The sequence below is a fragment of the Bacteroidetes bacterium GWF2_43_63 genome (assembly GCA_001769275.1).
Lineage (GTDB): Bacteria > Bacteroidota > Bacteroidia > Bacteroidales > DTU049 > GWF2-43-63.
In genome coordinates, this window is the sequence record MEOQ01000004.1 from 1 (window position 1) to 44,651 (window position 44,651).

The 44,651-nt window shown below is 38.6% G+C and carries 31 protein-coding genes and 1 pseudogene (1 of these 32 running past the window's edge); 19 read left to right on the forward strand and 13 right to left on the reverse strand.

Annotated elements, in window-relative coordinates; translation table 11 throughout:
• Positions 1–79 precede the first annotated feature (79 nt).
• Genes A2W93_11955 through A2W93_11965 form a run of 3 tightly spaced genes read left to right on the forward strand, consistent with a single transcriptional unit; the run spans position 80 to position 8,522 of the window.
• Complete coding sequence (locus A2W93_11955) at positions 80–7,861, forward strand: hypothetical protein (protein OFY56339.1); 7,782 nt, start codon at positions 80–82, stop codon at positions 7,859–7,861.
• 35 nt (positions 7,862–7,896) lie between these two features.
• Complete coding sequence (locus A2W93_11960) at positions 7,897–8,085, forward strand: hypothetical protein (protein OFY56340.1); 189 nt, start codon at positions 7,897–7,899, stop codon at positions 8,083–8,085.
• Positions 8,082–8,522, forward strand: coding sequence for a hypothetical protein (locus tag A2W93_11965; GenBank protein OFY56341.1), 441 nt, complete (start codon positions 8,082–8,084; stop codon positions 8,520–8,522). The genes A2W93_11960 and A2W93_11965 overlap by 4 nt, the downstream gene beginning before the upstream one ends.
• Before the next feature lie 121 nt (positions 8,523–8,643).
• Here A2W93_11965 and A2W93_11970 read toward each other — a convergent pair whose 3' ends face one another.
• Genes A2W93_11970 through A2W93_11980 form a run of 3 tightly spaced genes read right to left on the reverse strand, consistent with a single transcriptional unit; the run spans position 8,644 to position 11,660 of the window.
• Entirely contained in the window at positions 8,644–9,888 is a 1,245-nt protein-coding gene (locus A2W93_11970; protein OFY56342.1) for a hypothetical protein, read from the reverse strand.
• Between the two features lie 33 nt (positions 9,889–9,921).
• Complete coding sequence (locus A2W93_11975; GenBank protein OFY56343.1) at positions 9,922–10,380, reverse strand: hypothetical protein; 459 nt, start codon at positions 10,378–10,380, stop codon at positions 9,922–9,924.
• A gap of 41 nt (positions 10,381–10,421) precedes the next feature.
• Positions 10,422–11,660 carry a hypothetical protein gene (locus A2W93_11980; GenBank protein OFY56344.1) on the reverse strand — a complete coding sequence of 413 codons (1,239 nt, stop codon included), beginning with the start codon at positions 11,658–11,660 and terminating at the stop codon, positions 10,422–10,424.
• A gap of 1,105 nt (positions 11,661–12,765) precedes the next feature.
• On the opposite strand from A2W93_11980, the gene A2W93_11985 reads away from it, so the two are divergent.
• From A2W93_11985 to A2W93_12015, 7 genes are all read left to right on the forward strand, one after another.
• Positions 12,766–13,812 carry a hypothetical protein gene (locus A2W93_11985; protein ID OFY56345.1) on the forward strand — a complete coding sequence of 349 codons (1,047 nt, stop codon included), beginning with the start codon at positions 12,766–12,768 and terminating at the stop codon, positions 13,810–13,812.
• Positions 13,813–13,952: 140 nt separating this feature from the next.
• On the forward strand, positions 13,953–14,243 hold the full coding sequence (locus tag A2W93_11990) for a DNA-binding protein (protein ID OFY56346.1): 291 nt from the start codon (positions 13,953–13,955) through the stop codon (positions 14,241–14,243).
• A 274-nt stretch (positions 14,244–14,517) separates the two neighbouring features.
• Positions 14,518–15,672, forward strand: coding sequence for an IscS subfamily cysteine desulfurase (locus A2W93_11995; GenBank protein ID OFY56347.1), 1,155 nt, complete (start codon positions 14,518–14,520; stop codon positions 15,670–15,672).
• Positions 15,665–17,896 carry a hypothetical protein gene (locus A2W93_12000; GenBank protein OFY56348.1) on the forward strand — a complete coding sequence of 744 codons (2,232 nt, stop codon included), beginning with the start codon at positions 15,665–15,667 and terminating at the stop codon, positions 17,894–17,896. Before A2W93_11995 ends, A2W93_12000 begins: the two co-directional genes overlap by 8 nt.
• On the forward strand, positions 17,893–18,105 hold the full coding sequence (locus A2W93_12005; protein ID OFY56349.1) for a hypothetical protein: 213 nt from the start codon (positions 17,893–17,895) through the stop codon (positions 18,103–18,105). Before A2W93_12000 ends, A2W93_12005 begins: the two co-directional genes overlap by 4 nt.
• A gap of 37 nt (positions 18,106–18,142) precedes the next feature.
• Complete coding sequence (locus tag A2W93_12010; protein OFY56350.1) at positions 18,143–20,296, forward strand: hypothetical protein; 2,154 nt, start codon at positions 18,143–18,145, stop codon at positions 20,294–20,296.
• Position 20,297: 1 nt separating this feature from the next.
• Positions 20,298–20,792, forward strand: coding sequence for a hypothetical protein (locus A2W93_12015; GenBank protein OFY56351.1), 495 nt, complete (start codon positions 20,298–20,300; stop codon positions 20,790–20,792).
• Positions 20,793–20,797: 5 nt separating this feature from the next.
• Here the strand turns inward: A2W93_12015 and A2W93_12020 are convergent, their stop codons facing one another.
• The 5 genes from A2W93_12020 to A2W93_12040 are packed head-to-tail and all read right to left on the reverse strand — an operon-like array spanning position 20,798 to position 27,693.
• Positions 20,798–22,018 carry a hypothetical protein gene (locus A2W93_12020; protein ID OFY56352.1) on the reverse strand — a complete coding sequence of 407 codons (1,221 nt, stop codon included), beginning with the start codon at positions 22,016–22,018 and terminating at the stop codon, positions 20,798–20,800.
• Complete coding sequence (locus A2W93_12025) at positions 22,015–22,515, reverse strand: hypothetical protein (GenBank protein OFY56353.1); 501 nt, start codon at positions 22,513–22,515, stop codon at positions 22,015–22,017. Before A2W93_12025 ends, A2W93_12020 begins: the two co-directional genes overlap by 4 nt.
• A gap of 9 nt (positions 22,516–22,524) precedes the next feature.
• Positions 22,525–23,622, reverse strand: a complete 1,098-nt coding sequence (locus A2W93_12030) for a phosphoadenosine phosphosulfate reductase (protein ID OFY56354.1) — start codon at positions 23,620–23,622, stop codon at positions 22,525–22,527.
• Positions 23,619–26,840 carry a hypothetical protein gene (locus tag A2W93_12035; protein ID OFY56355.1) on the reverse strand — a complete coding sequence of 1,074 codons (3,222 nt, stop codon included), beginning with the start codon at positions 26,838–26,840 and terminating at the stop codon, positions 23,619–23,621. Before A2W93_12035 ends, A2W93_12030 begins: the two co-directional genes overlap by 4 nt.
• Positions 26,830–27,693, reverse strand: coding sequence for a hypothetical protein (locus tag A2W93_12040; protein OFY56394.1), 864 nt, complete (start codon positions 27,691–27,693; stop codon positions 26,830–26,832). Before A2W93_12040 ends, A2W93_12035 begins: the two co-directional genes overlap by 11 nt.
• A gap of 251 nt (positions 27,694–27,944) precedes the next feature.
• On the opposite strand from A2W93_12040, the gene A2W93_12045 reads away from it, so the two are divergent.
• The 7 genes from A2W93_12045 to A2W93_12075 all read left to right on the forward strand — a co-directional run bounded on the left by A2W93_12045 (position 27,945) and on the right by A2W93_12075 (position 33,428).
• Positions 27,945–28,277 (forward strand): hypothetical protein, encoded by a 333-nt coding sequence (locus tag A2W93_12045; GenBank protein OFY56356.1) that lies wholly within the window; start codon positions 27,945–27,947, stop codon positions 28,275–28,277.
• A 57-nt stretch (positions 28,278–28,334) separates the two neighbouring features.
• The gene (locus A2W93_12050) at positions 28,335–28,583 is read left to right on the forward strand and encodes a hypothetical protein (GenBank protein OFY56357.1); all 249 of its coding nucleotides are present in this window, start codon (positions 28,335–28,337) and stop codon (positions 28,581–28,583) included.
• Positions 28,584–28,651: 68 nt separating this feature from the next.
• Positions 28,652–28,897, forward strand: coding sequence for a hypothetical protein (locus A2W93_12055; GenBank protein OFY56358.1), 246 nt, complete (start codon positions 28,652–28,654; stop codon positions 28,895–28,897).
• Positions 28,898–29,537: 640 nt separating this feature from the next.
• Positions 29,538–30,260 carry a TIGR02391 family protein gene (locus A2W93_12060; protein OFY56395.1) on the forward strand — a complete coding sequence of 241 codons (723 nt, stop codon included), beginning with the start codon at positions 29,538–29,540 and terminating at the stop codon, positions 30,258–30,260.
• A 6-nt stretch (positions 30,261–30,266) separates the two neighbouring features.
• Positions 30,267–30,725 (forward strand): hypothetical protein, encoded by a 459-nt coding sequence (locus A2W93_12065; protein OFY56359.1) that lies wholly within the window; start codon positions 30,267–30,269, stop codon positions 30,723–30,725.
• A gap of 159 nt (positions 30,726–30,884) precedes the next feature.
• The gene (locus tag A2W93_12070) at positions 30,885–32,333 is read left to right on the forward strand and encodes a hypothetical protein (protein OFY56360.1); all 1,449 of its coding nucleotides are present in this window, start codon (positions 30,885–30,887) and stop codon (positions 32,331–32,333) included.
• Positions 32,334–32,459: 126 nt separating this feature from the next.
• Positions 32,460–33,428, forward strand: coding sequence for a hypothetical protein (locus tag A2W93_12075; protein OFY56361.1), 969 nt, complete (start codon positions 32,460–32,462; stop codon positions 33,426–33,428).
• A 54-nt stretch (positions 33,429–33,482) separates the two neighbouring features.
• Here the strand turns inward: A2W93_12075 and A2W93_12080 are convergent, their stop codons facing one another.
• From A2W93_12080 to A2W93_12095, 4 genes are all read right to left on the reverse strand, one after another.
• Complete coding sequence (locus tag A2W93_12080; GenBank protein OFY56362.1) at positions 33,483–34,967, reverse strand: hypothetical protein; 1,485 nt, start codon at positions 34,965–34,967, stop codon at positions 33,483–33,485.
• Positions 34,968–34,987: 20 nt separating this feature from the next.
• On the reverse strand, positions 34,988–39,232 hold the full coding sequence (locus tag A2W93_12085; GenBank protein ID OFY56396.1) for a hypothetical protein: 4,245 nt from the start codon (positions 39,230–39,232) through the stop codon (positions 34,988–34,990).
• Between the two features lie 92 nt (positions 39,233–39,324).
• Positions 39,325–40,089 (reverse strand): hypothetical protein, encoded by a 765-nt coding sequence (locus A2W93_12090; protein OFY56363.1) that lies wholly within the window; start codon positions 40,087–40,089, stop codon positions 39,325–39,327.
• Position 40,090: 1 nt separating this feature from the next.
• Positions 40,091–40,864: an adenine-specific DNA methylase gene (locus A2W93_12095; protein OFY56364.1), complete on the reverse strand. Its 774-nt coding sequence runs from the start codon at positions 40,862–40,864 to the stop codon at positions 40,091–40,093.
• A 165-nt stretch (positions 40,865–41,029) separates the two neighbouring features.
• On the opposite strand from A2W93_12095, the gene A2W93_12100 reads away from it, so the two are divergent.
• Complete coding sequence (locus A2W93_12100; GenBank protein ID OFY56365.1) at positions 41,030–42,697, forward strand: hypothetical protein; 1,668 nt, start codon at positions 41,030–41,032, stop codon at positions 42,695–42,697.
• Positions 42,694–44,178 (forward strand): hypothetical protein, encoded by a 1,485-nt coding sequence (locus A2W93_12105; GenBank protein OFY56366.1) that lies wholly within the window; start codon positions 42,694–42,696, stop codon positions 44,176–44,178. Before A2W93_12100 ends, A2W93_12105 begins: the two co-directional genes overlap by 4 nt.
• Before the next feature lie 249 nt (positions 44,179–44,427).
• On the opposite strand, the pseudogene A2W93_12110 reads toward A2W93_12105, so the two are convergent.
• Positions 44,428–44,651: pseudogene (locus A2W93_12110) on the reverse strand (hypothetical protein) (it continues 529 nt past the right edge of the window).

Consider the following 44,651-nt stretch of genomic DNA (forward strand, 5'->3'; position numbering starts at 1 on the left):
CACAAAGAAATAAAAATCCGTACGCAGTATAACCAGAAAATCACTGAATATTTACAGGCTCTGAAACTGTCGCACTAAAATGGACAAGTCAGGAAAATACTCCTGCGCCTATGTGTTGGGCTCCACATCGAGCAGTTTGCAATCGGCATGCACCGGATATGCTGTATTTATGGGCGGTAATGTCCTTGGCAACAATGCCATCGCACTGGTAAGGTTTTATACCAATGGCGTTGATAATTTCTCCTCAGTTTTAACGAGCACCGTTCTGCCAGCCAATCTGACCAATTACATGAGTGTCAAAGTGACCTACAATCCGGTTGGAAACAGCTGGTCGTTGTATGTGCGTGATGATGGGACAACCGGGTTTTCAGATCCTGCTGCAGGGACTTATTCTGCACCGGTTACAGGAACAGATGCCAATTATACAAGTGTCTCGCTGCCCTTCGCAGGTTTCTACTGGCAGGGTAATACCGATGTTGCTCAAAGTTGTTATGGAGATAACGTAAAAGTTACATTGCCTGCTGCCGGTGCACCAACGGTGAATTTATGGCAATATCTTTATCCAACTGGCATTGGCAATGAGAATCAGGAGATTGTTCAGGTAGCTGTTACTGCATCTTCTGCAATGACGCTGACGCAGTTGAATCTTCAGATGACTGGCACAACAGCCATCAGCGATGTGAGCAATATTGATGTGTATTACATGGGTACGAGTTATCGTTATAATCCTGCTGCCGGAACAATTTTCGGAAGTGCTACTCCTGCTGCCGGAAATATTGCCATCAATGGAAGTCAGCCGTTGTCAGTTGGTACGCATTATTTCTATGTTGTTTATGATGTTAGTTCTTCAGCTGTTGAAGGAAATTTACTGGATGTGATGGTTAATTCTGTTGTTGCTGGCGGTAACACCGTTGTACCTACTGATGTATCAGGCAGCAGGACAATATTGCTTTCTCAGGCCCGACTTGCCCGATGCGATGATGACGGATCGGAATTTTATCGTATTCCGGCAATAACAACCTGTCCGGATGGTTCATTACTGACAGCTTATGATAAGCGTTGGAATAATGGTGAAGATCTTGGAGTCACAGCCACAAACTCAATAGATATTGTTTCACGTCGCAGCACAGACGGTGGAAAGACATGGTCAACTCCAATTACAATTGCTGGAAACCACACGACTTATTGTTATACCGATCCATGTTTTATAACCGATTATCAGACCGGCGTTATTTTTTGTTTAATGGCGTCGGGAACTGGAACAGCCAACCGATTCAGCGCTTCAACCCCAACCAACCCTATAAAAATTTATAAAATCGAAAGTCATGATAATGGGCTCTCCTGGATCAACGGTGTTGATATCACCAACAGCATTTATGGTTCACTTTGTTCCAATGCAACGCGCCGTGCATGGTTTGCCGGTGTGGTTTCTCCGGGATCAGGCATTCAGATGAACAACGGACGTTTGGCTGCGCTGCTTCAAACCCGCACCACATCAGCCACTACGCCTATTCACGATTTTCTTATTTATTCCGATGATCATGGTGCAACATGGACCTGTGGCACTAATTCGGCCTATGCTGCAGGTGCAGGGAACGAAGCACAGCTCGTGCAGCGTGCCGACGGAACTATTCTGGCAAGTATACGTCATACGACCAACCGTTACATGAATACATCTTCAGATAACGGAATTACCTGGGGTACCGTTTATTCGGAATCAGAAATAACCGAACCCGGCTGTAACGGCGATATAGCACGCCTCACGACTATTGCCGGCGGATCGGATAAAAACAGACTTGTTCAATCGATACCTTTTCACGCTTCTATTCGCACAAATATATCAGTGATGCTCTCCAATGATGATGGAAACAACTGGCCGTACCGTAAAGTGATTTATCCCGACATGGGCACTACATCAATAGGATCGGCCTATTCAACTTTGTGCGTGTTGCCAGATAATACCATTGGATTGGTGTATGAGCTGAGTGATACAATTCCATACAATGCTGCCTGGGCTTATCCGTACGAACAGATTCATTTTGTCCGCTTCAGTCTGAACTGGCTCACCGGAGGTGCCGAAAGTCTGTGCCAACCAACAGGATTTACAGCACCAACAAGTAATTCACCACAATGTACCAATGGCAGTATCACCTTTACTCAAGGCAGCTGCCCGAGCGGTTATACGTGTTATTGGCAGGCCAGTGCTGATGGGACCAGTACTGCAAATTCCTCTTCAACACTAACTGTTACACAGGGTACTCCTGGGAATTATACGGCTTATGTAAGAGGCTATAATGGCTCCTGCTGGACTCAGGCGTTATCTTGTGTTGGCACATTCAATCAGGCTCCTACGGGTGTCACAGCCATAGCTTCGGACAATTCAATCTGTGCCGGCGATGCAATAAATCTCTCATCTTCGGCAATAATTACTGAAACATTGATTTCGCCAACTGTTGAAGGCAGCTTTGATCCGGGAACTACGTTTCCCCTGAATGGATGGAGTGTTGTAAATGGTGCCTCAAACATCTGGTATTGCGGTGCCTTTGCAGGAGCATTATCAGGAATGAATTCGGCTTATATTGGCACTGCTACTACCTATGCGGGAACAAGTGCTGTAAGAGCTAATCATTTTTATCGCGATGTTGCAATACCCGCAGGTTCTTCAAACTTAGTGCTATCCTTTTATTTGAAAATGCCAACCATTGACAACAATGCTGATTTTGTAAGGGTTTATACAACAACCACATCAAATATACCGGTTGCCGGAACAACCCCAGGCGCTGGTTACACGCAGGTGTACAATTATACAACGCCAGCTCTTGCGTCTTACACATTTCAAACAATAACTTTACCTGATGCGCTTGCCGGCACAACTGTGCGTCTTGTATTTACATATATTTGTGATGCAACTACAGGTAATGCAAATCCATCCATCGATAATATATCCCTTACGGCTAACACAGCAGATTTTTCATGGACGTCATCTCCAACTGGCTTTACATCTTCATTGCAGAATCCTACCGGTGTGACTCCTGCCGTAAGTACAACCTACACTGTAACAGCTTCAGCTACAAACGGCTGTTCGGAAACCGCAAGCACTACCATAACAGTTTCTTCAGTCACCCCCACTTTTGATCAACTCGGACCATATTGCGTTGGCGATATTCCCGGCACACTCCCAACAACTTCGTTAAACAGTATAGCTGGAGCCTGGAGCCCTTCTTCGATAAGTACGGCTACTGCAGGTATAACAACGTATACGTTTACGCCTGATGCAGGACAGTGTGCATCAGTAGTTACAATGGATGTAACGATTAATGGTGCAGCAACGACTCCGACATTCACTCAACTAGGACCATACTGCGTTGGAGCAACTCCTGCAACATTACCAACAACTTCCATTAATGGTATAACCGGAACATGGAATGCTGCAATCAGCACGGCGAGCGCAGCTTCAACGGTTTATACTTTCACACCGACACCCGGCCAGTGCGCAAACACAGCAACAATGACAGTTGTAGTGAATGCGAACATTGATCCGACCTTTACGCAACTAGGACCATACTGCGTTGGAGCAACTCCCGCAACATTACCGACAACATCACTTAACGGGATCACCGGAACATGGAATGCTGCAATCAGCACTGCAAGCGCCGCTTCAACAGTCTATACTTTCACACCGACAGCCGGTCAGTGCGCAACAACTGCGACCATGACCGTTGTAGTGAATGACAATGTCACACCGACATTCACGCAATTAGGACCATACTGCGTTGGAGCAACTCCCGCAACATTACCAACAACTTCCATTAACGGCATCACCGGAACATGGAACGCTGCAATCAGCACGGCGAGCGCCGCTTCAACGGTCTATACTTTCACACCGACAGCAGGACAGTGCGCTACCACTGCAACGATGACAGTTGTAGTGAATGCGAACATCACCCCGACCTTTACGCAACTAGGACCATACTGCGTTGGATCAACTCCGGGAACATTACCAACGACATCGAACAATGGCATCACCGGAACATGGAACGCTGTAATCAGCACTGTAAGCGCCGCTTCAACGGTTTACACATTTACGCCCACAGCTGGTCAATGCGCAACCCTTTCAACAATGACAGTTGTAGTGAATGCGAACATTGATCCGACCTTTACGCAACTAGGACCATACTGCGTTGGAGCAACTCCCGCAACATTACCGACAACATCACTTAACGGGATCACCGGAACATGGAATGCTGCAATCAGCACTGCAAGCGCCGCTTCAACGGTTTACACATTTACGCCCACAGCTGGTCAGTGCGCAACCCTTGCAACAATGACAGTTGTAGTGAATGCGAACATCACCCCGACTTTCACTCAACTAGGACCATACTGCGTTGGATCAACTCCGGGAACTTTACCAACAACTTCCATTAATGGCTTCACCGGAACATGGAATGCTGCAATCAGCACGGCGAACGCCGCTTCAACGGTCTATACTTTCACACCGACAGCCGGTCAGTGCGCAACTACAGCCACAATGAGTGTTGTGGTGAACGCCAACATTGTTCCAACCTTCACGCAGCTCGGGCCTTATTGTGTCGGCGCCACTCCCGCAACATTACCAACAACATCCAACAACGGTATCACCGGAACATGGGATGCTGCAATCAGCACGGCGAGCGCAGCTTCAACAGTTTATACTTTCACACCGACAGCCGGTCAGTGCGCAACAACTGCGACCATGACCGTTGTAGTGAATGACAATGTCACACCGACATTCACGCAACTCAGCTCCTACTGCGTCGGAGCAATACCTGATGCATTACCGGCCACTTCAACGAACGGCATCACCGGAACATGGAGTCCTGCCACAATCAGCACTGCAAGCGCTGGATCTACGGTCTATACTTTTACACCAACAGCCGGCCAGTGCGCTACCACTGCGACCATGATAGTTGTAGTGAATGCGAACATTGATCCGACCTTTACGCAACTAGGACCATACTGCGTTGGAGCAACTCCCGCAACATTACCGACAACATCACTTAACGGGATCACCGGAACATGGAATGCTGCAATCAGCACTGCAAGCGCCGCTTCAACGGTTTACACATTTACGCCCACAGCTGGTCAGTGCGCAACCCTTGCAACAATGACAGTTGTAGTGAATGCGAACATCACCCCGACTTTCACTCAACTAGGACCATACTGCGTTGGATCAACTCCGGGAACTTTACCAACAACTTCCATTAATGGCTTCACCGGAACATGGAATGCTGCAATCAGCACGGCGAACGCCGCTTCAACGGTCTATACTTTCACACCGACAGCCGGTCAGTGCGCAACTACAGCCACAATGAGTGTTGTGGTGAACGCCAACATTGTTCCAACCTTCACGCAGCTCGGGCCTTATTGTGTCGGCGCCACTCCCGCAACATTACCAACAACATCCAACAACGGTATCACCGGAACATGGGATGCTGCAATCAGCACGGCGAGCGCAGCTTCAACAGTTTATACTTTCACACCGACAGCCGGTCAGTGCGCAACAACTGCGACCATGACCGTTGTAGTGAATGACAATGTCACACCGACATTCACGCAACTCAGCTCCTACTGCGTCGGAGCAATACCTGATGCATTACCGGCCACTTCAACGAACGGCATCACCGGAACATGGAGTCCTGCCACAATCAGCACTGCAAGCGCTGGATCTACGGTCTATACTTTTACACCAACAGCCGGCCAGTGCGCTACCACTGCGACCATGATAGTTGTAGTGAATGCGAACATTGATCCGACCTTTACGCAACTAGGACCATACTGCGTTGGAGCAACTCCCGCAACATTACCGACAACATCACTTAACGGGATCACCGGAACATGGAATGCTGCAATCAGCACGGCAAGCACTGCTTCAACGGTCTATACTTTCACACCGACAGCCGGCCAGTGCGCTACTACTGCGACCATGATCGTTGTTGTGAGTCCTTCTTACGCATTCAATGAAAACCATTCGATTTGTAATGGCGACAGCTACACCTGGCACGGGACCACGTATACAACAGCTGGCACATTTACGAAGTCATACACAACAGTGAACGGCTGCGACAGTGTTTTCACATTGAACTTCACTGTCAATCCGACTTATGCATTCAATGAAGATCATTCGATTTGTAATGGCGACAGCTACACCTGGCACGGAACCACATACACGGCAGCTGGTACATTTACGAAGTCATACACAACAGTGAATGGTTGTGACAGCATTTACACGTTGAATCTATCAGTCAACCCGACTTATTCATTCAACGAAGAACATTCAATTTGTAATGGCGATAGCTACACCTGGCACGGAACCACGTATACAACAGCAGGTATTTACGCTGCAGCATATACAACAGTGAACGGATGTGACAGTATTTACACGCTAAATCTCACAGAAGTTACATCTTTTTCATTTGTCGAAGACCATAGTATCTGTTCTGGTGATTCATATATCTGGCAAGGAAGCACGTATAATACTACTGGGACTTACACTGCAATCTATGTATCATCAACTGGATGCGACAGCATTTATACATTGAACCTAACAGTCAATCCGACTTATGCATTCAATGAAGATCACGCAATTTGTAATGGCGACAGCTACACCTGGCACGGAACCACATACACAGCAGCTGGTACATTTACGAAGTCATACACAACAGTGAATGGTTGCGACAGCATTTACACATTAAATTTGAGTGTCAATCCGACTTATGCATTCAATGAAGATCATTCGATTTGTAATGGCGACAGCTACACCTGGCACGGAACCACATATGCAGCAGCTGGTACATTTACGAAGTCATACACAACAGTGAACGGCTGCGACAGTGTTTTCACATTGAACCTCACTGTCAACCCGACTTATGCATTCAATGAAGATCATTCAATTTGTAACGGCAATAGCTACACCTGGCACGGAACCACGTATACAACGGGTGGAATCTACACCGCAGCATATACGACAGTGTACGGTTGCGATAGCATTTACATATTGAACCTCACTGTCAATCCGACTTATGCATTCAATGAAGATCATTCGATTTGCAATGGCAACAGCTACACCTGGCATGGGACCACGTACACAGCAGGTGGAACTTATACCGCAGCATACACAACGGTGAATGGTTGTGACAGTGTTTTCACATTGAACCTCACTGTCAATCCGACTTATGCGTTCAATGAAAATCATACGATTTGTGAAGGAGATGTCTACAATTGGCATGGCAATATTTATTCAACCGAAGGAATTTATTACGATAGCCTTCAATCTCAGACAGGATGCGATTCTACATTTACGCTGAATCTGACAGTCAATCCACTTCCGGATATATTTCTCGGCAACGACACTACCATCTGCGCCGATGCATTTATTTTACTTGATGCCGGAAACCCTGGCGCAACGTACCTTTGGAGTGAAGCTGGAGCAAATGGACAAACAATAATTGTTGACTCAACTGGTCAAGGCCTAAGCACCTTTGATGTCAGTGTGACAGTGAACAATGGCTGCGTAATATCGGACACCATCAGTATTACCATTGAGGTTTGTGATGCGATTGATGAAAACGGCGATAATATTTTTAGTGTGTTCCCAAATCCGTCCGATGAAATAGTCAATATCATTTCTTCAAATCAGTTTTCCGACGCTCAAATTGAACTGACTGATATTAATGGGAAGCTGGTTTATTGTAGCAGAATGACAGATTTGAATGGAATCACAGGAAATAAACAATTTGATTTAGGGGAATATCCGGCGGGGGTGTATTTCATGCACTTTATAACAGGAACTCATGTGCAAGTGATTAGAGTCGTGAGACAATAATTACGATTTGTTATGATTGAAAAAAGGCCGCAGCGATGTGGCCTTTTTTGCGTTCGGCGTTGTCTGAAAAAATATTTGGTGAAGCTGTATCAGAATTAATAACAGTAGTAAAGGCGGATGCAAAAATGGCAGAAAAAATCAACATTTTGTTCCGTAGTGTTTTTGCAATTATTTCGAAATGCAATTCTTATTATATTTGCACAAAAAGGGGGAATTTCAAATGAATAAAGTCATCGTTTTATACGATTCAGGTTTCGGAAACACGAAACTTATTGCTGAGGCAATTGTTGACGGAATGGGCGATTCAGCTTCATTGCTGCATGTTTCTGAATTCACAAAAGAACATCTGAATAATCTTACTGCACTAATCGCTGGTAGTCCTATCAACGGGTTTATGCCAACCGAAAAAATGCAGGCCGCACTGAAGTCGATTCCGGCGGGTGCACTGAAAGGCGTGAAAGCGGCATCCTTCGACACCCGAATGCATATTTGGATACATGGTGATGCAGCAAAGAAAATTTCAAAACGTTTGGCCGCCGCCGGCGCTGAAATCATTGCTGATCCGGCGTTATTTCGAGTCACCGGAAAAGAAGGCCCACTCGCTGAAGGCGAGATTGAAAGAGCGAAAGAGTGGGGCAGGACGATAGTGAAAAGTTTGTAAAGTGTAAAGTGATAAAGGTTTATTAATATTTATTTTTTCTCATACAGGTTGCAAGTCTCAACTTCTTGACTGGGCGCGCGTCTCATGACGCGTGACCTGGTATCCCATCGAGGGGCTCAGGCTAAGTCAGATAATTCTCAAGCTCACCTTTCCATTTTATAAAGCCGTCAATCAGCTCTGAGTAATCATGACGGATGCGCTGAAAGCTGTCTTCGTTGGCATTGAGGTAGGCGATTTTTCCCTGCACTTTTATCACATTAATAATGTCTTCAATTTTCCGCAAAGTCATTTTCAGCATATTCAAATCCTTGTCGGTATGCCACACGTAGGTGGCTTCTTTGGTGTCGATGGTTTCCCAGACTATGTGATAATGCCGTTTGCCTTCGAGTAAAAACAAAAAAGAAAATGGCTTGAGTACAAAGCGCAGCTTCATGATGTGGAAGGTGTGCTGCGATGACAGAAAGCGCAAATGTTTGTAGTGTTTTGTTTGTGTAATCGAAATCAGATCTTCAAACAATTCATTTTCGTTGCTATAAAATGCATTTGCCTGCAGGCGTTTATCGGTGAGCGATTCGAAATACTCATCCATTGTAAAAAGCGTTTTATCAACTTCTGCTTTCAGTTTTTTTCTTGTCGCTTCGCGCACAAATTCAAACCGGACGCTGTCGATCATTTTTTTATCGATGGAATCGATTTCCTTTGACTGAGCACGCATACACGTAATAGCATCATTGTCGATTTCAACATGCGCTACAACCTGAATTTTTTTCGTTTTCAGTGCGTTTGAAAAATAATTTTTTACCGCATCGAATTCTTCGCGAAGCTCGTAATTAATAATGGTCAGTTCTATACTCTTGTTGTAGCCTTTGAAATGATGATCGAATGCGACGCCACCAAACCTGAATTTTAAATCATTTATGGCAACAAAAAATGTTTCATCCAATACTATAACTTTTGAATTGGCTGATTCAATGCTGCTTTGAGAGGCCTCTTCTGCCAAGGCAATGAATATATCCGGCTCAATAGGTTCGGTATTTATGATCATGCGGTCTTGCCCACGCAAGGTCGCCAGCATTTTTTCCGTATCAATATTATTGAATGTCACGGAAGCAATGTTCTGAAGCGTTTCTGCCAGTTCCGTCTGATGTTTTGGAAAATCAATGTTACCAAATTTGTACGCAACAACCGAAGCCGACAACCTTTTTTCCGCTGCTCTGTAATTCAAAACTTTCACGATCCAGTGCGCAGGCGATCTGAATATTTTTGCCACAGGCGGGAGTCCGAGCTGATCAAATGACAATGGAAATCCATCGATCAGATAGGCCTTGTCTTCAATAAAATTTATTATCAGTTCAGTTCCTTTCATTTATTTGTGTTGTATTTCGAGACACAAAAGTAATCAGGAATTTGGATTGTTTGAATCGTCCTGAAAATATCCTTTGCATGTACAGTGCTCAATTCCGAACGGACATTTGTCGGGTTCAAAATTACACAGTTCAATTCCCATTTGCCACCCGGGCCAGTAGTGCATTTCTTTGCTGAACTGCGCAACCAATGCGGGATATAATAAATTTGCGGGAACATCTTCGGGATAATCAGTTTCAATATTAAATGCACGCCACATGTCGAGAATGGCTTGATTGAGCTGCTCAAGTTGCAATTCTGAAAGCTTTTCTGTCGGCGGAAAAACTTCTTCACTGATGCCGAACAAATCGCTCAATCGTATATCCGGGCTATTCTCCAGAGCCATCATGTGCTCTTCAAATGCCTCATAACCCTCTCCTGGCTTAGTTTCGGCAGGAACATTTTTTTTTGCGTTGTGCAAATCAATAATCAGATAATTGACGTATTGCTGCATTTTTTTGTCAACTTATTATAGATATTCTTTGTCAATATTTTTTACATAATTTCTATTCTGAAAGTCTGCACCGATTTATTATTGCAGGCTTTCAGAATATATGAGCCAGATGAGAATCCGGATAAATCTAACCTTATTTCAGTTGACTCAGACGTAAAATGGTAGAGCATTTTTCCCGAAACATCAAACAGGAAATAATTTGTTTGAGAGGCATCTTTATTTGTAATAACCACATCATCAATGGCGGGGACCGGGAAAACGCTTATTGAAGTGTTATTCAAGTTTTCAATGCCATTTACTGTAAAATCTATGCAATCGGATTGCGCCGCACAGCCGGTGAAAGTGGTAGCATACAATGAATAACTGCCATTTGCCTGCGGTGAAAATGATTCACTGTTTTCACCAGGAATTGTATTGCCAGTGCTGCAGTCAATCCAAAAGTAAGAATGATAAGAAGTGTCAGCCAGGATCTCGTTTCCTGAAATATAAATTTCCGGCTCGAAAACATTTATATAAACAGTGTCAGATGCAGAGTCGCCGGTTTGCATGTTTGTTACTTCCACTATGAAAGAAGTATCACTTTCCGGATAAACCAAAAACGGCTGGTCCGATGAAACTCCGTTTGACCAATTGACAGACACCGCATTCTGGCTGTGAAATTTGATGTTGTCAAGTCCCCAGTGATCATTTGACATTGAAGAATAATCCATCTGGATCCATCGGAAAGAAGTGCTTGTTGTCTGCGCGGCCGATGGTACGAAAAACTCATAATTTGCCCATGTTGTGAATGGCGTATTATAGTTGGTTATGCTTGTATTATTTGACCCGGGAGTAATTGAATTATTCAGGATCGATCCATCAGGACGAAAATAGGCGATGTCAATCCAGTTAATTCCATTGTTTATGGAGTACTGCAAAGTAACTCCTTCATCATATTCGTCAATTCCTTCACAAGGCGAAGCCTGGCTTTGCATGGAATATTTGATGTCAAATGACACTATATCTAATGTTGTTGCGTCCATTGAAATAGTAGACAGTTGCCTTGGTAGAGTTGTATTATCTCCCATCCACAGATAAATGGACCCGTCCGATGTCGGATTACAAGGATTGTTGAAAGAAACTCCGGAGGAAACAATCCATCCGGCACCAGCTGTTCCGAGGTTGAAATCATTTGAGTACTGAGAGAAGCAATTGTTAGTTATGGATAAGCTTACCGGGTCACCCGGACAAACTGAATCAGGGGTGGCCATGGCCACGACTTCACACTGACTGAAACCCATTTTTGCGGCTATTGAAAAGCATAATGCAAATAAAAAACAGAGCATTGACGGTTTCATCTATCACATATTTAGAATGCTAAATTAAATATTAATTCATAATACAGCAAGATTATGTTTTTATGCAAGGGTTGCAGGATTGGTTTTCAGCCTTTGATGGCAGATAAGTTCAAAATATAACGCCTGAATTGCGCATGCTGATCACTTTTAAAAAAATTCAGAGCTAAGATGTCTTATAACTTGCCGTCATAAAAAACGATGTGCTTTTTTCATCAAAAAGGAAGTTCAATTAATACCGGCGCATTTTTGGTCAAAGCAAAAGCTGCGCAAACTACGACCTTAGTGCTTTTGCAAGGGCAAAAGAGATTTATATATTGCAGCTACGGGATTATGTCTCGCTTCGCTCGTCATGATCCCGAATTGGGGGGCCTCGCCCATTCATAAACACTATCCGGCAGGCTGGATAGTGTTTATTCATTTATGCCTGTGCCATGTGCAAGCACGCTTGCATGGCGCAGACATAAATGAAAACAGCCACGCTTGCGCATGGCTGTTTATGAATGGGTGGCGGAGAGCGAGGCTCCGCAACCTGAATGCGAAAACCCGCTCTGAGACTTAATATCCTGAGGTGCAAAAAATCCTGGTAGCTAAAAAGCCAGCCAACTTTTTTACTTTACATTTTGTGAAGAACGATTTTGTTTTAGATTACAAATATACAATATTTTGCAACACAAAAAAAATGTTTGGTCCCAGGGTTCGGGAGAAAAATCTCCGGCAAATTTAAGATGTTTTTAAGTCAGCTCGCTGGTAGCTTGAAATTCAATAGCTGGGTAGCTAATTGTGTTGTATTATACTGTAATTTAATTTGTTAAAACAGCAACACTTTTTTAACGTGTACCCAATTTTACTACAAATTTTAAAATATTGTGCCTTAGCCGTTAACGAAAATTCATCAGGCCGAAGTCTGATTTCTCCCGAACTTTGACAATAAATGTGCGAATATTTATGTTTTTTAACATTATGTAAAAGATGATAATTTATCATGTGCCATGAGTTAATACACGTTACTACCTATTGTGAAATCGCTCATGGGCGTTTTCACCCTGGATTGCCACGCTTCAACAATCCGGATGGGCTATGCAATCTGGTTTATGAAGCAAATACCATTCAGGTGGCTATACTTCCTGCAGATACAGACCTGATTGATTATCTCGACAATAATAATTATCTATCCTACGGTTATAAAAGCAGAAAGGATTATTCTGTCGATTATCACCAGATCCCGAATGGGAAATACAAAATTGTGATCAGGCCCAATAAGGTTTATAGGTTAGAAGATTCAAACGATATCCCACAGTTCGATACGCCCAAAAGTCAAAGCTTTCTGGAGTTGATGGGGGATGAATTTGAGCGTATTAAACTCAGGGCGGAATGGGTTCTTGAGTATTACTCCGACGCTAAAGATATTTCGGTGTATGCAAACCGGCAGATTCAAAAAACAAAAAAGCTATTCAGCGAAGTCAAGATAGAACTCGGGGATATACAGAAAGAAAAAGCCCGCGACAATATTTATATTTTTTTCGTGCTCAATTTGTTTGTGGCGAGAGTAATTGTTTTTTATCAGCAGATGTTCCTTCCATACATAAATACACCCTTAGAAAGCAAGGAAAGGCTGTTTTACGAGATCTTTCAGGAGCTGTCTGTCCCGAAAATGTGCAAATTGTTCCGTTATAATCTGACGAGCAGACCGGAATGTTTTGAAAAGTCTTTTATTGAAAACACGGGTGTTTCGGAAAGAATTCTGCCGCAAAGCGTTTCTGAAAGCAGTAAGACTTTTTCAGACCACATGAAGACCCATCTAAATACAGTTAATGTACAATACCAGCCCATCAAGCTCAACGGACAGGTCAACGTTCTGGTGGATATATTCACCCAACTGCTTGAAAAATACAGGACTCCGGAAGGACCATTCATCGAAACCTCTCGCGAAAACCTCGAAGCCTTTCTGGTGGCAAACTTCACTGATAGGAGCAATAAGCCTTTGAGCTCATATACCATACATACTTTGCTCAAACCATACAGGGTTGACAAGCATATTAAGCAGGACAGCCCCAAAAGAATTGATATTTCCGGCTTTATTGAACCGGACGAATAGCCCGCAAAGTGCAAAAAGAGTCTTTTCAAGTATCTGAGACCCTTTTAAGACCAAAAGACCGTTTTTTCTTGCGTATTCTTGCTTTGGTTTTAGTTGCAACGAACCATCACCGATTGTTTAACCTTCAAAATCAAAACAAGATGGACGTAATAACCATTGAATCCGCAGCCTACGCCAAAATAGTCCGGCGTATTGACGATATTGAGCAGAAAATCCTTGATATTGTAAAGAAAGCCCAGAATCCTTTATCCGAACGCTGGCTCGACAACCAGCAACTCTGCCAGGTTCTCAATATCAGCAAGCGATTATTGCAATCGTATCGCGATGAAAAACAGATTCCCTTCTCCCAGATCAACCACAAGATCTATTACAAAGCCTCCGACGTGGAGAAATTCCTAACCAAAAACTACAAACCGTTGATCGGATATTAAAAAACAAACAAAAACACCTCAAAAAATCCAAAATGATCCGGCAGAAATTCCCGCCGGGTCATTTTTTGTCTAAAATCGGATCATTTCACGGCTATTTAGCGACTATTTTTGCCAAAATGAGTCGAAAATGAGCCGATTATGTGTTCAAAATTGGTTGTTTTGGGCGAAAATCGGGCGGTTTTTGATTCAAAACGGGAGTGAATTTGAAATTTGTATTAACTAGTTAAAAAAAAGTATTAAAAGTTAATACAAATATTATATCTTTGGCAGAAGAATGCATAAAAACATTTATTTAGATTACAATTCGACTACTCCCACTGATTCAAGGGTTCTTGAAGCAATGCTTCCATTTTTCCATGATCAATATGCAAACGCTTCAAGTATACATATTCTAGGACAAAACATCAAGAAGACTGTTGAGTCAGCTAAAGTTAAAATTTCTAATTTATTAAAATCTGACATTAATGAGATTATTCTTACTTCTGGCGCAACTGAGAGCATAAATTTGATTATCAAAGGTTACGCATTTGCGAATTTGGATAAAGGAAATCACATAATAACCCTTTCTACAGAGCATAAGGCTGTTCTTGATACATGTAAATACCTTGAGACTGTTGGCTTTGAAGTTAGTTTTCTTCCTGTTTCTGATGATGGTATTATTGATTTAAATATTCTTTCCAAAGAAATCAGAAAAGAGACTATCCTTATTTCTGTTATGTTGGTAAATAATGAGATTGGAGTTATTCAACCAATTAAAGAAATTTCTGAAATAGCGCATGCTAATAATATTGCTTTTTTCTGTGATGCAACTCAAGCTGTTGGTAAAATAGAAACGCTCGTTGATGAGTTAGGAATTGATTTTATGGCTTTTTCAGGACATAAATTCTATGCTCCAAAAGGGATAGGTGGATTATACATCAGAGGACTTGGTGAAAAAAATATAAAGATTCAACCCCTCTTACACGGAGGTGGCCATGAAAAGGGATTAAGAAGTGGAACATTAAATGTTCCTGGAATTATAGGTTTGGGAAAAGCATGTGAAATTGCAATGATTGAGATGAATGAAAACAAGTTTAATATTGAGGCACTAAGAAACAAATTAGAAATGGGTCTATTAGCAATACCCAATACCTCAATAAATGGTTCAATAAAAAGCAGAATCTATAATGTTACAAATATCTGCTTTCATGACATAGAAGCTTCTGTTCTAATCGGAAAATTAAAGAATATTGCTGTTTCAAATGGCTCAGCTTGTTCATCAGCAATTATTGAACCTTCACATGTTTTACAATCTATTGGTTTGTCTTATAATGATGCAATGTCGTCTATTCGGTTTTCGCTTGGAAAATTTAACACCAAAGAAGAAATAGAAACCACTGTAAGACTGATAAACGAATTCATAACTGTAACCCGTTCTTCATATGCTTAGAGATGTAGAGTGGTCAGAAGACAGGTCTTATAGAACCGGAACTGAGAATGAGCCATTTCAATTTTACCTGGAAAGCTTATGTAGCAGTAACAGTTTTGACTTATTGCTTGGATATTTTAGTTCGGCTGCAATTAACATTCTTTCTTTAGGATTTGCTTCATTTCTTTTCTCTGGTGGTAAAATGCGGATGGTAGTAAACAATGTATTATCACAGGAAGATAAAGATGCTATTCAAGCCGGACAAATCGGAAAATTTGCTGATAATGAATTTGACCTATCGGATATTAAAAAATTGAAAAGGTCTCTCGATGAGTATGGAAGGCATTTCTTTGAATGTTTATCATGGTTAATAGCAAATGATAGGATTCAAATTGTCATTATTCGACCTAAAAACGGGAAAGGCATTTCACATTACAAATCCGGTGTATTCTTCGATGGCCAAGATTCTGTTGGATTTAAAGCATCCTGCAATTTCACTGCTTATGGATTACTTGAAAACCTTGAAGAACTAGATGGCTTTTTAGCTTGGGAAAATGGACGATCAAACAAATGGATTAAAAGTCAAAACAAATATTTTGAAAATATTTTTTCCGGTAATGCTGAATTTGTTGATTATATTAATATAGAAGATGTCTCTGTAGCAATTAGAGAGCATTTTGCGGATAAATCGCTAAATGAGCTTTTAATTCGTGAAAAAGAACTGGCTGAAAAGAAAAGTAGAGTTTTAGAAAATAAGGAATTGAGGAAAGCGATAGAGAAAGTAGTCTTAAGAATTGAGGAAATTATAAAAGAACCTAAATTTCCATATCCCCAAGGAGCCAGAGAGTACCAAAAGGAAGCATATCAGAATTGGGAAAGTAATGGTTATAAAGGGATATTTGCAATGGCTACGGGTACTGGCAAAACCATAACATCCCTCAATTGTCTTTTAAATGAATATCAAAAAAATAGTGAAAAAGTTTATCATGCGTTAATTCTTGTTCCTACTATTACCTTGGTGGATCAATGGGAAAAGGAAGTAAAATCGTTTAACTTTCAAGAAGTATATAAGATTTCTTCTAAATCAAATTGGGAGGGCGAAGTAACAACATTGTTATCTTCCTCAAAACGAATACCACTCTCTTTTGTTCTAATAAGCACATATGCGTCATTTGTTAAGGATAAATTTCAAAGTATTATAAAAGATTTGCCAGAAGACACAATTTTCATAGCAGATGAAGGTCACAATCTTGCTTCTCCTACAGTTGCGAAGAGAATTAAAGAGTTTAAAATTAAAAAGAGAATTGGGTTATCAGCAACACCAAAAAGGATTTATGATCCTGAAGGAACACAAGGAATGGAGTTGTTTTTTGAAGATCATGAACCATACACATACTCATTCTCGATGGATAGGGCTATTAAAGAGGATGTGCTATGCCAATACTATTATTACCCCCATATAGTTGAGTTGACGGACCAGGAATTAGAAGCATATATTGAAACTAGTGACCGTCTTGCAAAACTCTACAGGTATGGCAAAAAAGATCCGGATACGGAAAATATTATTGAAAGGCTATTATTAGCAAGAAAGAGAATTATTCATAAAGCTTTTAATAAAATTGGAATTGCCATCGAGATTTTAAAAAAGCAGTACAAAGAAAAAGGATCTCTGAGATATACTTTCGTTTATGTTCCCGAAGGTGAAACGTGCGAAATACGTGAAGACGAAGATGAATTAGTGGAAGAAAACATCAAACTCATAAATCAATATACAAGAGAGATTGCTCGTATAGATGATAAACTATTAGTAAATCAATTTATCAGTGGAATGAAAGACCGCAACGAGATTTTAGAGCAATTTCAAAAAGGCGAAATAGACGTAATTGCATCTATGAAATGCCTGGATGAGGGCGTTGATATACCAAGAGCTGAAACCGCAATCTTCTGTAGTAGTACAGGAAATCCGAGACAGTTTATTCAAAGAAGGGGACGAATCTTAAGAAAACATCCTGCAAAGAAATTTGCAATTATCCATGATTTAGTAGTTGTCCCCAGCTTATCACAAAAAGAAGGCACAGATTCATTTGATGTAGAGAAGAGTTTAACAAAAAAAGAACTTGAGCGAGTAATGTACTTTGCAATGCTCTCTAAGAACCCATATTTTACCGAAGAAGTTTTTAGAGAAGTTTGTGCCTTTTATGGCCTAAACATTTATACCATTCAAACCGAACTATCATCAATATGACAAATGAAGACATTTTCAAAACCTTTTTAGATGATCCTTTATTGATTGAAAAAGGATATATTAAAAAGGAAATGGTCGGCAAACTTAAAATCATTGAGCAGAGTGAAATAAAGCTGATTGAGGTGATTAGAATTGCCATAAATAGTAACATGAATCAAGAAACCGAAAACGTTACTTCAAGAAAAATTAACCAGTATCTTAACAAATAACGTTATGATAATTGAGAGAATTGAACTTAATAATTTCATGTGCTATGCTGGCAAGAATAGCTTTGAGTTTAAAGAAGGAATAAATGTCATTATCGGCGACAATGGTTATGGGAAGTCAAAACTGTATGATGCTTTCTATTGGGTAATGTACGATCAGGTATTTGTGCCGGAAAAGAAGGAGTTTCAAAACACACGCTCGGTAAAGTCAAAAATAATCTCAGATAAAGCTAAACATGAAGCAAAAGATGGTAGTTTGTCCACATCTGTTTCAATTACATTTCATAATCTTGAAAAAGATGAAGTTTTCATATTAGAGAGAAAGTATGCAGTAAATGTTAAAGATTCTCGAATTCTTGAGAGTAATGATAGCGAATTTACTGTGATGCGTAAAGAACTATCTTATCTTAACGCTAAATTAATTAGTGACGAAGAGGAAAAGAGGAAAATCGTTTTCAGAATTCTTCCGGCACAAATTAAAGATTATTTATGGTTCCAGGGAGAGCAAGTAGAATCAATAATTGATTTCAACAAACAAGATACATTAACAAGAGCTATTAATGTGCTCTCAAGTATTTCACGATATGATGAGCTAAAAGAAATTGCTGAAGCTGCTGCAAAATCAGGCAATAAGGAGTATGACAAAGAAGTCAAGAGACTTAGTAAAGACGGTGACCGTAGTGATCAGCTGGAGAATGAAAAAGAAAGACTGGAGGAGGCTATCGAAACATTGGGCAAGGAACTAAAGGAAGCAAAGGATAATTTGTCAATTGCTGAAGGGAAATGCGATGATTTGCTGAATAAAATTGAAGATGCTCAAAAGGTGGCTGAATTGCAACAAAAGAAGAAATCAGTTCTTGGAAGGTTGGAGGAATTGAATGATGAAATAAATGAAGAACAAATATCTTTTCATAAAAAGATGTTTCGAAACAAATGGGTTTTAAAAGGAACTGAAAGCCTACACTCTGAATTTAGTGAGAAATACTCGAAATATGAAAGCATCAAGCTTCAGTTGGCTGAAGCATTAAGGCAAGAAAAAGAATCGGAAGAAGAAGTATTGAAAAAACTTCAAACGCGCTTACCTCTTGATGTTCCAGAGCCAATTTATGTTCAAAGAATGCTTGATGAGGAAAGATGTTTGGTTTGTGATCGGGAAGCTAAGAAGGATTCAGAACCCTGGAAAAGAATTAAGGAGCTAATTCAAAGACATGATAAATATTCCCATAAGCATGTCGGGAAACAATTAACCAAACAGGATTTTTCTAACGACTTTAAAAAACTATATCAGAATGGCCTTTCACTGACACATAGAATTTCTGATATTGATGAAGATATTGCTGAAACACTTAAAAAAACAACAGGATTGAATTCTAAAATCAGAGATGCCGGTAAAGATTTAAAGGCTATTGATGAAGAAATTCAAAAGTTGTTATCAGACACCTCTCTTAGTGAAGAATCAGCACGTAATATCATTAACGAGTATTCTATTCAAAATAAATATGTGAAAGACTTTCTTGACTTGGTAAGTAAGATTTCACAAAAACTTGAATTCAATAAAAATAATCTCCGAAGCGTAAATGAACAATTAAAATCTCTTATAACAGGTGAGATCCCTAAATGGCTTATTGAGAAAAAAGACGTTTTAAATGATTTTGAACTAATAGCTTCATCAACACGAGATAGAGTTTTTAATAATTTGATAATGCAATTAGAGAAAGAAGCAAATCATCATTATGAGGCGATGACAGCTGGGAATAAATCTATACGAGGACAAATACGATTAAGAAAACTTCCCAATGGAAATTATATGCCTGAAATAATTGACGGAAATGGGAATCCTCTTTTAGGCTCAAATACAAGTAATTTGATTTTAGTGAAATTGGCTGCTATTATGGCAATTATTTCCGCGAAGACAAGTACAGGGAACGTTGACCTCTATACTCTCATTACGGATGCCCCAACATCGGTATTTGGAGAAGATTATACAATTGGATTTTGTAAAACAGTAAGCAAGGTCTATAGACAAAGCATAATTATGAGTAAGGAGTTTTACAAAAACGAAACTCTAAAAAATGAATTACTCACAAATAGAGACATCAAAATAGGGAAGGTTTATTTAATCACCCCGACAATACCAGAAAGTGAAAGAGCAAATCGACACGACCTTTCAACTAAAATTTCAGTTTTAAATTAATATGGAACTTCTAAAAAGAATTAAAGACAGAGCACCAGAATACAACTCAGCATATGAAGAGCTGATTACGAAGTTCACGGTTTTACAAGGAGGTAGAGCTGGGACATCTGGTGAAAGTTCAACGTGGGAACAAGGGAAGTATTTTGGCACTAAATATGAAATTTATATGTATGCAGCCTTATTAGGGCTCAAAATGAATTACCGTTTGCCAATTGCCCCGAATACAGATAAAAGTAAGTTTATTGAAGTTAAGGCATGGCAACCATATGATCTGGCTGATTATGTTGTTATGGGATTGCTTGCGAAATCTGACATAGATTTCAATGAGTTAGAGAATATGGAAGAAAAAGAAATAGAAAAGGAAATATCATCTTTGAAGAAATTGCTCGAAGAATATGCAAATGGTGGGTTTGATAAAATTAGGGCAAAGCTTGAAGACGAACCTACATTTTTTGAAAATAACGACAACTGTTTTATTGACTTACTCGATTCTTGAAGTAGTTAGATTTTGGTCACATCATCTTTGAAATTGTCAAAAAAGGCTTTCTCTGCTTTTGTCATTTGCAAATCGATTCCAATTTTTTTACAAATCATCTGTATGGCAAGAATTTGCCTGGGTTTATCTGTCTTTAAAGTATTTTTCTCTTGGTCAATAAACACCTTCTTCCATACCTTGTGAGTCAGTTTAAAATCATCATTAGAAAAAAACAATATAGCGTCCTTTTCTTTTCCTTTTATTTTAGCAATTTTAAGTACATAAAACAATATCATTTGTCCAATCGGTCTGAACAACAAACTTGTTGCATTTGATTTTCTATCCACAACTCCAGTTTCAAAATATTTCTTTACCGAAGGTATTGAGTTAAGAATTTTCTTGAAATATATTTTTATTTTCATCGTTTCACTATCGATGAAGTCTTCACTCTCTCTTCGTGTTGTGAATTTCTTATAATGATGTCCTGCTAAAGGGAGGTTGTTGGAGAATGTCTTATCTGTCAATATTATTGAAATCATATCATAAATTAAAACAATATTAGAAAAATGATTTTTATTGCCTTGATTCATGCTTCGTGTCTTAGAATATTGAATCCGATCCTTGAAGAAATCGAAATCTTCCATTAATCTTCTTGTTATTATCGCACAATTATCTTCTTCATCCAATGCAATTATTTCACTAATGTTCACTGGTATAGCATACCTATTCAAAGTAGAAAACAACCTTCTTGTTCTAATTTCGCCTTCCCTTGATTCCTTATGTGCTACAAAAATTACTGCTACCTCTTCGTCTTTTAATTCATCATTATACTGCTTTAGATATTGTTTGATTGCACTTGTTCTATGCTGTCCATCTATTGAAAAAATCTTTTCTTCTCCATTTAAAGTAAGAATTCCAAAAGTCTTGCTTAAGTAGTCCTGTTCAGATTCAGATAGATCCGTTGATGTCTTTTCAATATCAATTTCTTGCCAATGTGGCTTCCCTCCGTATATCCCACAAATTATAGAATTAAAAAATCTCTGGGGTTGATCTTTTAAATATGATACTATATCAGAACTTCTGTCACTAACTTCTCGTTGAATCCATCTGCTTAGCTCTTTATTCTTATGAATCTCTTGAGCAAGAGAAGTCCTATTTGCCAGCTCGCAAAATTTCATTACTGAAACATAGTAGAACCAATCACCCATTCTACCTCTTAGGCATGGTAATCTTAATGTGTTATTCATTCGTAAATGTTTTTTAGTTCGGGTTTTATCTTTGCAATTGGAATGTCAGTATTAACCTTGGGTACAAAAGTATTTAAAAGCTTAACTTCACATTCTTCTATATGATTATCATCAACTAAATCAGCGTAATAAAAATGCAAACAATCCTTCCAAAGCTTTAGCATGGTGAAAACCTTTGGCCTTGGCTTTCCTTTTCCCTCTTGGTCATCAAGATATTCTTTATATCTAACTCTAAAACTCCTTGTTGTTTGACCTATATAGAATAAATACCTTGTTTCAAATAACTTATTAAAATCAGGTTTGACTACAAAGCAGTATATGCCTTTTTTATCAGCTGGAACATTATTTATTTGAGCGTTGTTGAATGGGACTTCATTCCAGGTTAGATTATGAGGAATACCATTTGCTGGATTATTCCAGTGTTCAGGAAATAAGAGAAACTTCCATATATGTTCTTTTATTAAGCCTCTCTCGCCAAAATCAATGTCGAATGCCATAATAATTGATTATATAAAACATGAAGCACAACCTTCATCTTCATTTAAAATATCAATAAGAAATGGAGATTTAGATTTTGCTACTTTTAAATTTCGTTTGAAACAATCCTCTTTGATTTTTTTAATCCTATCTGGATTAATTAAATCTTTCAGCGTTTCTTCTTGATTCCATGAATAACCATCTTTCTCATATTCCATAGCCTTTTGGAAAAGATCAGGGTGTTGTTCATAAAGCCACACCCACTCAATTTTTTGTTGAAAAAAACAAAAGAAACATCCGGAGCGACTTCGTGAATACTGACCCACTTCATCATTTATTTCAAAATCAACCTTCTTATAATAGCTTGGAACGCCGACACCACTTTCCTCTAATATCTTAAAAATATCATCACGATTCAGGTTATCTTCGTTTGGAATCAATTCAAAAGAAACTTCGTTAGATAGCGGGTACGTTGTAGATTTTAAGTATTCAAAAACAATTTGATTGAACTCTTTAACTCCTGTTTCTAAGAGTAAATTTAGTTTCTGCAATTGTGTGAAATTTTGTGTCAATGGTATTTTGATTATCTCAAGAAGTCTATCTGCATTTGGGGATAGGGTAATCTTTTTAAATATTCTTACTGTTTTACTTATATTATCATTAGCAAGAATTTTTCTAATGACATCTTCACTCCATATGTTCCTTCTAAAAGGAAAAATTGATTGTATATTCGGTTTTCGTGAAATATAGCCTTCACGGTCTTCATCACCTCTTATACCAACATAAGAAATAACAGGGTCACTCCCAACAAATTTCTCAAAAGGTTCTAACTTCAACTTTTTTGTACACCAACGGGATGTCGAGGATGGCAGATATCCTCCATACATCTTTAAGTGATGATCAAAAGGAGCTTCATTACTCCCTTCTGCTGCTTGAAGTTTTATAATACTTTTCCCGAGGTAAATTTCCAGGTTTCTGATCAATTCATATGTTTCATCTAATTCTTTTCCTGTATCACAGGTGTAATATTCTATGTTCAATGAAGGATATTTATCTTTCATATAAATAGCAAGTGCGGCACTATCCTTACCGCCTGAAATTCCTAACACATGTCGTATATTCTTCATTTCCTTAACAACTCTTTTAGAATATTTGCCAATGCTGCAATATTGATAGTTTTGTCCTTTGAAAGCTTCGATTTAATAACAGTTTCAATTTGCGCAACTTCAGTTCTTCTTGTTTTAGGTAGTCGTATTAAACTTTTGTTTATGCCATCAACAAAAGAACTCAGTTCTATACCTAATACATCTTCTTTACCATCATTGAAATCAGATTTTGAAATATTTGTGAGACTATCTAACTCTCTGATCATAATGGAAAATCTATCTTTCAGTATAAATTCGTCTTCATCATTGATTATTTCTATTGATTTTCCAATAATTACCTGTGCAATCGAACTCAACCAAGCCTTTCTATCATCCAGATCAGAATCTAAACGCTGTATGAAAGTTTTTTGGTGTGGTAGGCAGAGATGTTTTTTAAGTTTCCTATATCTTGCCTGCAACTCAATTTTATACTTTTCAAAAGGCATTTTCTCACCAATAAAATCATTGAGGATAAATTCTTCAAATCTATTTATCAGTTCATCAAATGCTGTCCGTAATTCTCTGATAGAATCCTGCAATTTAACTATATAAGCTTGCAGTACGTCCTTTGAATTTTGAATTGAAGATACACTAAAGCCAATAGCAGTAGGGAAATCTTCAAAAAACGTTTTCTCGGGATCTTTTGCGTTTGCAATTGCAGTCCTTATTGAAAGAGTCTCCTTTTTTAATCTTTTAGTATTTCGGGAGTACTCTGGTAGTCCTCTATAGAAGGTTAAAAAAGGTTTAATTGTCTCAATAAAAGTGTTATTATCTATCTTATCCTTTGAATGCTGATTCAGAAAAACACGATAACTATTAAAAATGTCAAGTTTTACTCCCTCAATATCAAAAGTTTTGATTTCATAATCATCAGGGCATTTTACAAGTAATTCGAGAACTTCATCCGTTATATATGGGATGTATCCGCTTTCGCCAAACAGAGCATAGTCATCACGTTTGATGAATAGAAAGGATGCTATCCAAAAATCAATTAATCCCTGTTTTAATTTAAAAGGTTGTTTTGTAAGAGGAGAAATAAAATCCGAAATAGATCTTCTAGTATGTTTAGCAGACTCAAGAAAAGCAATTGAAAAGCTCCAAAGCTCTTTGAAGGTTGAGTCGGGTGATACTGCCGGGACAAAATTAATCTTATCAGAGTATAATGTTATGCCGTTTTCCTTAAGAAGAGTTAAGAAAATGGTTTTCTCTGGAGGAAACTTATTACTTTCAAATCCCAGATCCGGTTTATCCCAATTATCAACTAATGCCCGATAAAAGCCTTTTTTCGCAGTGTGGATTGAACTTGAAATTTTATGCTTATTAACTAATTCATTCCTAAAGACAGGGGCTTTTGCATATATTTGGTAGCAAATATGAGAAAGATACTTGTTGAAGTCCTTCTTGCTTGAAATTTTAACTTCAGTTCCTTTGAATATCCATGTTAAATCAGAGCTATTGGAGTATAAATTATGTAGTATATAATGATTTAGAAGGTTCTTCTGATGATGTAAAATGTTTTCTAGCTCTCGCTTTGCAACTCGATCATGTTCATTTTCTTCAAGGACTTTCCTTGTTTTTTCGATTTCAAATAGCTGGTTTTTTATAGTTTTTGAATTACGGTAAAACCCATAAAGAATCGCTTCTTCATGATTAAGAGATGTTTCTTTAACCTCTTTTATTGTTAGAGTCTCGTTGAAAATCAAATTTATGAATCCATCAACCTCATCTGTCGGAACTTCATTAATGGGGGTTTGGGATATACGGAATTCGAATAATCTGGGAGTCCCCATTAAGTACGAATAGGCCTTTGCATAAATTGATGGAAGTTGGTAATGCTTCTTTAGCATTGTTGCGACATCACTTATTTCCGTTACTTTACTTTCTGCTTCAATAAGTGCTGTTGTGATATCAAGATCTGTCCCTTCGAATAAAATATATTGTTTATTGTATTTTCTAAATAAAATAATCTTGTTATGTTCAAGGCTATTGACTAATTCTTCAGAGTTTCTCACTCCTAGGCATGTTGAAGCATATTTTATTAAGAATTCCTTGCCAAGGTCAGAACCATTCATGGCAGTTATTTCGAGCAAGCCAATTGTCTTAATAATTTTTGAATAATCTGATATATTATCTGGGAATAATCTTTCAATAGCATCAATGGAATTTTTAATTGCAGCCCATGCTGCATAATCTGGATTATATCGTGAATTAATGTAAGAATAGAAATTAAAGATCAGATAATCGTAAACGCAGGCAATATTATAAAATGGGTTTAGTCTTCGATCTAACTTATTAATACCTGTATGGTCGGTTGATTCAAGAAAGGAAAAAAGAGACCTTTCATTTTGACCATATTTTTGCAAAGAAATAGTTAATATGTTTGCGGAAATCAGATCAAGGGGATAGAGCCTATTTGAAATGTCTGATATAAAATCAGAACCAAAACTAAAAGCTTTTGATTTTTTTGCAATGTTTAAAGCATTGTGAATTTCCTTTTCTGTTTTTTCATCCAGATTGGGATTTACTAAATGCTCTGATGCTAAAAAAAGAAGCTGTTCAATCGGTTCATTAAATGTTATTTCCCGGAATCTTCCTTTTACTTTTGTCCACTCTTGTTTTTGGGTTATATTTAACGAGAAAGCATACGCATCAAAATTCTGATGTATTGTTGTAATAAGAATTATGTTGTGATCTGGATTATTTGCAAATTCCGATAATTGCTGAATAAAATAAAGTTCCTTTTCAGGAAGATTTTGAGATGCGTATTCTAAGTACTTACCAAATTCGTCAATTACAATAACAAGCAAGGGATTATTCTTCCCTAATTCCCTGTAATGACTGTATATTTCTGATAGGATGTTTTCTGTCTGATGCTTTGTTGTGGAGACATCAAAATAATCCGCAAAGGATGTTAAAATGGACTTATATTCGCCAATAAAATTTAGAAATTTAATTCTGGGGTTCTTAAGTAGATCGACACTAAAATGTCTTTTTTTCCCTGTAAGACTTTGTTGAAGTGCCCATAAAAAAGATGATTTTCCTGTGCCGTAAGATCCAATAATGTTAAAAGATCGAATCCCTTTGTGAAAATCACTTTTTAATTGTTCAACAATCCTTTTTGCATTTGGAGTAGGTATGTAGTTAAGATCTCTACCCTGATCCCGAATTATGTTGGTTGATGTGGAATATTTAGTTTGCATAATAATTTTTCAAGATTGATTCGGCTGCTGGTTTTTCTTTAAATTGAATTTCTTTAATTCCTGCTTGATCTTTGAATATTAAGAAAGGATACTTATTTGTTAGATTTTCAATTTTACTAAGAATACCGGCTCTACTTATTGCGAAAACAGAACCTACACTATTGTAACCCTGCTCAATACTGCTTAAGCTTAATGACTTCTCAAAATTATCGTTATCCAGAATAGCATAGAGTATTACTTCGTCTGGTATTTCAGGCTTGTCATTGTTTTCAATAATAAAAAAATCTTCAGCAGCTTTTCTATAGCTTCGTATCAAATCCAATTCAGCTAATAAACCCGAAAAACTATCTTCTTTATCCTTACTTTGAGCATCAGAACGCAAGTACATTTTGGCAAGAACCGTCAAGTCCTCATGTAATGTTCTTTCATTTATTGTAAAACCCTTGCCAGATTCAGACTTGCGTTTAATGAATGAAATATAATTTTCCTTTGAAAATTCTATTTTTTCTTTTCTCAATTCATTAAAGACAATAGAATAAGTTGAAGCAAAGCCTGATTTTATGAGATGATAGTGCAAAATCCATAAACTTGCTTCGTCTTCTAGGTAAGGATCCCATCCGTTGTCAGAAAGAAGATCATGGGCAAACGTTGTCAATTTATCGTCAGGCGTAAGAATGTTAAACGCCTTCATCCAGAAGCGAATTGAAGCAACCATGTTTTTCCCAACACCAAGAGCAACTACTGCATCTTCATCATTGAAAGACCGCTTGTCATTTACAAAGTCATACCCTTTTTTTAACCAAAAGTGACGGCACTGAAATGACTCATGGCCTGAAAATATAAACCGACTAATGGACTCAGACATGTTAATGGTTTTATAATCAAGATGTAATCACATCTTTTATTTAGAAGTTAAAAGTACAAAAAGATTTGTTTTGATTTCCAAGAAGAATTATTTCTTTTTAACAGCACGTAAAATCAGATAGTTAACGAGTAATTTGGCAAATTATAGCAAAACACCAAATTTGCATCCTCACATCGTTAAACCTTTGGCTATCAATCCGAAAGATTTATATCTTTGCCGCCCACATTTCAAAAAGCCCCATGAAAAAAGCTACAACCAAAACTGCTGCTAAAGCCACTGCCAAAAAGACTCCGGCGAAAAAGACCGCTGAAAAGAAGACTACGACTAAGAAAACTACTGTAAAACCAGCTACAGTAAAGAAGGCTGTTGCTGAAAAACCAACGTCTGTTCAGTCTGCCAAAATGGAAAAACTGAATAAACTAGAACGCGCTTTGGCCGAAAATCAGATCTCCAGATCGGAATATGAGATGTGGAAAAATGTTTATGCAAAGGAAGTTCCTTTCAACTTAAATATAATCGAAGAAGAAGATTACCGCCCCCGCAAAACAAGAAGAAGATCGTATTATAATTAATCTACTACTGCCCTGGCCTGGTTTTCACAGACCTGCCAGAAATAATTTCGAAACCCTATGTACTGCCCGAAATGCAAGGCTGAAAATTTCAGCAAAGATGGAACTGTGAATGGCCGCAGCCAGTATTCATGCGCTGTATGTGGGTTTAATGTGACAATTCCGGTTGTTCCGAAATCTGAAAATGCTGATAAAAAGCGTGAAGTACTTATTTTATATTTTGCCGGATATGATATTGATGATATTGTATTGCTGTCTAGATTGGAGCAGGAGGTTGTTATCCGATTGATTAATGAGGTTACTTTGTAAAGCGGTAATGATCCTGCTTTATCTGCAAAAGATGGTGTATTTGTTAGCATTAGAAAAGTGAAGCTACTATGACTCTTGAAGCCCTGAAAACATGCCCTCGCTGTGGATCATCTAACCTGGTGAAAGATGGCTTTATAGCAAAGATGCAAAGATTTAGATGCAAAGAATGTGACAATCATTTTACAGTTACCATGCAGAGACAGTGGATTGATCAGAATCTGAAGAGGAATGCAATGATTCTGTACCTCTCTGGGTTAAGTATTAATAGAATCGAGGATCTGACCGGGATGAAGCAAACGACCCTGTTCAAGTAGGTAAAAGATCTGGGTCCGAAATTCGAATTGATGCGGGCCTCTGAAAAGCCAAAAACAAAAACAATTCATTCAAAAACCGATAAGATTATCAGAATTGAAGATGTGCCCTGGATATTGATTTATTGGGATGGTGTTGCTGAATTGTGGGTACAATGAAAAGAATAAAACTTGTGAGGTTGTTACAAAATGTTGATAGAACACATGTAAATATCTATAATTTTCATGTGCCGCATAATATCTATCCATACAAAATAAAGCAGTTGCGCAGCTACGATTAACAAAGGGCTAAAACGCATTAACCGCCTGCAAACCTCATTAATAAATATCTCTATCCATTTCATCGAATAAATTTCTAAACATTTTCGTTAGAGATCTTGATTTTAACAAAATTCTTTATATATTTACATCGTGAACATAGCAGAAAAAAGGTTTTTTATTCGCGGACAATGACTTTTGATGCTGGATTGTACTAATTCAAGAGTATGTTGAGTTATGTGCAGGTGATAGTATAAATGTTTATCACACAGGTTCGCAAAACAAGAGGTCATGTTATGTTTTAAACAGAGAACACACAGTCACTATTATTAAACAAAACGAGATGAAAAGTATAAGCAACTTTTAAAAATCTACAATGCAAGATATAAACTTTCGTCATATAGCAACTCAAATAGGGGACTTGTTGAAATACTCAACAACGGTGAATGAAATAGACCGACTTGGACAATCTGTTTTAAAAGTGGATAAAGAAGTATTTCCGAATTCAGCAATAACTTCAGTTAGAGCGCATTCTTTATATAATTGGGTTATGTCTTTAGCAAAAACTCCTTTGGACAGCACCGAAAGAGTAAAACGATTAATTAAGTTTTGCCTTGAGTTGACTCCGGAAGAACATATAAAAACGACAATTGCGTTTTTAGAGAAGAACAATTGTCCCTACAACCTGCTTTATAAAGACAACCTCGATGAATTTCTGAAAAGAAATTTTCACTCTGAAGTAATAAAGCATTCACAAAAACTATTTGCACAAGGAAATTACTTTCATTCAGTTTTTGAAAGTGCAAAAGCGTACAATAAAGATATAAAAATAAAATCTCAAAGTGATAAAGACGGACAACCTCTTATGCTAAGTGTTTGGGGGTGTGATACTGGAGTCTTAAAAGTTACTGCTTGTCAATCCCAGTCAGACAAAGACTTTCAAGATGGAATTAAGTTTATTTCGGGTGGCATTATGAGTGCTATTCGTAATCCAACAGCCCATGAACCTGCAATCACTTGGCCTATTGACAAACAGGATTGCTTAGACATACTAAGTTTAATTTCATTTCTTTATCGACAACTGGACAAAGCCGTTTACTATAAATAATGAAACATGGAATATTTAATTGACTTGAAAATTGATGACAAGTGCTATAATGCGATTGTTCATTTTGTTGCAACTTTTACAACGAAAGACGATGGTGAAGCCAAGTTATTCATAGATGAACTAATAGCAGGTTTTAAAAGGAGAGGAGTTATTATACTTCTTTCAAGTTATTACAGAATAGACAATGACCTTGAGCTAAGAGAAAGAAGTTATGAATATTATCAATTTTGTAAAGAGAGGGCAACGGCATCAATTCAAGTTGAACAATTTGTCTTAGACAATCCAGACCAAAACAAATCTCTTGTAGAAAACTTGACCGAGAAATTATTCGCAGGTAAAAACTCAACAGCAAGAATTGGGAAAGAATATAATATTCCAGTGAGGGTTTTAGACAAGAAGACACGCAATCCAATTACAGGTGAGTTTTATTATTTTACGATTGAACACTTAATACCAAAGGGATGAAAAGCAGCTTATAAAAAGGGGGTTGTGTTTGGGGGCAGAGGGTGAGAATGAAACCATTTGTGAAATTAATAAAAGTGGATGCTGGCAGACAGTCAATGGCTTAAAAAGCCCATCTACGCAAAGATCGGGAAAGCTTTAATGGTACTTAAATCAATTTGAATGAATAATTTGAATAATAAAATACGGGAGAGAATAAAAGAAATATGTGATTCTTTTTCGTTTTTCATTGAAGAATCTAATGAAAATTCTTACCGAATCTTTACCGGAGAGATTGATGGGGTGACTTTATTTTTAAACTTTAATGAAGATAAATTAAGTTTTTATTTTTTAGTAAGGACAAGCGATGTTGTTTATAGCGGAGATAGAAGTGATTTACATATAGTTATAAGTTTAATGCTTGCTAGTTTTCTAAAAATAAAAGCCAATATTTCATGTTCAATATTCGATATAGCACACCCTCTTATTGATGATGAAATTTGGGGAAGATACATCTATCCTTCACAATATGAAGACTCTTCTATTAATATTCTAGATTTTATAGAAAACCTATTTAGTATGTTACTTGAATGGAGATATTCCTTTTGGATGTTGATTGGTTGCCCGTGCCAAAAGTGTATGGAAGAAGAAAATTTAATAAATGAAAGAGATTATTACTCTGAATCAAATCTAATCGGTTATACAGCAACAATCACTCGCTACAATGCAGGTAGTAGAATAAGACCTTCGTATTCTTTCGTTTATGACATTGATAATGATATTACAATAATTAAATCAAAATCTCTAATTGATTATTTAAAAAGATTAATGACTCTATTTGATTACAATCCGCAAAAAATAAGAGGAATAAATGGTGACATATATATTGATTCTACTACTTATAATTTTGCAAGTCATAGCGCTTTAAACGAGATTGCAAACATTTTGACCTCCATTGATAGATTCCAAAGAATTGATGTAGATAGCCTAATTGTTATTGAAAACTTTGTAATTAGCATAGGTGAAGATTATATAATAGCAAAAAGTTTATCTTCAGGGTTAGATGCCTTTAAACTTGAAAAAGAGTTTATTCGAGAACGCCACAATCTTGAAGCATCAATACTATTCCCAATTCCTCTTTTCGAATGGATAGAAAATCCATGCCCTGCACAATTCGAATTATTAATAAAAAGCCTTCTAGAAAGGGATGTCAAAGTAAAAAGAGTTCGTATAGCTTCCCCAACAAATCAAGGAGATAATGGGAGAGATTTAATCATTGATTGGGAAATAGTAGAGAAAAATCAAACGTTTAATGAAACTAAGCCTCCGTCACGGATACTAAAAATTGTAGGTCAATGTAAAGCGAGTAATACCACTATTGGTAAAAGCAAAGTTCAAGATATTAAAGACACTATCGAATATCATGATGCTACTGGATTTTTTCTGGCAGTCAGTACTCAAATAACCAATCCTCTAACAGAGGCATTAGAAAAATTAAATCGAAAGCAACTCTGGACAGATTGGTGGAATAGGGATGATATAGAATTTCGACTCAATCAAAATCAAGACCTTATTCCTAAGTTTGATAAAGTTGTAAAAATTAAGAATACAATAAAGTTTATCAATGAATAAAAACTCCTGTTAACTTTTTATTTGAAATGGTAGGCAAATCTCGAATTTCCTTTTTAATAGCCAACTCAAACAGGAAGATCGATTTCATAAGTGTATGTCGTTTAGCCAAAATAGTCCGAAACAAGAATGATCATTAAAACATACAACATGACAAACCAAAACATAGAAAAAGACATTGAATTTGCAACGCAACGAATTGAAATTCGGCAAATTGAAATAGAGTCAGAATTGGCTGAACTTGCTTCAAAAATATCCAGTTTTACGAAATGGGCTTGGATATTCGTTTGGCTTGGGGGGGCGATTTCCCTTGTTTCAATTCTTTATTACGTCAATCAAAACGATGGAGATGGATTTGGGCTTAACCTTTTAGGGGATTTTATGGCAGGCTCGGTGGCATCAATTTGGTCTCTTGCTGGGCTATTTTTTATTTATGTCGCTTTTCTTGGACAGAAACAACAACTTCTAAATCAACAGTTAGAAATAATGTATAGTCAGATTGAGGTTAAATATACAAGACTAGAACTCTCTGGACAAAAGGTAGAAATGAAAGAACAGAATGACACCTTGCGACAACAAAAATTTGAGAATACATTTTTTCAACTTTTATCATTGTTTACTTCAATTGTTAACTCTCTTGACCTAAGACAGTCCATATCAAAAGGAGAGGTGTTTTCAACTGGTCGAGATTGCTTTGAGCATTTTTATAAACAACTCACGTCTTTTTTACACCACAGTATAAATAATCAATCTAGTTTGAATATTCAATCTTCACGGATAGAGCAAGCACTAGACGCTTATGACATTTTATATGACTCCAATAAGTCAGACATGAGTCATTATTTTAGAACATTGTATCACATAATTAAGTTTGTTGACAAATCCAATGTTGAAAACAAAAAACAATACACCTCTATTGTAAGAGCACAGCTATCAAGCTATGAACAAGTCATACTTTTCTACAATTGCTTACATAACAATGGGCGTGATAAATTCAAGCCACTAATTGAAACATATGCAATATTTAAAAACCTTGACGTCTCTCTTATATATAACAAAGACCATTTAAAGGAATATGAGCAAGGAGCGTATAAATAAATCTAATATAAAAATAATCTTATAAAGCGTGCAATCGGCAATAATAAATTATACCTAAAAGTTGGTAGATTTTTGCATTGTATTAAACGCTGCTGATAGATCGAACACCCCCACGCCCCCCCCAATTCCAAACCTCCCATTACCAGTAGCTTTGCCGTCGGCGACTTCAATAATCACATCCACCTCATGGGCGTTTTCGTTTTTGCCGCGGAAGTTGCCTTCTTTGGTGGTGTGGTAGATGAAAATGAATGCGGTGCGGGGGTTGTCATGGCGTAGTTTGCGGAGGCCGTCCATGTCGAGGCCAGCGCGGGAAACGCTGTCTATAAAAACGAAGTCGTATTTTGAGAGATCGTCGGGAATGGTTTCGGAAACGTATAGGTTGGGATGGGAAGCCTGGAGCCGTTCGATTTTTTCTTTGAGCGTGTAGCCGAATTTTTCTTCAATGGCACAGTACAGGACTTTTCCGTGGTGCTCTGCCAGATATTTTGCAAAGTCAATACACAGGGTTGATTTGCCAGATTTGGGCAGGCCGTAAACCATAGCAGAAAAGCCAACGCTGGGATCACCGATCAGCTCGCGGTATTTGCCTTGAAGGCCAATGGTTTCAAATTTCATAGCGGACAAATCTGTGCTGCGGATCACTTCAGGTGTTTCGTCATCGGCCGGACCGCTTAACCCCGGGCTTTTTTTTTGAGAATTTCTGACCAGCCCCATGAGTCCGTTCAGTTCACTTTCACTGATTATCGGTGCATCGCTTTCTCCGGTTACATAGCTATTGAGTGCCCTATAGAGTTTTTCCAATCGGGCGGCGTAGGGATCGCTTTTTCTGATTTTTTGATTCTCAGCCGCTTTGCTGATCCTTTCCATGAGCGATTTAGCTTTGTCTTTTACGTTCTTTTTACCGTGCAGCGAAATGTATTGTTTGATGTAGGTCACCGACGGCATTGTTTTCTGACTTTCAGCTATGGCCGTGTATTTCTCCAGCGTTTTCTTGTCAATCGTAACGGCGATGGATGCCCCCATCTGCTCATAGCATTTAATGAGCTGACTCTGAATGTGCTTTATTTCTGCAGCATATGGCGATGTTTTCCGGATGCGCTTTTCGAGAATGGCTTTTTGCATGGAGCTCAGAAAACGCAGGATCTCATCCTGGGTTTTTGTTTTGCCATGCATGGAAACATAGCGTTTGATAAAAACGATTTCAGTCATTATTTTCTCAACCTGCTCCGGCTCCTTTTCTGGCCGGGCTTTAGCAGGTTCTGCTTTTTCCTTTTTAGCAGCCGCTTGCTTTTCTGGTTTTTCTGTCTCCGCTCTGGGCTTCGCTTTGGCTGGTTCGTCATGCGGATTCTTTTCCAGGTAATCATCCAGCTTTTGCATATATGCGTTGATGACGCGCTTAATGTTTTCATTGGAATTGTATGCAGACCAGTTGTTTGGCGCCGCGCCACGGGTGAGTTTGTCTCCGTTCTTCAATGCTGCGGGAAGCTTGTCGAAATCTATGTTCCGGCTAACGTCGAAATAATTTTCAATGGTGATCATATTGCTGTTTTTTAAAATTTTCAGATTGAGAGAAGGTCCAGTTCCACTTCCAGAGCCATTGCCTCGAGTTCCAGTTCGCTCATGGAAGGAGCAAGAGCAGGGGTGCTGGGCATCATTTGCGGCTCTTCGGCGGGAATGTCGTCGGCTTTGTATGCAAGCAGATAATTGAGTCTTGCAAATTCTTCTGCACGATCCTGGGCTGTCCGGCCTTCGACTTGTAGCGCCGATTTCTTTGCTTCAATTTCGCTGCGGAGGCTTTTCCAACGTTCTGAACCCTGGTCGCCTTTGTAAAGTTCTGCTTTCTTTACGATGGCCTGTTTGTCGAGTTGATAGGTTTCAAGCACCTTTGAGAGATCGCTTTCGATTGAAAACCCTTTTGGTTTCAAAATGGTACGTTCCGTTTTGCGGACTTTCGAAACATATTCTTTGAAATACCGCAGGTACCAGGCTTTGTCGAAGTAGATTCTGAGGGCGCTGTATGAGTATTCGATTTTCCGTCCGACAGCCAGCACATCCTTGTCTTCAAAGGTGGATGCGTTCAGTAACGCTTCAATTTCTTCCTTCAATTCCTTTGCTTTTTTGAAAGTCTTTGCTTTCTGGCTTTGCTCAAAATCAGGCTCTGCGGCAGCTGCATTGTCGAAATGATCTGAGTTGATCAGGTTGTCGTAGAACTTACGAATGGCTTCCAGCGTCTCTTTTCGATAGTTGTTGTAATCTTCTATGTCGCTTTTGATTTCTTCAATCATTTGCAGCGCGCGGTTTGCCTTAGAATATTCGCGATTGAGTTGTTCTTTTTCCTGATCGAAAAACATGCGCACCAACCGGTCAACATCTGTAATCAATGCCAGTTTTATTTCTTCCGGATCAAGGCTTTCCAGGTCCAGTACATTGCCGCGGTCGCCTTTGAACCAGATGTCGTTGATGCGCGACGTCTTCTCTTCGAGTTTCTGAAAGACAAAAACATCCATTGAATCCTGTACCAATGGCATAACGATTCGAACATAAGCAAACTTGTTTCCCTGCCGCCAGATGCGTCCTTCAAGCTGTCGGATATCGGTCGGGTTCCATTCAGGATAACAATCGTAAATGACCGTTCCGCGTTTTTGCAAGTCAATTCCCTCGCGAATGGTGGCCGTTCCTATGATCACTTTCACCACCCCTTCCAGAAACGCTTCTTTCACGGTTTCCTTTCGTGCATCGTTGATTTCAGAACTAATGATTTCCACTTCATCCACTTTGGTTTTATCAAACATCAGCCCTCTTTCAAACCCGACTTCATTTTCCAGATACTGCTTAATCATCGGGAAAAACTGCTTTCCACGGTTCATGTAAATCACTTGTCCCGATGCCTGTTCGCCCTTTCCCTCGTGCCATTTTTTCACCGATCGGATGCATTCCATCACGTATTTGATCTTCGGACTTTCGTCAATGAATTCTTTGTAATCTTCCGGTGATCCGTTCAGAATAAACGGCGATAGGGCATTGTCGAGTGAGAAAGCCAGCGCCCTGAACAGGTTGCCCATGTCGAGTTTTCCCTGTGTAGAACTCTTTGCCATTGCAACAATCTTGTTCTGATTCTCCCGCTGTTTGGGAGTCATGTTTATATAAGTCAGAATTTGTTTTTCCTGAACAAGTCGCTCACGATTGCCCGAAACAGCATCGTAAAGCATTGGGAGGTTTATTTTCTTAGGCCGCTTCACGCCTGCTTCTTCGCCTGTTTTGTACAGGATGTGATTGTAGATGAGTTTTTGCAGGATCCGGCGATTGGTGAATGATTTGATGACTTCCTTCTCTACAATTTCTTCCTTGTAATTGGCGGTCCATTCTACAGTCGGCAGGACAAACAAATCGAAAAATGTATCAATGTTGTAGATGCCGCTTTTGGTGAGGCTTTCATAAGCCACCAGCGAAAGCATAGAATAAATTTCGAGAGGCGAATTAGTGAACGGCGTTGCTGTCAACAGCATCGTGTTCCGGCCAAATTTGCGCTGAATGTAATTCAGAATTAAAAATGCTTTCTGTCCGGTTTCGGAAGTTGCCGACTGAATGTTGTATCGCTTATTGCCGTCTTCATCCGCTTTCACACTGCTGAATACATTTTTGCAACGATGCGCTTCATCAATGACGATGTAATCAAATCCGACCACATCCACATCGGCAACGGTGTCTTTGAGGCCAACGCCAATCATTTCACGAAATTTCTGATATTCAATTTCCTTGTCCCTTGCGGTCTTTTCACGGCTTTGTCCAAGTATGTTCACCAGCTCGACAAAAAGTTCATCAGAAACAGAGTCGCCAAACCCCAGTCTTCGAAAACCTTCGTAGGTCACCACAGTAATGGATTTTTCAGGAACCGGCTTGTTCAGGTTGATGCGTTTCACGACATCAGTCCCCAAATTGTACCAGTCATTCAACTGTATGCCGGTATGGGAAAGAATTCCCGAAATGAATTTGCCGGACTTTTTATCTTCGAAACCAAAAATTTCATTGATCCATTTTTTGTAAGTCGGTTTGGGAACGACTATAAGAGGCCGTTTGCACTTTCCGGAATAAATGAAATTGGCCAGGGTTGCTATGGCACAGGCGGTTTTGCCAACACCCACATCGAAGCTGTTGATGCCGCTTCCCATCACTTCCATGAATGCAATACCTTCTCGCTGAATGTCGGTGAGCTGCAATATCCCTGACTTGAACGTTGCTGAACACTCGAAGCCAATCGGCACTTTGTGATAGGAAATATCGCTCTGTCCGTTGTATAACCGGTTCCATGAATAGTCCAGTTTTTCCTGATCCTTGGCAGTCAGAACTTCATGCAGAAATCTTGAAAACAGCTTTTCGCCTTCAATCCGGGCATTTGCCTTGAGCTCCGATTTTTCTTCTTTGCTCATTTTGTCATCGCGCAAAGGTCGGTTGGCAATGTAGTAATCGGCAATGTCAATAGCAGATGACTTTTCAAAATCCGCGTCGGCATTCAGCGTAAACAGCCATTTGACAAATACGTCCTGCAGGCTGTATCGGGTTTCGCTATCAAACTTAAGATTGATTTTCTCCTTGTCTTTTTTACGTTCGACCTTTCCATTCACTTTCTTCAACTCTTCGGCATTTTCCACATCCATGAATTCTTCGCGCACTTCGCTAACTGAGAAAAGATTGGTGTCAGCGGCGAAGTCCGAGATGGCAGTGATGATTGGGCGTTCCTTTTCATCAGGGTTGGTCACACTCAAAAGACCAGGCTTCGATTTATCAATGGCCTCTTTGTGCTTCAGATAAACAGCTTCTCCCCATTCCGATTGAATGAACTCCTTGTCAGCTTCCAGTTGTAACTCGCGGTCATACATGTTGCCAAAACTGTAGATCGGAAACGGAACAACTTCGCCGCCCATGTAGTACAGCGCTCCTTTTTTTACCAGTGCGGAAAGCTCGTTTTCATTCGCTGCAATCGAAGTTTTTTCCAGCTTGCATGTTCTTGCCGACACATAATACAATCCATCATCACTGCGGAAAATGAAATAATTTTCGCCTTCGGCATATTGGTGAGTCTTGATGTATTTACCAAGAACAGCGCCTTTATTCGCATTCCGGATGTCGCGAAAATGATTGTCTTTGATGGTTGTGTTTTCAGTCGCAACAACATTTTCAACCACATTGCCACCCTTGATGTAATATCGTTCCCATCCTTTCATGGCAATCCCCAGCGAACGTTTATACCAGACCCAGGCTTTGATTTCTTCGAAAGTAAGCCCTTTGTTGTATTTGCTGATGACCTCATCAAAGCTCATGGTCTTTGATGTTTCGCCCAGCCCGTGCAATCCTTTTGCCTCTCCTATAATCTTGAGGATTTTGTCACTGTTGGCCAGGATTATGCTCAGCATTGCCGGGCTGATATATCCCAGGCTGTTGGCCGTTGTTATTCCACTTAGATAGCCCATGTCTGTACTGTTTTGATCGTTTAATAACTGCATTTCGGTTTCAAGGGCGAGCGCTTCAAGCTCCAGATTGGATGCGCCATTGCCTCTGATTGTACTGATGATTTCTTCTTTGTTTCCCTTGACTGTAACCGGAAAATCGCGGGACGTTGAAATGATTTCCTTTCCGCATATTTTCTCCGGATGCAGGGCAAACCAGGTGTTGAATGAGGTGATTTCTTTGAATGAAAGAGGCTCGTTCAGCGCAAAGGTCAGTTTGTATTCATAGTCATGAAGCGCTTTGAATCTGCTTTCCAATTTCAGCGGAATCACTCCGTTTCTCACCAGGCTGCGATCAATGTTGTCCGCAGGAAGTTCGTCCAGCAGTTTTTGTATTGCTGATATCCTTGCTCTGAGCCAGGCTGGATTACTATTTTCACTATTCGAAACCATCATTCCATGTTGAATTCTGTTTCCATCTGTGGGATCACTGCCGCCGGAACCATGTGATTATTTATCACTCTCATGATAATTTGTTCTTCGAGTTTGGCATATCCGTTTTTTGACTGAATCCGCTCCCAGACATTTGGGCTGTTGGCTTTCGTAACTCTTTTTAACTGATGAAGAATCTCTTCGCGTAATTCTTTTTCAGCTTTTGAAACAGTTTTGTCCAGAGTGCCGGAAAGTGAGCTGTCGCCATTGTCCATAAATGAATAGTAATCGTTTTTGGTAGCGATGATGTGGTCAAGCACATGAATATCGAAGTATTTGAAAGCTTGTTTTATTTTCTTTGTTAGCTCTCTGTCCTGCGGGCTGGGCTCTGTGTTCCCTGAAGGATGGTTGTGTGACAGAATGACTCCTTTGGCAAGGATTTTCAAACCGACGGCCACAATCATTTCAATATCGACCTGGGTTGAATTAATGGTTCCTTTTGTGTGCCGGTAGTAGCCAATGACCTTGTTGGAGTGGTTCATATAAAGCACCACGAAATGCTCCTGAATTTCCACACCGTCAAAAATGACCTCCTTGATGAATTGATATGCATCGCGCGACGAAACGAGCCGGGAAAAGATCAGACGCTCTTCTTTGAAAGTCAGGTCAACTTCCTTTACGCGGAATTCTTTTTCAATGTCCTTGATCTGTTTGTCCAGGTCCTGCATTTCGGTTCCGTTTAACACGAACATTGGGGTTGACTGTGGAATTTTATACTCTTTCATGTCACTTGCGTTTTAAAACAATTATATCGGTCGGGACTTCCGAAAAGCGGAACACAGCAGGCAAACGATATGCGTCCATCAGCTCTGCCAGTTGCCCGATGCTGTCTTTCTCATGGTTATATGAAATGCCGTTTCGTAAAAAATTGCTCGAAGTGATGTAGATAAGCAGCCCGCCGGGTTTCAGCAATTTTAGCCCGTAGTACAAAAAAAACAGCTCTATCTGTTGCATTTTGGGCGCAGCGAAATAGGAGCTGTATTTGTTTTTATGCTTTCCGTAGGGCGGATTGCCTATAACCAGAGAGAACGGATAATCTTCGAGCCAGGTCAACTGATTTCCTTTGAGTTTGCTTGTGAAACGGGGCGGTTGCAAAAAGGCTGTTTCAAAGTAACCTGTATGTATTTTCGCTTTGGGGTAAGTGATCTGACAGATCCTTGCCGACACAGGATTGATTTCAATGCCCGTGACGCGCGATTTGTCCGGCGCCGGGGCAATCACTCGCCCGGTGGCAATTCCTGGCTCCAGAATGCTTCCTTTTGCATCATGGCCATATCGATATGCCAGCTCCCACATGAGCTCAACAATGTAATCGGGAGTAAAAAACTCATAAAGAACACCTTCGCCGCTGGCTCCCTTGCTTCCCTGACCGCCAGAACCTTCGTATTGCTGAATAAAAGAAATGTCATCAGAGGAATACGATTCTCCCATAAGATCCTTCCCTCGAATGAAATCTTCAATCTGCTTGTTAAGCTCATATTGGTTTTCAGATCTGGACATAGATTTGTTTTAATGCAAATCTATGGGGGTGGAGAGGTGGGGTTGGGCGAAGATGGGCGAAAATGGGCTTTGTTTTTGAAATTTGAACTAGGTTAAAATAATTATTATCAATAATTTTAATTTTAATAACTTTGGTGAGTTAAACCTAATGAAAAACACGCATACATGGCAAAAATTCATTCACTCAAGATTCATAATTATAGGGGTATTGAAAAATTTGAGCACACTTTTGGAAGTACTAATTTTGTTTGCCTTATTGGACGAGGTGACTCTGGTAAAACAACAATATTAAATGCAATTTCTGCTGTATTATCACCAAATTGGAATTATACTTTTTTCGACACAGATTTTTATAACGGTGATATTAGTAATAATATAGTAATTGAAGCTAACATTATTGAAGTTCCAAGTGAATTGTTGACTGAATCTAAATTCGGATTGTATAAGCGCTTATTAAATTCATCAAATGAAATAATTGATGATATTACATTGGAAACTGATGATTGTGCTGATATATTATCAATCAAGTTGGTCGTAAAAAATGATCTTGAACCAAAATGGTATATCTTTAATGGCAGAATTCAGCAAGAGGATATTGAAATTTCATCATATGATAGAGCAAAACTCAATGTATTCTTAGTTTCAGATTATCTTGACAAACACTTTTCTTGGAGTAAAGGAACACCATTGTTTTCATTGCGCAAACAATCAGATTTGAAGAGTGAAACGAATAAACTGCTATTAGACGCAAATAGAAAGGCTAAAGAAGTTTTTTTAAAAACAAAACCATTAGACTCTTTAGATTCAGTTGTCTCTTTAATTAAGGATTCTGCAGCAACGATCGGTCTTTCTTTGGATGATTTATCTGCATTGATTGATAATAAAGATTCAATGTTGAATGAAGGAAATATATCTCTACATGTAGATAGTATACCTTGCAGGTTGAAAGGTAAAGGATCAAAAAGACTTTTGTCTATTGCAATTCAACTTGAATTAGCTAAAAAAGGAGGAATTGTACTTATTGACGAGGTTGAACAAGGATTAGAACCTGATAGAGTGAAATTTTTAGTTAATCGGCTTTTTAATAACAAACAAGGGCAAGTGTTTATAACGACTCATTCAAACAATGTTCTTGTTGAGATTGATGCGAAAGGAATATTTTTAAAAAAAGCTGAACAACATAGCCTAGTTACATTTGATGAGTGTTTTCAGGGTTGTATTCGAAATAATCCCGAAGCTTTTTTTTCAAAAAGAATTATTGTATGCGAGGGAGCAACAGAAGTAGGCATATGTAGGGCCTTAAATGAATTTAGGATAGAATCTGGAGAAAGCAACTTTGAAATGTTAGGTATTTCCTTAGTGGATGGAACAGGTGCGAACTTTATTAAGTATTGTTTTGATTTTTTTGCAGCGGGAATAGATGTTTGTGCTTTTTGTGATTCAGATGATCCTGCGATAAATGAAAAGAAGAAAGAACTTATTAATATTGGAATTCAAGTCGTTGATTGTTCAGCTGGTTGTTCTATAGAACAGCAATTATTTAATGACTTGCCATGGGAAAAAGTTACAAGATTAGTTAAATATGCAGAAATTGAAAGATCTGAGCAAGGGATATTGGCTAATACAGGGAAATTGTCAAAAAGCGAGTTGACTGACCAAGATTTACCTGGAATACGAATATTATTAGGAAATGCAGCAAAACAACACGATTGGTTTAAAAGAATCGAACTTGGGAAAAAGCTAGGGAGAGTGTGGTTTAATTCACTTTCAGAGATAACGTCAAAACACCTGCATACTCAATATTGTCACCTTTCAAGTTGGATAAATAAATGAATCTAAAGGAATTTATATCAACCCGTAGAAGCATAATAATTGCACCTGCTGGTTATGGTAAAACATATGCATTGGCAAAATGTTTGACAATTACAGATAGCGATAAAAAACAATTGATAATAACACATACACATGCTGGAATAGCTGCAATTAAAGAAAAAATTGCAAAGTTAAACATACCAAACTCAACATTTTGCATTGAAACCATCAATGGGTTTGCTCAAAAATACATGCTTTCATTTTACAGTAACGCAATAATTCCTGAGCAAGAAAGTAAAAATTATTTTCTTTTTATCATTCAAAATGCTACTGAACTTTTTAAAACAAAGGCTGTAAAAAGAGTTCTTCAATCAACATATCAAAATATTTTTGTTGATGAATATCAAGACTGCACACTATCACAGCACAAAATGATTATGGCTATTTCGGAGTATTTGCCAACACATATAATGGGAGATCCGATGCAGGGTATTTTTGGTTTTAATGAGCCACTAGTTAATTTTGAAAACGATCTAGATTCATTCAAAATCGTGAATCAACTAGATACTCCATGGAGGTGGAATACGACAGGTAATACGCAATTAGGATTGATTCTAAAAGAAATCAGATCGATTTTATGTTCGAATAGGAAGGTGATAAACTTTAAATCATTCAGCCCAACAATTGAGAATATATTAATCAATGAATCGGATATTTTTAATCAAAAGAGTATTTATAGAAGACAATTGAACACAATAATAAACAACAATAATCAATCTAAAGAGTTAGAGAGTTTGTTATTAATTGTTCCTGAATATATTGAAAATGGAGTGAATCGAGGGGGAATTAATTCAAGAGCAAAACTTAAAGCATTAATAGATTATTCACATCAGTTGACTCTTTTAGAAGCAATTGATAATAAAGACTTTTATTCAATTTCTAAGTCAATTGATAAACTAGTGAATGGCATTCATCGTAGAAATAAAAAGCTGAAAGCTATTTCAGAAGATCTTTTGCAAAAAGTATTTTACAAAGGAAGTATTGATGCTTGGATTACAGAAGATAGACTAATAAATAAAAGAGGGAAAGACGCAAAAACAAAACAGAAACTAGAAGATTTGATTAATTCGTTTATAGATGAGTCTTCAATGTCGTCCTTGTTAGAGCTTCTTTTGTTCTTAAAAAATGAAATGAAATTTAAATCAAAGAGAGTAGATCTTATAACTAGTATAATTAAATCCATGAGAATTGCAATTGTAGAAAATAAGAGTGTTTATGACTCAATGGTGAGTTACAAAAATATAATTAGGAGAGTGGGTAGAAAAGTTCAAGGGAAATGCATAGGTACTACTTTATTAACTAAAGGACTTGAATTTGATACTGTTGTAATTTTGAACGCACATAGAATTTCTGATCACAAACATTTTTATGTTGCAGTTACAAGAGCATGTAAAAGACTTATTGTTTTTTCAAATAGTTCTATTTTACAATTCACAAATTAAAGTTTCTTCAAATCCATCATCTTTCCCGGGCACTCTGTTGCAGCCAGATCCCGGTGGCCTTTTAAAACGAGGTCTTTTCCAACAACAGATTTCACATGCTTGATTACTCCTCGTAACGAGTCCATCTGCTGCGGTGTTGGCGGGTGCTTTGAGAGGTGTCCGATCAGGCAAATACCAACATAAGTGGTGTTATAATATCCCACATGGTAGCTGATGGATTCCAGATCGTTGGTCTGGTTGACTGTTCCATCATGTGAAATGACGAAATGATATCCGATGCCCGGCCAGCCGCGCGAAATGTGATAATTGGCAATAGCTGTTGGAGTTCCTGAATCTGCTGCGCTGTGATGGACCACAATACCCGTGATTGAACTCAGCGTTCTTCTTTTGTACGCACCTTTCCCCTTCGGGAGAGATGCAACGATGTTGTCGATTTTGATTGTTGTCATAGTTCCTCCTATTGCAAGGGCTGT

What these genes read in the sequence shown, in the direction of transcription:
- A2W93_11980 (OFY56344.1), bottom strand. Translation starts at nt 11,660, where the DNA reads ATGGGTTTCAGTCAGTGTGAAGTCGTGGCCATGGCCACCCCTGATTCA.
- A2W93_12055 (OFY56358.1), top strand. Translation starts at nt 28,652, where the DNA reads ATGACTCTTGAAGCCCTGAAAACATGCCCTCGCTGTGGATCATCTAAC.
- A2W93_11970 (OFY56342.1), bottom strand. Translation starts at nt 9,888, where the DNA reads ATGAAAGGAACTGAACTGATAATAAATTTTATTGAAGACAAGGCCTAT.
- A2W93_12070 (OFY56360.1), top strand. Translation starts at nt 30,885, where the DNA reads ATGAATAATTTGAATAATAAAATACGGGAGAGAATAAAAGAAATATGT.
- A2W93_12005 (OFY56349.1), top strand. Translation starts at nt 17,893, where the DNA reads ATGACAAATGAAGACATTTTCAAAACCTTTTTAGATGATCCTTTATTG.
- A2W93_12065 (OFY56359.1), top strand. Translation starts at nt 30,267, where the DNA reads ATGGAATATTTAATTGACTTGAAAATTGATGACAAGTGCTATAATGCG.
- A2W93_12075 (OFY56361.1), top strand. Translation starts at nt 32,460, where the DNA reads ATGATCATTAAAACATACAACATGACAAACCAAAACATAGAAAAAGAC.
- A2W93_12015 (OFY56351.1), top strand. Translation starts at nt 20,298, where the DNA reads ATGGAACTTCTAAAAAGAATTAAAGACAGAGCACCAGAATACAACTCA.
- A2W93_12020 (OFY56352.1), bottom strand. Translation starts at nt 22,018, where the DNA reads ATGAATAACACATTAAGATTACCATGCCTAAGAGGTAGAATGGGTGAT.
- A2W93_11960 (OFY56340.1), top strand. Translation starts at nt 7,897, where the DNA reads ATGTGGCCTTTTTTGCGTTCGGCGTTGTCTGAAAAAATATTTGGTGAA.
- A2W93_12080 (OFY56362.1), bottom strand. Translation starts at nt 34,967, where the DNA reads ATGATCACCATTGAAAATTATTTCGACGTTAGCCGGAACATAGATTTC.
- A2W93_12030 (OFY56354.1), bottom strand. Translation starts at nt 23,622, where the DNA reads ATGAAGAATATACGACATGTGTTAGGAATTTCAGGCGGTAAGGATAGT.
- A2W93_12045 (OFY56356.1), top strand. Translation starts at nt 27,945, where the DNA reads ATGAAAAAAGCTACAACCAAAACTGCTGCTAAAGCCACTGCCAAAAAG.
- A2W93_11955 (OFY56339.1), top strand. Translation starts at nt 80, where the DNA reads ATGGACAAGTCAGGAAAATACTCCTGCGCCTATGTGTTGGGCTCCACA.
- A2W93_12035 (OFY56355.1), bottom strand. Translation starts at nt 26,840, where the DNA reads ATGCAAACTAAATATTCCACATCAACCAACATAATTCGGGATCAGGGT.
- A2W93_12095 (OFY56364.1), bottom strand. Translation starts at nt 40,864, where the DNA reads ATGTCCAGATCTGAAAACCAATATGAGCTTAACAAGCAGATTGAAGAT.
- A2W93_11965 (OFY56341.1), top strand. Translation starts at nt 8,082, where the DNA reads ATGAATAAAGTCATCGTTTTATACGATTCAGGTTTCGGAAACACGAAA.
- A2W93_12000 (OFY56348.1), top strand. Translation starts at nt 15,665, where the DNA reads ATGCTTAGAGATGTAGAGTGGTCAGAAGACAGGTCTTATAGAACCGGA.
- A2W93_12090 (OFY56363.1), bottom strand. Translation starts at nt 40,089, where the DNA reads ATGAAAGAGTATAAAATTCCACAGTCAACCCCAATGTTCGTGTTAAAC.
- A2W93_12105 (OFY56366.1), top strand. Translation starts at nt 42,694, where the DNA reads ATGAATCTAAAGGAATTTATATCAACCCGTAGAAGCATAATAATTGCA.
- A2W93_11995 (OFY56347.1), top strand. Translation starts at nt 14,518, where the DNA reads ATGCATAAAAACATTTATTTAGATTACAATTCGACTACTCCCACTGAT.
- A2W93_12050 (OFY56357.1), top strand. Translation starts at nt 28,335, where the DNA reads ATGTACTGCCCGAAATGCAAGGCTGAAAATTTCAGCAAAGATGGAACT.
- A2W93_12100 (OFY56365.1), top strand. Translation starts at nt 41,030, where the DNA reads ATGGCAAAAATTCATTCACTCAAGATTCATAATTATAGGGGTATTGAA.
- A2W93_11990 (OFY56346.1), top strand. Translation starts at nt 13,953, where the DNA reads ATGGACGTAATAACCATTGAATCCGCAGCCTACGCCAAAATAGTCCGG.
- A2W93_12010 (OFY56350.1), top strand. Translation starts at nt 18,143, where the DNA reads ATGTGCTATGCTGGCAAGAATAGCTTTGAGTTTAAAGAAGGAATAAAT.
- A2W93_12025 (OFY56353.1), bottom strand. Translation starts at nt 22,515, where the DNA reads ATGGCATTCGACATTGATTTTGGCGAGAGAGGCTTAATAAAAGAACAT.
- A2W93_11975 (OFY56343.1), bottom strand. Translation starts at nt 10,380, where the DNA reads ATGCAGCAATACGTCAATTATCTGATTATTGATTTGCACAACGCAAAA.